The sequence below is a fragment of the Oleiagrimonas soli genome (genome assembly GCF_000761445.1).
GTDB lineage: Bacteria > Pseudomonadota > Gammaproteobacteria > Xanthomonadales > Rhodanobacteraceae > Oleiagrimonas > Oleiagrimonas soli.
In genome coordinates this window covers 599,130-654,518 of sequence record NZ_KN196470.1, presented here as the reverse complement: position 1 = coordinate 654,518, position 55,389 = coordinate 599,130, and the positions used below count along the sequence as shown (strand labels likewise).

Annotated in this window: 57 protein-coding genes and 1 pseudogene (2 of these 58 running past the window's edge); 31 read left to right on the top strand and 27 right to left on the bottom strand. The window is 66.6% G+C overall.

Features of this window, described 5'->3' with window-relative positions; genetic code table 11:
• A protein-coding gene (locus tag LF63_RS15150) for a universal stress protein (RefSeq protein ID WP_052394619.1) crosses the window boundary here: on the top strand, positions 1–545 show its 3' portion. The gene continues 283 nt to the left of window position 1, outside the view; the window shows 545 of its 828 coding nt (coding positions 284–828); its start codon lies off the left edge, out of view; its stop codon occupies positions 543–545.
• 182 nt (positions 546–727) lie between these two features.
• Positions 728–1,402, top strand: coding sequence for an energy transducer TonB (locus LF63_RS02835; protein ID WP_043099492.1), 675 nt, complete (start codon positions 728–730; stop codon positions 1,400–1,402).
• An 88-nt stretch (positions 1,403–1,490) separates the two neighbouring features.
• On the opposite strand, the gene LF63_RS02830 is transcribed toward LF63_RS02835, so the two are convergent.
• Positions 1,491–1,778, bottom strand: coding sequence for a hypothetical protein (locus LF63_RS02830; RefSeq protein WP_043099490.1), 288 nt, complete (start codon positions 1,776–1,778; stop codon positions 1,491–1,493).
• A gap of 240 nt (positions 1,779–2,018) precedes the next feature.
• On the opposite strand from LF63_RS02830, the gene LF63_RS02825 reads away from it, so the two are divergent.
• Positions 2,019–2,558: a cytochrome b gene (locus LF63_RS02825; RefSeq protein WP_043099488.1), complete on the top strand. Its 540-nt coding sequence runs from the start codon at positions 2,019–2,021 to the stop codon at positions 2,556–2,558.
• Between the two features lie 21 nt (positions 2,559–2,579).
• Here the strand turns inward: LF63_RS02825 and LF63_RS02820 are convergent, their stop codons facing one another.
• The 4 genes from LF63_RS02820 to LF63_RS02805 all read right to left on the bottom strand — a co-directional run bounded on the left by LF63_RS02820 (position 2,580) and on the right by LF63_RS02805 (position 4,348).
• Positions 2,580–2,954 (bottom strand): hypothetical protein, encoded by a 375-nt coding sequence (locus LF63_RS02820; protein ID WP_043099487.1) that lies wholly within the window; start codon positions 2,952–2,954, stop codon positions 2,580–2,582.
• 10 nt (positions 2,955–2,964) lie between these two features.
• Entirely contained in the window at positions 2,965–3,624 is a 660-nt protein-coding gene (locus LF63_RS02815; RefSeq protein ID WP_052394617.1) for a dienelactone hydrolase family protein, read from the bottom strand.
• Between the two features lie 26 nt (positions 3,625–3,650).
• Positions 3,651–3,848, bottom strand: coding sequence for a CPXCG motif-containing cysteine-rich protein (locus tag LF63_RS02810; RefSeq protein WP_043099486.1), 198 nt, complete (start codon positions 3,846–3,848; stop codon positions 3,651–3,653).
• 110 nt (positions 3,849–3,958) lie between these two features.
• The gene (locus LF63_RS02805) at positions 3,959–4,348 is read right to left on the bottom strand and encodes an MAPEG family protein (protein ID WP_043099485.1); all 390 of its coding nucleotides are present in this window, start codon (positions 4,346–4,348) and stop codon (positions 3,959–3,961) included.
• A 127-nt stretch (positions 4,349–4,475) separates the two neighbouring features.
• On the opposite strand from LF63_RS02805, the gene LF63_RS02800 reads away from it, so the two are divergent.
• From LF63_RS02800 to LF63_RS02790, 3 genes are all read left to right on the top strand, one after another.
• On the top strand, positions 4,476–4,937 hold the full coding sequence (locus LF63_RS02800) for a MarR family winged helix-turn-helix transcriptional regulator (protein WP_043099484.1): 462 nt from the start codon (positions 4,476–4,478) through the stop codon (positions 4,935–4,937).
• 78 nt (positions 4,938–5,015) lie between these two features.
• Positions 5,016–5,441, top strand: a complete 426-nt coding sequence (locus LF63_RS02795) for an organic hydroperoxide resistance protein (protein ID WP_043099483.1) — start codon at positions 5,016–5,018, stop codon at positions 5,439–5,441.
• A 141-nt stretch (positions 5,442–5,582) separates the two neighbouring features.
• On the top strand, positions 5,583–6,611 hold the full coding sequence (locus LF63_RS02790; RefSeq protein ID WP_043099482.1) for an alpha/beta hydrolase: 1,029 nt from the start codon (positions 5,583–5,585) through the stop codon (positions 6,609–6,611).
• Positions 6,612–6,668: 57 nt separating this feature from the next.
• Here LF63_RS02790 and LF63_RS02785 read toward each other — a convergent pair whose 3' ends face one another.
• The gene (locus tag LF63_RS02785; protein WP_043099481.1) at positions 6,669–7,790 is read right to left on the bottom strand and encodes an acyltransferase family protein; all 1,122 of its coding nucleotides are present in this window, start codon (positions 7,788–7,790) and stop codon (positions 6,669–6,671) included.
• A 117-nt stretch (positions 7,791–7,907) separates the two neighbouring features.
• A complete protein-coding gene (locus LF63_RS02780) occupies positions 7,908–8,453 on the bottom strand; it encodes a hypothetical protein (protein ID WP_043099480.1) in 546 nt (181 codons plus the stop codon).
• Between the two features lie 224 nt (positions 8,454–8,677).
• Between LF63_RS02780 and LF63_RS02775 the strand changes: the two genes are divergently transcribed.
• Positions 8,678–8,968 carry a helix-turn-helix domain-containing protein gene (locus LF63_RS02775; RefSeq protein ID WP_052394614.1) on the top strand — a complete coding sequence of 97 codons (291 nt, stop codon included), beginning with the start codon at positions 8,678–8,680 and terminating at the stop codon, positions 8,966–8,968.
• Positions 8,969–9,172: 204 nt separating this feature from the next.
• Complete coding sequence (gene bla / locus LF63_RS02770; protein ID WP_043099477.1) at positions 9,173–10,069, top strand: class A beta-lactamase; 897 nt, start codon at positions 9,173–9,175, stop codon at positions 10,067–10,069.
• A 17-nt stretch (positions 10,070–10,086) separates the two neighbouring features.
• On the opposite strand, the gene LF63_RS02765 is transcribed toward bla, so the two are convergent.
• Entirely contained in the window at positions 10,087–10,908 is an 822-nt protein-coding gene (locus LF63_RS02765; protein WP_043099475.1) for a dimethylarginine dimethylaminohydrolase family protein, read from the bottom strand.
• Between the two features lie 185 nt (positions 10,909–11,093).
• Between LF63_RS02765 and LF63_RS02760 the strand changes: the two genes are divergently transcribed.
• From LF63_RS02760 to LF63_RS02750, 3 genes are all read left to right on the top strand, one after another.
• The gene (locus LF63_RS02760; protein WP_043099473.1) at positions 11,094–11,684 is read left to right on the top strand and encodes an NADPH-dependent FMN reductase; all 591 of its coding nucleotides are present in this window, start codon (positions 11,094–11,096) and stop codon (positions 11,682–11,684) included.
• Positions 11,685–11,938: 254 nt separating this feature from the next.
• Positions 11,939–13,153, top strand: a complete 1,215-nt coding sequence (locus tag LF63_RS02755) for an MFS transporter (RefSeq protein WP_052394610.1) — start codon at positions 11,939–11,941, stop codon at positions 13,151–13,153.
• A gap of 426 nt (positions 13,154–13,579) precedes the next feature.
• Complete coding sequence (locus LF63_RS02750; protein ID WP_052394608.1) at positions 13,580–14,617, top strand: hypothetical protein; 1,038 nt, start codon at positions 13,580–13,582, stop codon at positions 14,615–14,617.
• A gap of 74 nt (positions 14,618–14,691) precedes the next feature.
• On the opposite strand, the gene LF63_RS02745 is transcribed toward LF63_RS02750, so the two are convergent.
• Entirely contained in the window at positions 14,692–14,964 is a 273-nt protein-coding gene (locus tag LF63_RS02745; protein ID WP_043099471.1) for a hypothetical protein, read from the bottom strand.
• Between the two features lie 6 nt (positions 14,965–14,970).
• Positions 14,971–15,513: a hypothetical protein gene (locus LF63_RS02740; RefSeq protein WP_043099470.1), complete on the bottom strand. Its 543-nt coding sequence runs from the start codon at positions 15,511–15,513 to the stop codon at positions 14,971–14,973.
• A 185-nt stretch (positions 15,514–15,698) separates the two neighbouring features.
• Here LF63_RS02740 and LF63_RS02735 point away from each other — a divergent pair, with 185 nt between their 5' ends.
• The 5 genes from LF63_RS02735 (at position 15,699) to LF63_RS02715 (ending at position 22,566) form a co-directional block, all read left to right on the top strand.
• A complete protein-coding gene (locus LF63_RS02735; RefSeq protein ID WP_043099469.1) occupies positions 15,699–17,201 on the top strand; it encodes a tryptophan halogenase family protein in 1,503 nt (500 codons plus the stop codon).
• Between the two features lie 132 nt (positions 17,202–17,333).
• A complete protein-coding gene (locus LF63_RS02730) occupies positions 17,334–18,215 on the top strand; it encodes a hypothetical protein (RefSeq protein WP_043099468.1) in 882 nt (293 codons plus the stop codon).
• Complete coding sequence (locus tag LF63_RS15145; RefSeq protein ID WP_052394606.1) at positions 18,212–19,534, top strand: GGDEF domain-containing protein; 1,323 nt, start codon at positions 18,212–18,214, stop codon at positions 19,532–19,534. The genes LF63_RS02730 and LF63_RS15145 overlap by 4 nt, the downstream gene beginning before the upstream one ends.
• 78 nt (positions 19,535–19,612) lie before the next feature.
• A complete protein-coding gene (locus tag LF63_RS02720) occupies positions 19,613–20,698 on the top strand; it encodes a threonine aldolase family protein (RefSeq protein ID WP_043099467.1) in 1,086 nt (361 codons plus the stop codon).
• Between the two features lie 254 nt (positions 20,699–20,952).
• Complete coding sequence (locus tag LF63_RS02715; RefSeq protein ID WP_235205259.1) at positions 20,953–22,566, top strand: hypothetical protein; 1,614 nt, start codon at positions 20,953–20,955, stop codon at positions 22,564–22,566.
• Between the two features lie 61 nt (positions 22,567–22,627).
• On the opposite strand, the gene LF63_RS02710 is transcribed toward LF63_RS02715, so the two are convergent.
• The gene (locus tag LF63_RS02710; RefSeq protein ID WP_043099463.1) at positions 22,628–24,358 is read right to left on the bottom strand and encodes a hypothetical protein; all 1,731 of its coding nucleotides are present in this window, start codon (positions 24,356–24,358) and stop codon (positions 22,628–22,630) included.
• A 637-nt stretch (positions 24,359–24,995) separates the two neighbouring features.
• Between LF63_RS02710 and LF63_RS02705 the strand changes: the two genes are divergently transcribed.
• Both LF63_RS02705 and LF63_RS02695 read left to right on the top strand, forming a co-directional pair.
• Positions 24,996–26,630: a hypothetical protein gene (locus LF63_RS02705; RefSeq protein ID WP_152569228.1), complete on the top strand. Its 1,635-nt coding sequence runs from the start codon at positions 24,996–24,998 to the stop codon at positions 26,628–26,630.
• Positions 26,631–26,819: 189 nt separating this feature from the next.
• Positions 26,820–27,686 (top strand): AraC family transcriptional regulator, encoded by an 867-nt coding sequence (locus tag LF63_RS02695; RefSeq protein ID WP_043099461.1) that lies wholly within the window; start codon positions 26,820–26,822, stop codon positions 27,684–27,686.
• A gap of 280 nt (positions 27,687–27,966) precedes the next feature.
• On the opposite strand, the gene LF63_RS02690 is transcribed toward LF63_RS02695, so the two are convergent.
• Together LF63_RS02690 and LF63_RS02685 are read right to left on the bottom strand one after the other, a co-directional pair.
• On the bottom strand, positions 27,967–28,614 hold the full coding sequence (locus LF63_RS02690; RefSeq protein WP_043099459.1) for a TIGR00645 family protein: 648 nt from the start codon (positions 28,612–28,614) through the stop codon (positions 27,967–27,969).
• Between the two features lie 170 nt (positions 28,615–28,784).
• Positions 28,785–29,876: an alpha/beta hydrolase gene (locus LF63_RS02685; RefSeq protein ID WP_152569227.1), complete on the bottom strand. Its 1,092-nt coding sequence runs from the start codon at positions 29,874–29,876 to the stop codon at positions 28,785–28,787.
• 190 nt (positions 29,877–30,066) lie between these two features.
• Between LF63_RS02685 and LF63_RS02680 the strand changes: the two are divergent.
• Positions 30,067–30,267 (top strand): annotated as a pseudogene (locus LF63_RS02680) (helix-turn-helix domain-containing protein); the annotation flags it as partial.
• A gap of 59 nt (positions 30,268–30,326) precedes the next feature.
• Here LF63_RS02680 and LF63_RS02675 read toward each other — a convergent pair.
• On the bottom strand, positions 30,327–31,169 hold the full coding sequence (locus tag LF63_RS02675; protein WP_052394602.1) for a helix-turn-helix transcriptional regulator: 843 nt from the start codon (positions 31,167–31,169) through the stop codon (positions 30,327–30,329).
• 103 nt (positions 31,170–31,272) lie between these two features.
• Between LF63_RS02675 and LF63_RS02670 the strand changes: the two genes are divergently transcribed.
• Positions 31,273–32,169 (top strand): SDR family oxidoreductase, encoded by an 897-nt coding sequence (locus LF63_RS02670; protein ID WP_043099455.1) that lies wholly within the window; start codon positions 31,273–31,275, stop codon positions 32,167–32,169.
• A gap of 67 nt (positions 32,170–32,236) precedes the next feature.
• On the opposite strand, the gene LF63_RS02665 is transcribed toward LF63_RS02670, so the two are convergent.
• From LF63_RS02665 to LF63_RS02655, 3 genes are all read right to left on the bottom strand, one after another.
• Positions 32,237–32,593, bottom strand: a complete 357-nt coding sequence (locus LF63_RS02665) for a hypothetical protein (protein WP_043099453.1) — start codon at positions 32,591–32,593, stop codon at positions 32,237–32,239.
• An 82-nt stretch (positions 32,594–32,675) separates the two neighbouring features.
• Positions 32,676–33,638: an alpha/beta hydrolase gene (locus LF63_RS02660; protein WP_043099452.1), complete on the bottom strand. Its 963-nt coding sequence runs from the start codon at positions 33,636–33,638 to the stop codon at positions 32,676–32,678.
• 213 nt (positions 33,639–33,851) lie between these two features.
• Complete coding sequence (locus LF63_RS02655) at positions 33,852–34,718, bottom strand: aldo/keto reductase family oxidoreductase (RefSeq protein ID WP_043099450.1); 867 nt, start codon at positions 34,716–34,718, stop codon at positions 33,852–33,854.
• Between the two features lie 77 nt (positions 34,719–34,795).
• Here LF63_RS02655 and LF63_RS02650 point away from each other — a divergent pair, with 77 nt between their 5' ends.
• Complete coding sequence (locus LF63_RS02650) at positions 34,796–35,440, top strand: TetR/AcrR family transcriptional regulator (protein WP_052395157.1); 645 nt, start codon at positions 34,796–34,798, stop codon at positions 35,438–35,440.
• Positions 35,441–35,622: 182 nt separating this feature from the next.
• Positions 35,623–36,414: a hypothetical protein gene (locus LF63_RS02645; protein WP_043099448.1), complete on the top strand. Its 792-nt coding sequence runs from the start codon at positions 35,623–35,625 to the stop codon at positions 36,412–36,414.
• A gap of 366 nt (positions 36,415–36,780) precedes the next feature.
• Here the strand turns inward: LF63_RS02645 and LF63_RS02640 are convergent, their stop codons facing one another.
• The 9 genes from LF63_RS02640 to LF63_RS02600 all read right to left on the bottom strand — a co-directional run bounded on the left by LF63_RS02640 (position 36,781) and on the right by LF63_RS02600 (position 45,535).
• Positions 36,781–37,536, bottom strand: coding sequence for a hypothetical protein (locus LF63_RS02640; RefSeq protein ID WP_152569226.1), 756 nt, complete (start codon positions 37,534–37,536; stop codon positions 36,781–36,783).
• 616 nt (positions 37,537–38,152) lie between these two features.
• A complete protein-coding gene (locus LF63_RS02635; RefSeq protein ID WP_081945056.1) occupies positions 38,153–38,950 on the bottom strand; it encodes a M91 family zinc metallopeptidase in 798 nt (265 codons plus the stop codon).
• A 358-nt stretch (positions 38,951–39,308) separates the two neighbouring features.
• A complete protein-coding gene (locus LF63_RS02630; protein WP_043099442.1) occupies positions 39,309–39,866 on the bottom strand; it encodes a DUF3228 family protein in 558 nt (185 codons plus the stop codon).
• A gap of 112 nt (positions 39,867–39,978) precedes the next feature.
• Positions 39,979–40,260, bottom strand: a complete 282-nt coding sequence (locus tag LF63_RS02625; protein WP_043099440.1) for a hypothetical protein — start codon at positions 40,258–40,260, stop codon at positions 39,979–39,981.
• 64 nt (positions 40,261–40,324) lie between these two features.
• The gene (locus tag LF63_RS02620; RefSeq protein ID WP_200877527.1) at positions 40,325–40,795 is read right to left on the bottom strand and encodes a cupin domain-containing protein; all 471 of its coding nucleotides are present in this window, start codon (positions 40,793–40,795) and stop codon (positions 40,325–40,327) included.
• Positions 40,796–40,888: 93 nt separating this feature from the next.
• Positions 40,889–41,620, bottom strand: coding sequence for a hypothetical protein (locus LF63_RS02615; RefSeq protein ID WP_043099436.1), 732 nt, complete (start codon positions 41,618–41,620; stop codon positions 40,889–40,891).
• The gene (locus tag LF63_RS02610) at positions 41,621–42,109 is read right to left on the bottom strand and encodes a hypothetical protein (RefSeq protein ID WP_043099434.1); all 489 of its coding nucleotides are present in this window, start codon (positions 42,107–42,109) and stop codon (positions 41,621–41,623) included. It abuts the gene before it with no gap.
• Between the two features lie 249 nt (positions 42,110–42,358).
• The gene (locus LF63_RS02605; RefSeq protein ID WP_043099432.1) at positions 42,359–43,090 is read right to left on the bottom strand and encodes a TSCPD domain-containing protein; all 732 of its coding nucleotides are present in this window, start codon (positions 43,088–43,090) and stop codon (positions 42,359–42,361) included.
• A gap of 321 nt (positions 43,091–43,411) precedes the next feature.
• Entirely contained in the window at positions 43,412–45,535 is a 2,124-nt protein-coding gene (locus LF63_RS02600; protein ID WP_425477031.1) for an adenosylcobalamin-dependent ribonucleoside-diphosphate reductase, read from the bottom strand.
• Between the two features lie 490 nt (positions 45,536–46,025).
• On the opposite strand from LF63_RS02600, the gene LF63_RS02595 reads away from it, so the two are divergent.
• The 9 genes from LF63_RS02595 to LF63_RS02555 all read left to right on the top strand — a co-directional run bounded on the left by LF63_RS02595 (position 46,026) and on the right by LF63_RS02555 (position 54,175).
• Complete coding sequence (locus LF63_RS02595; RefSeq protein ID WP_043099428.1) at positions 46,026–47,408, top strand: DegQ family serine endoprotease; 1,383 nt, start codon at positions 46,026–46,028, stop codon at positions 47,406–47,408.
• Positions 47,409–47,520: 112 nt separating this feature from the next.
• Positions 47,521–48,621 carry a substrate-binding domain-containing protein gene (locus LF63_RS02590; RefSeq protein ID WP_052394600.1) on the top strand — a complete coding sequence of 367 codons (1,101 nt, stop codon included), beginning with the start codon at positions 47,521–47,523 and terminating at the stop codon, positions 48,619–48,621.
• A gap of 138 nt (positions 48,622–48,759) precedes the next feature.
• Complete coding sequence (locus LF63_RS02585) at positions 48,760–50,181, top strand: leucyl aminopeptidase family protein (RefSeq protein ID WP_052394599.1); 1,422 nt, start codon at positions 48,760–48,762, stop codon at positions 50,179–50,181.
• Between the two features lie 132 nt (positions 50,182–50,313).
• Complete coding sequence (locus LF63_RS02580) at positions 50,314–50,496, top strand: hypothetical protein (protein WP_043099426.1); 183 nt, start codon at positions 50,314–50,316, stop codon at positions 50,494–50,496.
• Between the two features lie 111 nt (positions 50,497–50,607).
• Positions 50,608–51,474, top strand: a complete 867-nt coding sequence (locus LF63_RS02575) for a lysozyme inhibitor LprI family protein (protein ID WP_043099424.1) — start codon at positions 50,608–50,610, stop codon at positions 51,472–51,474.
• Between the two features lie 47 nt (positions 51,475–51,521).
• The gene (locus LF63_RS02570) at positions 51,522–51,965 is read left to right on the top strand and encodes an SRPBCC family protein (RefSeq protein WP_043102982.1); all 444 of its coding nucleotides are present in this window, start codon (positions 51,522–51,524) and stop codon (positions 51,963–51,965) included.
• Positions 51,966–52,018: 53 nt separating this feature from the next.
• Positions 52,019–52,273 (top strand): DUF2164 domain-containing protein, encoded by a 255-nt coding sequence (locus LF63_RS02565; RefSeq protein ID WP_043099422.1) that lies wholly within the window; start codon positions 52,019–52,021, stop codon positions 52,271–52,273.
• Between the two features lie 88 nt (positions 52,274–52,361).
• Positions 52,362–52,862, top strand: coding sequence for a DUF2726 domain-containing protein (locus tag LF63_RS02560; protein ID WP_161782314.1), 501 nt, complete (start codon positions 52,362–52,364; stop codon positions 52,860–52,862).
• 95 nt (positions 52,863–52,957) lie between these two features.
• Entirely contained in the window at positions 52,958–54,175 is a 1,218-nt protein-coding gene (locus LF63_RS02555; protein ID WP_043099421.1) for an MFS transporter, read from the top strand.
• Between the two features lie 4 nt (positions 54,176–54,179).
• Here the strand turns inward: LF63_RS02555 and LF63_RS02550 are convergent, their stop codons facing one another.
• Positions 54,180–55,389 carry the 3' portion of an MFS transporter gene (locus tag LF63_RS02550; RefSeq protein ID WP_043099419.1) on the bottom strand. 20 nt of this gene lie beyond the right edge of the window, so the window shows 1,210 of its 1,230 coding nt (coding positions 21–1,230); its start codon lies off the right edge, out of view — the gene reads right to left on this strand; its stop codon occupies positions 54,180–54,182.

Here is a 55,389-nt window from a genome sequence, read left to right as displayed (position 1 = left end):
CGAGCGTGCTGTGCCATATGGCCGCCGCCTACGAACTGCTCATCCTGGCGCGCTGCGACGACCACCGCGACACCCCGCTCGGCTACGGCACGGTGTCGCGCAGCGTGTTCGGCTGCCGCTGTCCCGTACTGATCCTTCCCGAAGATCTGCCGCAGGAGGCCTCCTGCGGCGAACGCATCCTGGTCGCCTGGAACGGCAGCCGCGAAGCCACGCTGGCCTTGCGCGGCGCACGCCCCCTGCTCGCCCGCGCGGCGCATGTGCGCATCCTTGACGGCAGCGACGATGCCGAGCGCGTCGATCCGATGCGTCCGCCCACGTTGCACCTGCAGGAATGGCTGGACCGTCAGGGCATCGCCGCCATCATCGAACCGTTCCGTCCGGAGGGCGCTTCCGGACCGGCCATCGAGGCACGCGCCCGGGACGACGACGCCGATCTGATCGTGATGGGCGCCTGGGGCCGCTCGCGCCTGGCCGAACTGGTGCTGGGCGGCGCCACGCGCCATCTGTTCGGCCAGCGCACGCTGCCGCTGCTGGTCGCACACTGACCGCATCCCATCGCGATGGATGGATGGATGGCCCCCTCCCTGCGGCCGGGGGTTAACCCCGTTCGGCGCGTTGCTGCGTTCAAGGATCACGAAGCGCAGGGTGAACCGGACGCCGCTCGCCATTCTCACCGCAACGGTGTTCGGCACCACGCGATTCGCTTTCCACGCGAAGGAGGTGGTCCATGTCCCCGAACGTTCTCGAACGCAGCGCCATGCCGCATCCCGACATGGCGCGCGTCGTCGCCATCAGCGCGGCGATCAGTCTCAATGCCGCCGTGCTGCTGCTGGCCCTGCGTCCGCTCGCGCCCATGCTGCAACGGACGCCGATCAAGCCGCCGCCGGTGCTGCGTTGGATCGAGGCCGAGCCGAAGGTCGCGCCCAAGCCGTTGCCGCCAGTCATCATGCCCAAGCGGCCTCACCCCACGCCCGTCACGCACACCGCGCGCCCGATCCCCGTGCCTGTACCGAAACCGCAGGTCGCGCCGACGCCGATGGCCACGCCGCAAACGCAGGTCGTGTCGCCGCCGATGCCCACCGACATCGCGCCGTCCGTCACGCCGACAACGGCGCCGCCCGGCCCCATTCACGCGGACCTGGCCTATGTGCGCGCTCCCGCGCCGACCTATCCCACGGCTGCCCGTCGCGCCCACATGCAGGGTACGGTCATGCTGCGCGTGCTGGTCGACACGCAGGGGCGTCCGCAGCATGTGGTGATCGCGCAGAGCAGCGGTTACCCGCTGCTGGATCGCACCGCGCGCCTGCAGGTGCTGCGCAAGTGGCTGTTCCAGCCGGCACAGGTGAACGGACAGACCACCGCCGCCTGGGCCCTCGTGCCGGTGGTGTTCAACCTGCATTGAGACGCGCACGAACCGCGCCGCTTCCACTGCCGGGCGGCGCGGTGTCCGAGATCATCGGCGGGCCGCGTGGCTTCACGCGGCCCGTGGTTCACGCGGGACCGGATCCGTGCGCAGCCGGCGCCGGCGTCGAACGGCTGGCGGAACGCGCGATCAGCCAGACCACGCCGATCACCAGCAGCGCCGGCAGCACGCTCGGCAACATCGCCAGCACGGCGAAGGGCAGCACGATCAGCCCCACCCCCAGTGCCAGCAGACCGCCCAGCAGGCTGAACACACCGCCCACCAGACCGAACACCAGCTTGAACATCAGGCCGACCACAGAACCGATCAGCCACAGCGCGCCGATCACGGCCGCGACCACCAACAGCTCGATCATTGTCGTCTCCTCGCGCGAATGCGCGTCAGCGTCATGCGGACGGCGCTTAAGCAATGCCAAAGTCCGTCCTGCCATGCTTGAAGCTACGCCGTCCCCACCCACCTCGCATCGGCCGGAAGTCATCGCTTCGCGCGGTCGTGCGTTTACGTAGACTCCACGGTACGCGCGCGCAGCGGCGACCTGCCACTCGTGCCTGCCCGAAAACGGTCTGTTGACCCTGCCACGATGGAAGATCGATCGATGAACAATCCGACACGCTACGGCTTCTGGCTGCGCAACCTGCACTGGCTCATCGCGACCCTGGTGATCGCCGCGCTGGCCCTCGTGGAGCTGCATGAATATGCACCGCGCGGCTCGGCGCTGCGCTCGAACATGATGTACTTCCACATGCAGTTCGGCCTGGCCGTGCTGATCCTGTTCCTGCCGCGCCTGATCGTGCGCCTGGCCGGCAAACGTCCCGCCATCGTGCCGCCCGCGCCGCTGTGGCAGCGCATCCCGGCCCACACCATGCACGCGGTCTTCTACGCGCTGATCGTGATCCAGCCGATCCTCGGCCTGCTGATGATGCAGGCGGGCGACCATGCGGTGGCCTTCTTCGGCATCCCGCTGCCGACATTCGTGTCGCCGGACAAGAACTTCTCGCATCAGCTGGGCGAGTACCACGAACTGGCCGGCAACGTGTTTCTGTGGCTGGTCGTGCTGCACGCGGTCGCCGCCTTCTGGCACCACTGGGGCCGCAAGGACAACACGCTGCGTCGGATGCTCTACAAGCAGTCCTGACCTCGCGAACGGACGTCTGCGTCAGCGCGTTCGCCGACGCAGATGGCCCGAGGTCAGCAGCCAGCCGAGCATCACGCCAAGGCCGGCCGTCGCCACTTCGGCGACCACGCGCGTGCCGAGGAAATCCGGGTCGTGGATATCCGCCAGCACGCGCTGGATGGTCACCGGCGACTGCATCGGCACGATGCCCATGTACAGCAAATTCCACAGATCCACGCTGCAAGCGCCGAGCAGTGTCAGCAGGTAGGCCCAGCCGATCTGCTTGCCGGCGCTCCAGCCCAGCCGTCGCCCGACCAGGGCATGCACCAGCAGCCATGCCACCACGCCGGCCAGGAACGCGATCAACGCCGCTTCCAGCACGCCGGCCATACCCATGTCGAGAAACCGCAGATTCATGCGGCGCGGATCAGCTCAGATGCTCGGCGAAGAACGCCAGCGTGCGCTTGCGCGCCAGCGCCGCCGCCGTCGCGTCGTAGCTGCCGCGTTCGTCGCAGTTGAAGCCGTGATCGGCCGGATAGACATGGAATTCCGCATCCGGATGGGCCTTGCGCACGCGGTCGCGGTCGGCCGCACTGATGTGCGCGTCGCGCTCGCCATAGTGGAACATCAGCGGCGCCAGCGCCGGCTCCTCGACGAACTGCGTGTTGCGTCCGCCGTAGTAGCTCACCGCCGGCAGGCCCAGACGCAGCGCCGAAAGATACGCCACCGTGCCGCCCCAGCAATAACCGACCACGCCGACCTTTCCGACGCTAGCGATGCGATCCGCCGCGGCCTTGACCAGCGCCAGCGCCGCGTCGAAGGAAATCTTGCCGACGAACTCGATGCCCTGCTTTATGCCGCCCTCGTCGTAGGGCAGCTCGACGTCCGACTGCACCAGATCGAAAATGGCCGGTGCGATCGCCGTGTAACCCGCCTTCGCGTAGCCGTCGACCACGTTGCGGATGTGCGAGGTGACGCCGAAGATTTCCTGAATCACCACGACGCCGCCCTTGGGCGTGCCCTCCGATTGCGCCATCCAGGCGTTCACGGCCGGCGGGCCGTCCTGCAGTCGAATCTTGTCAGCCATGCTTGTTTCCTTGGGGTGGGGGTCGATCAGACGTCGTCCTGCGTACGCAGCGTCAGTTCGGGCAGACCATCGGCGCGCCGCACGCGCACCTCGATGTCGATGGGACGGCAGCACACCTCGCAATCCTCGATGTAGCGCTGCGCTTCCACCGTGCAATCGACGGTCAGCTCGATCGGCTCGCCGCAATACGGGCAAGTCGCGGCGACCGATTCCAGTTCGTTCATGGCGGCCTCCGCCGTTACCGCGGACGTTCGCCTATCAGCTTACCCCGTGCGTCGGCGGCGATCACGTCCCGACCGCCGCCGACATGCGCGGCATGGCGTCGCCGCGCGTTCTAGAACAACGTCAGCAGCACCATCACCAGACCGACCATCGCCACCGCCCACGCCAGCGTGCGCAGCACCGGAATGCCCAGCGCGTAGATCGGCAGATAGGCCAGCCGACCCCAGAAGTACAGCTGCGCGGCCAGCGCCAACTGGGCATCGCCGCGACCCATCGCCACCGCCGCCAGCAACGCCGCGGCGAACAGCACGAAGGTCTCCAGGAAATTGGCCGACGCACGCTGCACGCGCCCGCCGATGCCGTCCAGCGCCGGCTTGCTCGCATCGCGCGCGCTCAGCGCCCAGCCCAGGCCATTGCGCGCGACCGAGAACGTCGCCGCCAGCAGGATATGCACCAGCCCCAGCACCACGCTCCAGGCCAGCATCGTCATCGTCACACTCATCTGCGTCCCCTCCCCGACGGGCCGGAATGGCCCGGCGCCACTATGCATCGCGGGCTGCGACGACGCCACAGCAGCGGTCTTCAAATATCGCTTGCAATCAAATAGTGCGCTATGTATTATCCACTCCATGAACACGAACACCGCCACCTCGAATCCGCAGCAGGGCCCGCGTCTGGACGCCCAGCTCTGCTTCGCGCTGTACGCGGCCAACCTGGCCATGAGCAAGGTCTACCGCACCCTGCTCAAGCCGCTGAAGCTGACCTATCCGCAGTACCTCGTGCTGATGGTGCTGTGGCAGGACGATCACCGCAGCGTGTCCGAGATCGGCGAGCGTCTGCAACTCGATTCGGCCACGCTGACGCCGCTGCTCAAGCGCATGGATGCGGCCGGCCTGGTGGTACGTGCCCGCTCGCGCGAGGACGAACGCCACGTCGTGATCTCGCTGACCGCCAAGGGCCGCAAGCTCGAAGCCAAGGCCGGTCCCGTACAAGACGGCATCTTCTGTGCAAGCCACTGCAGCATGGAAGAAATGACTGCACTGCGTAACCAGCTGCATCGACTGCGACACCATCTGGCGGAAAGTGCATGAGTGCATTTTCTGCCGCATATAAATAGTGCACTATTTAATAGTGAGCTATTCCTACCCCACCCACCGGAGTTCCACACCATGAGCATCGAAAACGTTCTCTACCGCGCCGAAGCCACCGCCACCGGCGGCCGCGATGGACGCGCCGTTTCGTCCGACCAGGTTCTCGACATCCGCCTGACCACACCCAAGTCGCTCGGCGGCGACGGCGCCGAAGGCACCAACCCCGAGCAACTGTTCGCCGCGGGCTACTCGGCCTGCTTCCTGGGCGCGATGAAGTTCGTCGCCGGCCAGGACAAGCTGCGCCTGCCGGCCGATACCACCATCACCGGCCGCGTCGGCATCGGCCCGATCCCGACCGGCTTCGGCATCGAGGTCGAACTGCAGATCCACATCCCTGGCATGGAACGTGAAGCCGCCGAGGCGCTGGTGCAGAAGGCGCACATCGTGTGCCCCTACTCCAATGCCACCCGCGGCAACATCGACGTCACCCTGACCGTGGTCTGAGCACGATCGGCGGGCGGCGCGATCCGCCCGCCGTCTCACCGGCACGCCCTCGGTGTTCCGCACCGCGCTCACTGCGTGCCTTTTTCCGCAAAACTAAATAGTGCGCTATTTAATAGCCATCAATTCAAAAGGAGACATCCCATGCGCAATTTCAAGATCCCGCTTCTCGTCGGCACCCTGACCGCCGGACTCATGGGCTCGGCCCACGCCGGCGACGCGCCGTCCCTGCAGCCCGACCGCGCCACGTCGGCCTTCCTCGAACAGCTCAACCACAGCGGCGGCGCGCCACTGCAGACGCTGAGCCCGGCCGACGCCCGCCAAGTGCTGACCGACGCGCAGAAAAGCGTCAAGGTCGACCTGTCCGGCATCGTCGTGCAGCAGCGCAGCATCGAGCAGGACGGACGGCGCGTGTCGCTGACCATCGTCAAGCCGGAACATGCCCAAGGCACGCTGCCGGTCTTCATGTTCTTCCACGGCGGCGGCTGGATCCTCGGCGACTTCCCGACCCACGAACGCCTGGTGCGCGATCTGGTGGTCGCCTCCGGCGCCGCCGCCGTCTTCGTCAACTACACGCCCTCGCCCGAGGCCCACTACCCGGTCGCCATCGAGCAGGCCTACGCGGCCACGCAGTGGGTCGCCACGCACGGCGACCAGATCGGCGTCGACGGCTCGCGCCTGGCCGTGGTCGGCAACAGCGTCGGCGGCAACATGGCGGCCGTGGTCAGCCTGATGGCCAAGGACCGCAAGGGCCCGAAGATCGCGTTCCAGGGCCTGATGTGGCCGGTGACCGACGCCGACTTCGACAACCGTTCGTACCGCGCCTACGCCGAAGGCTATTTCCTGACGCGGCCGATGATGCAGTGGTTCTGGGACGCCTACACCACCGACGCCAAGCAGCGCGACAGCATCTACGCCTCGCCGCTGAAGGCCTCGCGCAAGGAGCTGCAAGGCCTGCCGCCGGCGCTGATCCAGGTGGCCCAGTTCGACGTGCTGACCGACGAAGGCCAGGCCTACGGCCGCAAGCTCGACGACGCCGGCAACGACGTCACGGTGGTGCGCTACGACGGCACCATCCATGACTTCGGACTGCTCAATGCACTGGCCGACGATGCGCCCACGCGGGCGGCGATCCAGCAACTGGCGGAAGCGCTGCGTGCTCACCTGAAGTGAGTCGCACGACGACGGCAGGCCCGGTCCGGCGCGACATGTCGGCCGGGCCTGTCCCGTTCATGCCGCTGCCTGTGCCATGCCCTTCGTTCGCCGACCGCGCACACGCGCGCGCAGCCGCAGGAACGGGCGTTCGACGCCGTAGTAGCAGATCGCGCCCACCGCCAGCACCGCGCCGGCGTAGATCGGCAGGCTCCACCACCCGTGCGCATCGCCCCATGCGCCCAGCCAGCGATGCACGTTCGCGTACACGGCCTTGTGCGTGAGATACAGGCTGTACGACGCCAACGCCAGCCAGGTCGCACCGGGCACGGCCCGACGACCGAGCACACCCTGGGGACTGGCAGCGCCGCACACCAACGCGGCCATGCCCAGCGCCAGCAGCGGATAGCCGAATACGTTCTGCGCGAAACCCAGGCGCTGCCCCGAGAACCACGCCATGCCGACGACGACCAGCGCCACGCCCAACCCCAGCACGACATTCGCGCGCGCCTCCAGCCACGCCCACAACATCGGGCGATAGTTGCGCACCGCCGCCAGCGCGACGCCGCCGAGCAGATCGTCCAGGCGCGCCCAGGTCGGCACGTACAGCAAGCGCATGTAGGCCTCCTGCCCCGCCGACGGATCCAGCACCGGCCCCACCCGGGTCGTCCACAACCAGGCGCGCAGGGCCATGCCGCCCAGCACCAGCACCGCGAATACGCCGAGGACACGGCGCATCGAAGGCCGCCAGGCCAGCAGCGCGGCCAGCAACGGGAACAGCAGGTAGAAATGTTCTTCCACGCACAGCGACCATGCGTGCGACAGCGCCTGCTGCGCGGGCGGCGCCGGCCACAGGTTCAGGCTAAAAGTCGCGAACTGCCACCACGGACGCATGTCCGACACTTCACGCAGCGCCGGCGCCGCCAGGTAGACGGTCAGCACCAGCAGATAGACCGGCAGGATGCGGAACGCGCGACGCAGGTAGAAATCGCCGAACGCCATCCGCTCGCCTTGCGCCAGCGGTTTGAGCACTTGCGAGCCGATCAGGAAACCGCTGAGCGCAAAGAACAGATCCACGCCCATCCAGCCGCTCCAGCGCAGCACGCCACCACCCTGGAACCCGGCGAAATAGCTGTGAAACACCATCACCCACACCACCGCGATCGCACGCAGCAGGTCCAGACCCGGTCGACGCTGCATCCCTGTTCCTCATGGCATGCCGACGCGGCACGCGATGAACCTAATCGACGAATCGGGCAATTCGCGGGCACGTCGACGACCGTCGGCGGGCAGAACGCATGCAGCGGCGTACGCGGATCAGAGCGGCGCGTGCCGCGGCTGCATGTCGAACAGATCGCGCCGCTTCCAGTACGCGATGCGCGCCTGCCACTGCGAGGCCGCCGCGTGGTCGCGACCGAAATCCACGCCAATGCGTGTTCCGCCCGGCTCGGCCAGTTCGAGCACGATGAGGTTGCAGGCCCGACGCTGCAAGCCCAAGCGATTGGAGTGGTGCGTCCACTCATGCTTCCAGGCGCGAATCTGATCGCTGCTCAAGGTGTATTCGTGCGCATCGGGCGTGCGCACCCAGAGACGGCCCGACGCATGGTCGAGGGCGATGTTGCGATGATGGACCGTCGCCTGGAAGCCGCTCGGAAAGGTCGGTTCGTAGCGCAGCAGCAATCTGTACGCGACCGCCCCCGCGATCACCAGCGTCAGCGCCGCGATCAACATGATGTCCGTATGGTGCTCGATGGCGTGATCGAGGCGCGGCCAGATCAAGATCGTCGCCAGGCTCGCGACGATGGCCGTGGCGATCAGTCCCAGGCGAATCGCAAGCCGCTGCTTCGTCGATAAATAGTGCATCTCCCTACACCCCGCTTCCCTTCCACCGCAAAGTGATGTGGTTCATTCATAACCGCGGCATCCACGCTATCGCTGCATCCCGCGGCGCGTCCGCATCGGCCGGCCATCCTCCTCGCCGCGTTCGATGCATCTCTGATTATACACGCTATACAGGTAATATCCCGCCTTTCGCCTAACAACTGCTCGGGTAATAACGTCCATGGCCGGACGATCGAGCGTCGGTCATGAAAAGAGCCTCGATCCACACACCTGAGCATGCTGAGCTGGTCACGCTGCTGCGTGACTTGCGTCTCGAGGCCGGACTCTCGCAAGCCGAGGTAGCCGCTTCGCTCGGGCGTCCGCAGACCTATGTCTCGGCCATCGAGGTCGGGCAGCGCGGCGTGGATCTGGTGCAAGTACGCGAACTGGGCGCGATCTACGGCCTCACGTTCGTGGATTTTGCCGCGCGACTCGAACAACGACTCAAGGACAAGGTCAGCGAAACACGACCGCCGAGGCGTCCGCGCAAATCCTGACCGCCGAAAAGTACCACGGTCCGCCTGCTTGGACACGCAGGGCCACCGAAGATTCCATGCCCACACCATTGGCTGCCGGCCTGACGTCTGTCGGCGGCCCGCAACTGCCCGAAGATTGCCCGCAACCCGGCCGGGCTTCGCCGTAGCGCAACGCCACACTGCTGCGCATCCGGCCATGATGGCCGCTGCATCGGAACGCCCTTCATGCTTCGTCGCGAACTCCTGAAAACCCTGGCCGTGGGCGCCGGCATGGCCGCCCTGCCGAACCTGCACGCCGCCGCGCGCGACGGCCGTCCCCTCGACGCCACTCGCTACATCCACACCCGGCTGGCCGCGCTGGAAGCCCGGCACGGCGGCCGGCTCGGCGTGGCGATGCTAGACACGTCCAGCGGACTGCGCGTGGCGTATCGCGCCGATCGCCGCTTCCTGATGTGCAGCACGCACAAGGTGCTGACCGTCGCCGCCCTGCTGGCTCGGGTGGACAGCGGCGTCGAGCGCCTGCAGCGCCGCATCGTCTTCGACCGCGACGCCGTGCTCGACTACGCGCCGATCACCCGGCATCACGTCGGCGCGCCCGGGATGACGTTGGAAGCCCTGTGCGAGGCGGCGATCACGGTGAGCGACAACACCGCCGACAACCTGTTGCTGGAAACCCTCGGCGGACCGTCCGCCGTGACCGCCTACGCGCGCAGCCTGGGCGACCGCGAGACCCTGCTGGTACGCAACGAACCGGCGCTCAATCTCGCTCTGCCCGACGACCCCAGCGACACCACCACGCCGCAGGCGATGCTGGCCGACCTGCGCGACCTGCTGCTGGGCGACGCCCTGCGTCCGGCCTCGCGGCAACGGCTGCTCGGCTGGATGCGCCAATGCAGCACCGGCACCCGACTGCTGCGCGCCGGTCTGCCGAGCGCCTGGCACTGTGCCGACAAGACCGGTCGCGGCGCCGCCAACGAGATCAACGACATCGGCCTGATCGAACCGCCGAAGGGCGGACCGCTGCTGGTCGCGGCCTACTACGCTGGCTCCATCGCCAGCGACGAAGCGCGCGAGAGCGTGCTGGCGGACGTCGGCCGGCTCGCGGTGACCCTGCACGGCTGACGCCGCGCGCTACGAATTCAGCGCGGTTCGTCCAGGCGCAGCGTCAGGCACTTGGCCGAACCGCCGGACTTCATGAATTCGTCCAGCGGCGTCTCGATGACGTCGTAATCGAGACGCTTCAGCCCCGCACGCAGCGCATCGCTGGCGCGGTTGAGCATCACCGCATCGAGCACGTCCACCGCGTTGCAGGCGAACGCCGCGGCATCGTCCGCATCGACCGCCAGCCGCCGGTGCGCCGGCACGCGCGCCTCGATCCGCGCGCGCGAGTCGTCGTCGAAGGCCCGCGGGTTGTACAGCAGCGCACCGCCCTGCAGCGGGCAGAAGCAGGTATCCAGATGATAGAAGCGCGCGTCGGCCAGCCGCAGCGGCTCCACCTCGATATCGAGCAGCGCCTGCAGCGCCGGCGCGCAGGCCGCGTCGCTGCGGTGCCCGTGGCCCATCCACAGCAGCGGCTGACCGCGGTCGAGCAAGGCGTCGCCCGCACCCTCGAAATCCAGTCCCTCGGGTAGCGCACGGATCGCGAAACCGTGCTCGGCGCACCAGCGCTCGAACAGCGCTTCCTCGCCCTGTCGCTGCGCATGGCGGAAGCGGCTCGGCACGAAGGTGTCGCCCAGCACCACGCCGGCGTTGGCCGTGAACGGCATGTCCGGCAGACCCGGCGCCGGCTCGACCAGCGCCACGTCCGCGCGCGCCTGCAGCGCCTCGTGCAAGGCGTCCCACTGCGCTTGCGCCCGCGCCTGCTGCACGTTGTCGACGTGATGCTCCATCCACGGGTTGATCACGTACGCCACCTCGAAATACGTGGGCGGACACATCAGGAAACGGGGACGCGACGTCATGCCTTCCTCCTCGACGGGAAACCTGCAGCGTAAAGCACGGGATGGAACGATTTGTTGCATGAATGCGGCACTCGCGGTTATCACCGTTGGTTGTTATGCCGCCGCATCGATGTCGGCGCCGTGCCATCATGGCCGCGAGCGACCGGCGAGCGGCCGGCCGCGCCCGCTGCCTTCGAGGTTCCGGCATGTCCGAACGCATCCTCGTGCTGTACGGCTCCTACCGTTCCGACCGCGCCGGCATCCGGCTGGCGCACTACGTGGTGGACCGCCTGCAGGCGCGCGGTGCCGAGGCCGAGCTGATCGACGCCATGCAGATCGGCCTGCCGATGCTGGACCGCATGTACAAGGAACACGCGCCCGGCGAAGCGCCCGAAGCGATGGAAGCGCTGGCCGGCAAGATTCGCGCGGCCGACGGCTTCGTGTTCGTCACCGGCGAATACAACTGGGGCATGCAGCCGGGCCTGAAGAACCTCACCGATCACTTCCTCGAAGAATGGTTCTGGCGTCCGGCCGGCATCGTCAGCTATTCGGCCGGACGACTCGGCGGCGCGCGCGCCAACCTGCTGTGGCACGGCACGCTGTCGGAGATGGGCATGGTGGTCATTTCCAGCAGCGTGCTGGTCGGCCCGATCGGCGCGACGCTGGATGCCGACGGCCAGCCGCAGGGCGACGCCGGCGCGTTGCTGGAGAAATCCTTCGCACGCTTCGCCGACGACCTGGCCTGGTGGACCGAAGCGGCGCGCATGCAGCGCCAGCGTCGCGAGCCGCCGTACTGAGTCCAGCGCCTCCCGCGGACGCCGTCCGTTATGCGCATGCTTTCTAACCGGCGCGACGGGCTGCGCTACCATAGGCCTTCACCCGATCCATCGACACGCGACTCCGCATCGTGCGCAGGCGCGGCGTCGAGCGCGCCGTCGGACACCGCGCGTCGGTCGCCGCACGACGTCTCCACACCTTGCGAGGCATCGCATCCAGCGACGACGCCAAGCCCGCACTTCGCACCCCACACCGTCCCACGTTCCGAATCCCCATGACGCGTCCGAACGCCTCCCCGTCCGCCACCGACGCCACGCACAGCCTGGCCGTCATCATCTTCTGGCTGTCCTCCGGCGCCTTCGCCATCGGCGCGGGCGAATTCGCGGCGATGAGTCTGCTGCCCTACTTCGCCAGCGAATTCCACGCCTCCGAGGCCGTGGCCGGACACGCCATCAGCGCCTACGCACTGGGCGTGGTCATCGGCGCACCGCTGATCGCCATGTTCGCCTCGCGGCTGCCGCGCAAGCACGTGCTGCTGGCGCTGATGGGCGTGTTCGCCGTCGGCAATCTGCTGACCGCGCTGGCGCCGTCGATGTGGACGATGGACCTGGCGCGCTTCCTCAGCGGCCTGCCGCATGGCGCGTTCTTCGGCATCGCCATGCTGTTCGCGGCCGACATCGCCGGCCGCGACCGGCGCGCGCAGGCGGTCAGTCAGGTCATCCTCGGCCTGGCCATCGCCAATATCGTCGGCGTGCCGGCGGTCAACTACCTCGGCCAGGAACTGGGCTGGCGCCTCGGCTTCGCGATGGTCGCGGCGCTGGCCTGCATCACCGTCGTGATGGTCTGGCGCACCGCGCCGTACAAGGGGCCGCATCCCGACGCGCATCCGCTGGCCGAGATCGACGCCTTCCGCAACCGCGACGTGCTGTTGACACTGGCGATGGGCGCCATCGGCTTCGGCGGCATGTTCGCGGTCTACACCTATTTCAGCGCCGCGTTCCTGGCCACCACGAACGCGCCAGCCTGGGGCGTGTCGGTGATCCTGATGATCTTCGGCGTCGGCAGCACGCTGGGCAACATCGTCGCCGGCGCGCTGTCCGGCGGTCGTCTACTGAAGGCGGCGCTGGCGTTGCAGATCCTGCTGGGCGTCGCCAGCGGTTTCTACGCGTTCTCCGTCGGCAACGTGATCCTGATGGGCGCTTCGCTGTTCGTCATCGGCCTCGGCGGCGGCCTGGTCGTACCGCTGCAGACGCGTCTGATGGATGTCGCCGGCAACGCGCAGACGCTGGCCGCCGCCATGAACCACGCGGCCTTCAACATGGCCAACGCGCTCGGTCCGTGGCTGGCCGGCATGGCGCTCACGGCCGGCTGGGGCTGGCGCGCGACCGGCGGCGTCGGCGTCGCGCTGTCGCTCGGCGGCATCGTCATCTGGATGGCCATGCGCTGGTCGGACGGCCGTCGCCCGGTCGAGACAGGCGCGACCGCCTGAGTCCATCGATGCGCTGCCAGCACACGCCTGCATCCGGCCATGCCGCGCATGTCCGACATGCCGCTCGGCGACGCCGTGGCGCGGCCTGTGCGCCACGCTCGATGCATCCGCCACGATGAGAACTGCATCGGACTGTGCAGGGTGCACGCGCGCCAACTAAGCAAATCCTAAGCAAACGCCCGCTATATGCGTGGCGCGCGGCCGGAGGCTCCGACACACGGAGCACAGTGCCTTGCGCTACCGCGATCTATGTTTCGCGCTGCTGAAAAGGCCGGGGGCGGTTGTATATGAAAAGGCCTGAGGCAGGACGCGAATGCGGGAACCGACACGCATCGGACGACGCATTGGCGCGCTGACCAGCGCGCTCAGGCGCCCTCGATCCGTGATTTCTACATGGACTATTCGAAGCTTTCGAGGAGATACCACATGAAATCCACCGGAAAAATTCTTGCCGCCCTTTCGCTCACCCTGCTGGCCAGTGCCGTCGTCTCGGCCAAGCCGCCGGCGCCGATGAACTACGAAGGCACGCCTGGCGGCGTGCGCCTGCTCGAGCAGGGCCAGCACCCGGCCGTCGTGCATCCGACCGTCGACGCCATGGAAAGCTGGCGCGCGCAGCATCCGAACCGCGGCCAGGCCAAGGGCGGCGGCCACGGCGGCGGCTCCACCACCAGCAACAACCTGATCTACCAGGGCGGCACCGGCGGCATCGGCGTCGAGACCGCGCCCAAGGTCTACCTGGTGGTGTGGGGTTCGCAGTGGAACAACAACGACCCCAGCGGCGAAGTCTCGATCCTCGAGTCCTTCCTGGGCAGCGTCGGCGGCAGCTCCTGGCTGAACAGCGTCACGCAGTACTGCCAGGGCGTGAGCAGCGGCACCCAGTTCTGCAACGGCGCGGGCACCGCGGCCGGCAACCAGCTGAACATCTACCAGAACGTCTGGTTCGACAACAGCTCGGCCGCGCCGAGCCATCCGACCCAGTCGCAGCTGGCCGCCGAAGCGGTCAAGGCCGCCGCGCACTTCGGCAACACGACGTCCGGCAGCAATGCCAGCACCCAGTACGTGATCGCCACCGCCACCGGCAACAGCGCCTCCGGCTTCGGCACGCAGTACTGCGCGTATCACAGCTACAGCAGCTCGAACTACGGCAACGTGGCCTACACCAACCTGCCGTACATGACCGACGCCGGCGCGAGCTGCGGCGCCAACTTCAACGGCCTGGGTCCGAAGGCCGGCATCACCATCGTCGAAGGCCATGAGCTGGCCGAGACGATTTCGGACCAGTTCCCGAGCAGCGGCTGGATCGACGGCAGCGGCGAAGAGAACGGCGACAAATGCGCCTGGATCTCCTCCGGTCAGGGCGCATCCGCGACCGTCACGCTCTCGGGCGGCACCAGCTACCCGGTGCAGTCGCTGTGGAGCAATGCCTTCAACAGCGGTGCGGGCGGTTGCGTGTTGTCGTACTGATCACGCATCCCCACGTGTGATCGGCGCCGGCGATGCCTCGTGCATCGCCGGCGTTTTCATGTCGGCATCGCCGATCAGCCCGACGTCACCACGGCCATGTCCGCCGGCATCGAATACACCGTCGGCCAGGACGGCGCGGCCAGCACGAAACCGACACGGCCCGGATCCTGCTCGAAGGCGTAGCCCTTGAGCTTCATCTTGATCCGCGTGTTGACGAAAGACGACTGCACCATCACAGGACGATTCGCCTGCAACCGGCCTTCCGTATCGCTGCGGTAGGTGTCCAGCGCCCAGCGGAAGCCCTGCTGGATCGAAGCGTCCAGCTTGCTCTGATCCGCGCTGGACATTCCCTTCTACAGAGCGGCGAACGAGTAGCTGTCGGGCAGCACGTAGAGGTAATCGCGCTGCTGCGGGGTGCCCTGAGCGACGCGCAGACGTGCGCCGATCCGGACCTGATCCTCGCCCATCCGCGTCAGCTCCAGCATCGGCGAGAACGTCACGGCAGAGGCATCCGCCGCACGCGCCGGCTGCAGTTCCGGCTGATAGAGCAGCGTGGCCGAGAAATCCTGCATCACGTGCGGCGTGAACGCGCCGCGCAGCGACAACGCTTCCTTGCCGGTGCGGCTCTTGATCGCTGCCGCGTTGGCGGCCGCGCCGAGCGGTCCCAGCAACACGCCGAGCGCCACGCCACCGCCACCGGCCTCCTGGTGATACAGCACCGTGTCGTCCATGTCGACGAACTGGTAGAGCGTGTTTTCGATCGGCTTGGGATCGGCCGCATGAACCCGGTAGGCGTGCGCGCTGCCCATGGGTTTCGCCGACTGGAACGTCGGCATGGAGACGCAACCGCACAGCATTGATAGCGCCACGCCGGCGCCGATGATGTTCCCTTTCATGTGTTCCCCTGATGACGAAACTCCCCCGAGTCGATGCAGACTCTAACGGCTTCAGGGTGGGGGAAGACAGCCGCACGGTGGCGAACGGGACGACCTCCGCGCCGCCACCGAGTGCCTGTCCCGATCCAGGGCGCGACTTCTCCTACAATGACCGGCATCTCTTCGCAGGCAGGACATCCGGCCCCATGAACGACAGGCGTATCCGACGCATCGTCATCGTCGGCGGCGGCACCGCCGGCTGGATGACCGCAGCCGCTCTGGGCCAGGCGCTGCAAGGCAACTGTCGCATCGATCTGGTCGAATCCGAACACATCGGCAGCGTCGGCGTGGGCGAGGCGACGATTCCGCCGATCAAGCTGTTCAACCAGCGTCTGGGCATCGACGAGAACGACTTCATCGCCGCCACCCAGGGCACCTTCAAGCTGGGCATCGAGTTCGTCAACTGGACGCGCACGGGCCAGCGCTACTTCCACCCGTTCGGCCAGTTCGGCGCCGAGTTCGACAAGGTACCGCTGCATCACTACTGGCTGCGCGAGCGTGCCCGCGGCGACGACACGCCGCTGGAAGAATACGCGCTGGCCTGGGTGGCCGCGCGCGCGAACAAGTTCATGCCGCCATCGAGCGATCCGCGCCAGGTGCTGTCCACACTGGACTACGCCTACCAGTTCGACGCCAGCCTGTACGCGGCCTTCCTGCGCACCTACGCAGAGCGCCACGGCGTGCGGCGCAGCGAAGGCAAAGTCACCGAGGTCAACCTGCGCGAGGACGGCTTCATTGCCGACGTCGCGCTGGAGAACGGCACTCGCTTGGAGGGCGACCTGTTCATCGACTGCAGCGGTTTCCGGGGCCTGCTGATCGAAGGCGCGCTGCATGCCGGCTACGAAGACTGGCGACACTGGCTGCCGTGCGACCGCGCGATCGCCGTACCGTGCGCGCACGGCGAAGCGTTTGCGCCGTACACGCGCTCCACCGCGCATGCCGCGGGCTGGCAGTGGCACATTCCGCTGCAGCACCGGGTCGGCAACGGGCACGTCTACTGCAGTCACTACATCAGCGACGACGAGGCCACCGCCACGCTGATGAACCATCTGGAAGGCGAAGCCTTGGGCGAGCCGCGCCTGCTGCGCTTCGTCACCGGCCGCCGTCGCCGTTTCTGGCACCGCAACTGCGTCGCCATCGGCCTGTCCGCCGGCTTCCTGGAACCGTTGGAATCGACCAGCATCCACCTGATCCAGACTGCCGTCAGCCGTCTGCTGGCGCTGTTTCCGGACCGCGATTTCGATCCGGTCACCACCGCCGAATTCAATCGCCTGACCGCTACCGAATACGAACGCGTACGCGATTTCCTGATCCTGCACTACCACGCCAACCAGCGCAGCGAACCGATGTGGCGTCACGTCGCGCGCATGGACATCCCCGAACCGCTGGCCTACAAGCTGGCGCACTTCCGCGGCCACGGCCGCCTGGTCGCCGAGCGTCTGGAGTTGTTCCAGAACCCGAACTGGCTGGCGGTGCTGGTCGGACAGGAGGTCTGGCCGGAGCGCTACGATCCGCTCGCCGACCTGCGCAGCGAGGTCGACGCGACGCGCATGCTGGCCGGCCTGCGCGACGCGATCCGGCAGACCGTCGACGCCATGCCCACGCAGCGCGAGTACATCGACCGCTACTGTCGCGCGCGTCCGATCTGACCCCGCGAACCGCGCCGCAGCTCGCTTTGCGCCGGATAGATTGATGCTAGGCTCTGCACGAACCGATCACGGCAAACGGCTGCCTCGGTACCACGGCGCTGGATGCCCTGCCCTTCTGCACAGGATGTACGCATGCGATCGATTCGGCGCTGCCTGCTGATCATGCTGCTCGCCCTCGTCGTACCGCTGTCGCCGGCCTGTGTCCACGCGACCGCGCCGTTACGGGTCATCTATCCGCGCGCCGAGTCGCAGCAGGATGCACGGCAACGCTATCCCCTCGAAGTGTTGCGCCTGGCGCTGGCGCGCAGCGGCGTGGCGTATCGGCTGCAGCCCAGCCGCACCGCCATGCAGCAAGCCCGCAGTCTGCGCATGCTGGCCTCCGGGCATGGACTCGACGTCGTCTGGACCGTGACCACCCGCGAGCGCGAGCGCCGCCTGCGCGCCATCCGCATTCCCATCGACCGCGGCCTGATCGGCTGGCGCGTGCTGCTGGTCCACCGCGGCGACCGCGCACGCTTCGCCCGCATCGACCGCGTGCGGCAACTGGCCGCCCTGCGCGCCGGCCAGGGCCACGACTGGCCCGACCTCGCCATCCTCCGCGCCAACGGCCTCCAGGTCGACGCCAGCGCGACCTACGAAGGCCTGTTCCAGATGCTGGCTCGCCGGCACATCGATTATTTCCCGCGCTCGATCGCCGAAGTCGACGGCGAGCTGAATTCGCACGCCGGGCTGCCGATCGAACTGGAACCGCACCTGCTGCTGCACTATCCATCGGCGCTGTACTTCTTCGTCCGTCCACACAACGTCGCGCTGGCCGACGCCATTCGCCGCGGCCTCGAACGCAGTCTGGACGACGGCAGTCTGCTGCGCCTGTTCCATCGCACCTACGACGCCGACCTGGACAGGCTCGATCTCGCCCGACGCACGATCCTGGAGCTGCGCAACCCGGACTTCCCCGACGATGCGCCGTTACAGAACACCGCCCTCTGGTTCCATCCGAAGTCCCACCCGTGAATCCACGCGCAACGCCCCGACGCTCGATCAGTCTTCGCCTGACGGCGGCCACCGTGCTGCTTGGCATGCTGGTGGCCGTGGCCGTGACGGCGCTGCAGGTTCGCGCCATCTACCGCAACCAGGTCACTGCGGCACGGGCACAGCTGGACGAAATCCAGCAAAGCCTCCTGCCGAGCCTCGAAGCCAGCCTGTGGCAAGTCGACGACGGCAGCACCCGACTGCTGCTCAATGCGCTGATCCACACCCCCGGCATCGGCTACGTCCAACTCGACAGCGAGGGCCGCCGCCTCACACGCGGCAAGGCCGACGTCAGCGCGCTGGTGGAACGCAGCTATCCGCTGACCCACGACGATGGTCAACGCTTCGATCTGGGCACGCTGCGCGTGGTCATCGACGACCGCATCGCAATGGCCCGCATGCACAACGCCATCGTGCGCGAACTGCTGACCACCATCGCGGCGATGCTGAGCATGTCGGTGCTGTTGCTGTTGCTGTTCCGCCGGCAGGTGACGCGACGCCTGCAGATCATGGCCGACTACGCCAGCACCCTCGACTTCGAGCGTCTGCACACACCGTTGAAGCTGGCGCAGGACCGCCCGCACAAGCGGCCCGACGAACTCGACCAGGTTGCGCAGGCACTCGACCAGATGCGCGTACGCATGCTCGACAACCTCGCCGTGCGCGTGCGCCACGAGAACGAACTGACCCTGCATCGCGAGCGCCTGGAGTCGCTGGTGCAAGCGCGCACCGCGGCGCTGGAGGAAAAAACCCGGCAGTTGGAGGAAAAGAGCCGCGAACTGGAGATGCTGGCCAATACCGACGGCCTTACGGGCGTCTTCTCGCGACGCCATTTCTTCACCCTCTTCGAGCAGGAACTGGCGCGCGCCCGACGCGGCGGCGCCACCATGACCGTGCTGATGCTCGACGTCGACCACTTCAAGCACATCAACGACACCTACGGCCACGCCGCCGGCGACCGCGTGCTGGTCCGCATCGCCGAGACCTGCCGACGCGAACTACGCCGCATCGACACCCTCGGGCGGCTGGGCGGCGAAGAGTTCGCGGCCCTGCTGCCGCGCTCGAACCGCGCGGCCGCCGCCGTCACCGCCGAACGCCTGCGCAGCGTCATCGCCGCGCTGTCGGTGGACAGCGAACAAGGCGAAGCGATCCGCTTCACCGTCTCCATCGGCGTCGCCGAACTGACTCACCCGGACGAATCCGCCGACGCTCTCATCGAACGCGCCGACGCGCAGCTCTACCGCGCCAAGCGCAACGGTCGCAATCGCGTCTGCGTGGACGAGACGCCCTCGACGGACTGAGCCACACGGCCCGCACGCCGTGCCCGCAGGCGCGACATGCCTGATACTGTGCCTCTCCGTTGCCGCCACGACACATGTATGTCCACGAACGATCGCGAACTCAAGGTTTCCTGCTCCTTCGTGCTGTCGCGCCTGCCGCCACTCGGCGCGCAGCAGACGCTGACACACCTCGCGTCCCTGCCCGCCGCCACGGATGCGATCGACGTCTACGGCGAAGGCGGCGCCGTGGCGCAGTTGGAAGCCATCACGCGCCAGCGTCTCGGCAAACCGTCTGGGCTGTTTTTCATCAAGGGCGTCACAGCGCAGTTGTGCGTACTGCGCGCCCTGGCCGAGGCGCGCAACTGCCGCAACATCGTCATTCATCCGCTCAGCCATCTGGGCATGGACGAGGCCAGCGCCGTCGAGCGCGTCGCCGGATTGCAATCGATCCGCCTCGGACACCACGAGCCATTCACCGCGGCCATGCTGGACACGGTCACCGAACCGCTGGCCGCCGTGGTCGTGGAACTGCCGCTGCGTCGCGCAGGCTACCTGCTGCCCGATCTCGACGAACTGCGCGCCATCTCCGCCTGGTGCCGCGCTCGCGACGTGCCGCTGCACTTCGACGGCGCGCGCCTGTGGGAGGCCGCCGCCGGCTATGGCGTGCCCGAAGCCGAACTGGCGACGCTGGCCGACAGCGTGTACGTGTCCTACTACAAAGGCCTCGGCGGACTCGGCGGCGCGCTGGTTGCCGGCAGCGAAGACTTCATCCGCTCGCTGCGCGTGTGGAAGACCCGCTACGGCGGCGACCTGTTCACCGCCTATCCCTACGCGCTCGCGGCGCTGGACGGCCTCGAACGGCGCGCACCGAAACTGCCCGCCTGCGTGGCGCGCGCACGCGCCCTGGCCGAGGCGCTGAAGCCGCTGTCGCGCGTGCACGTGCATCCGCAACGTCCCGACACCAACGCGTTCCAGATCTGGCTGCCGGGCACGCCCGCTGCACTGACCGAGCGCCACCGCGCCTTCGCCGCGGCGCGCGGGCAGTGGCTGTTCGACCGTTTCGGCGAAGCGCCGCTGGACGGCCACGCGATGGCGGAAATCCAGATCGAGAACGCCGACGATGCCGGTGCAAACGACGACGCGGTCGAGGCCATCGCGGCATTTCTGGACTTCAGCCGCGTCTGAATGCGACGCGCGCCGTGTAGCGCCCGATCGCCGCATGTGCACGGCGATCGCGGAAAGCGTGTGCAAGTCGGCGTTTCGGACGCGCCGCCGCGCTAAGCTGTAGAACGTCATTCCCGGCCACGCATGGCCCGGCACGCACGGGCGGCCAAGGACATGGCAGACAGGGGGAAGGAATCGATCCGCCCTCGGCAGGATCGCTTCCTCGCACGATCTCGATTCGTATCCACGATCTGTGATCTCAAGGAGGATTCATCATGTCTGCATTTCCACGTTCGATGACCGCGCGCGCGGTCGTCTCCGTCGCGTTGAGCCTGGCGCTGGGAGGCGCCGTGCACGCCGCCGGCGCCACCACCGAGCACGCCAGCACGCAAGGCGCAGTCCATTACGATCGCCTGCCCTCGCTGCGCGGTCTGCTGCCGCGTCCGGAGGATTTCTCCAGCGGCCAGGCGCATCCGGCCCGCCGCATTCCGTTCCTGGTGCAGAAGGGCAACCTGGGCGACGGTGCGCTGCAGACCAGCGCCGTGCTGAACGCGCTGCCCGCCGCCGGCGCCGGCGTCGAGGGCATCGGCGAAGGCTTCAGCGGACCGCAAGGCGCCTTCACCGTCCACTACGCGCCGCCCGACACCGTCGGCGCGGTCGGCGCCACACAGTACGTGCAGGTGGTCAACGACGCACTGGCGGTGTTCGACAAGTCCAGCAAGGCCGTGGTCTACGGACCGGTGCCGACCAGCACGCTGTGGCAGGGCTTCGGCGGCGGCTGCGAAGCCAACAACGACGGCGATTCGGTGGTGGTCTACGACCAGATCGCGCAGCGCTGGGTGGTCTCGCAGTTCTCGGTCAGCACCACGCCCTACCTGCAGTGCGTCGCCGTGTCGGCGACCAGCGACGCCACCGGTGCGTGGTACCGCTACTCGTTCTCGTACGGCAGCGATTTTCCGGACTACCCGAAGATGGGCGTGTGGCCGGACGCCTACTACGAGACCTTCAACATGTTCGGCAACACCTTCCAGGGCGCCAAGCTGTGCGCCTACGACCGCAGCGCCATGCTCAACGGACAGCCGGCGACGCAGCAGTGCTTCCAGCTCTCGGCCAGCTACGGCGGCGTGCTGCCCTCGGACCTGGACGGCAGCACGCTGCCGCCCGCCGGTTCGCCGAACTACATGATGAATTTCACCAGCAACGCGCTGAACTTGTGGCGATTCCACGTCGACTGGAGCACCCCGGGCAACACCACGCTGAGCGGGCCGATCAACATCCCGGTCGCCGGTTTCAGTGCCGGCTGCAGCGGCGGCGGCACCTGCATTCCGCAGAGCGGCACGCGCAACAAGCTCGACTCGCTGGCGGATCGCCTGATGTTCCGTCTCGCCTACCGCAACTTCGGCGATCACGAATCGCTGGTGCTCAACCACACCGTGCTGGCTGGCAGCGGCAAGGGCAATCCGACCCAGAACAACTACACCGGCATCCGCTGGTACGAGATCCGCAATCCGTCGGGCACACCGGTGGTCTATCAGCAATCGACCTACGCGCCGGACAGCACCTACCGCTGGATGGGTTCGATCGCGATGGACAAGCTGGGCGACATGGCGCTCGGCTACAGCGCATCCAGCAGCAACATCCATCCGGCGATCCGCTACACCGGCCGCGAAGTCGGCGACCCGCTCGACACCATGCAGACCGAGCAGACCATCCTCGCCGGCACCGGCTCGCAGACCGGAAGCCTGGACCGCTGGGGCGACTACAGTGCGATGACGGTCGATCCGGTCGACGACTGCACCTTCTGGTACACGACCGAGTATCTGGTCAACGACGGATCGTTCAACTGGCACACGCGCATCGCTTCGTTCAAGTTCCCGAGCTGCCAGTAACGTCTGCGCACGCATGGCCGCCCCGGTGCAACGCCGGGGCGATCATGCGCAGCCGCTCGCATCACTTCTTCGGTTTCGGCGTCGTCAGCTGCCGCTTCCATCCGCCCGGCACCTGACCGAGTCCGTGCTTGTTGAACTTGTGCTGCACGTACTCGCTCAGCGAGTGATCGGGCTGCCCCTTCGCCAGCCCCCGTCGACCGGCCTGCACCGCGGCCTTCATGCGCGAGGACGCGATCTGGTCGGTAAGCCCCGACTGTCCCTGCACGCGCAATTTGTCCACGTTGTCCAGCTGCGGATAGCGGGCTTCCAGACGTCCGAGTGCCTTCGACGGCGCGACCGGCGTGCGGTCCTGCTTGTTCAGGTGCTGCTGGTTGCTGCTGTTCTTCCACTTTATCGCCAGCGTTTCGGCCATGATGCCGGTGCCGGCGTCGTGCCGTTCCGACCCCATGGACGAACCGCCCAGCGCCGTGTGCGGCTCGTTCAGACGCAGCAGCGTCGCCGTGGCCTGGGCCTCGCTGCTGTAGGACTTCCCGCGCCACAGGCTTTCGCCCGGCGTGGGACTGAGCATGTCGCTGCCGCCCTTGACCAGCGCCTTGTTGGCGCGGCCGAGGTCGGACAGCGTGCTCATGCTCTTGAACAGCTCGGTGTACTTCGTGCTCGACGTGTCCGGCGCAGTCAGCTTCCATTGCTCCCACATCGTGCCCTTGCTCGGCGCGACCTGCGACTTGAAGCCCTCGAACACGCCGGACTTGCTGCCTCCGGGTCGCACGAACGGCGACGACATGCCCTTCGCGTATTCGCGCATCGAGCGCCGACTCTGCTCCAGACTCCGCATGCGCTTGGTCGGCGTCTTGGCGAAGCCGCCGGTATACGCCTGACGATCGTGATCCTCGTCGTCTTCGCGGTCGCGCTTGGCCGAGGAACGGAACCCGCTCAAGTCCGGCACCTCGCCCAGACCGTGCTTCGCGAACTTGCCGCGCACGTAGTCTTCCAGACCGTCGCCGTCCAGCCCCTTGGCCTTTCCTCGAGCCATCGCCTGTTCGGCGGCGAAGGTGCGCGACTTGCCGACCTGACGCAACAGGGCATCCTCACCCTGATCGCGCATCTTGCTGGTGGTGTCGAGCTGCGGATAGCGCCCTTTGAGCTCGCTCAGCACCTCGTCGCCACCGAGACGCGTGCGCTTCCTGCGCCCCCTGTGACTGTTCTTGTGTGCCCATTTCTGGCCCAGCACATCGGCCATCATGCCGGCGCCGACGTCCTTGCCGTCCATGCCCATGGCATCGGATCCGAAGGCCGTGCTCGCCTCGTTGATGCGAAGCAGCGACGCCGTCATCTGCGCCGGCTTGCTCAACGCCTTACCGTAGCGGTTCTGACCCGCCTGGCCGCTCACCAGCGCCTTGTTAGCGCGCGTGAGATCGGAGATGTGATCGATTCTCGGGAACAGCTTTTCGTACTTCGAGCTCAATCGACTGGACGGCTTGGCGAACTGCTGCGTCCAGCTCGTGCCCTCGGTGCTGGTCACGTGCGTCGCCATGCCCTGATAGGTCGTGAACGAACCGCCGTGCGGCCGCAGACCGAATACCTGCCCGGACTTCGAAGCGTCCTGCGCCTCCTGCAACGTATGCACCACCGGCAGGGACATCGGATGCAGCGCGCCGCCGAACGTCGGCGTCGTGTCCGGTTCGCGGCCTCTGCTCTTCTTGTTGGGCGGCGATAGGCGCGTACCGAACGGGCCATCGTGCGAGGTGATGGATGGCGTCCGTGCACGCTTCTTGTCGTTCCCTGTATCCATGACGCCGTTCCTGGGCATGCGATGGCGTCCCGGCAAGTGTGCGCGCCGGTCCTTCGCATACGCTAGCATCGATTTGGAGGCCGCCACACAGGCTCGCGCGCAACCCCGCATCGAAACGCAAAGGTGAAGCAGATCACGCTTGATCCAGATTTGCCGAATTCGCCCATGCAAGGCCCATGCACATTTTGTTGCCCCGGACGCCTCTTTTTATCTAAGGTTGCACACAGAACAACCGGCAAGCCATTGATAAAATAACAATTATTTTAGCGTCGCGTCAGCCCTTGTCAGACAATGCTTAGTTTCTGCTTATAGGTATTTTTCTTATTTACCCATCCTGGGGACGCTCCCTAAGGTCGAATCGCCCACCCACCTTGGAGACGTTCCGGATGGGCAGTTCCGGGAAGACGGGTCCCGCGGCGTCATCCACGCCACACAGTCTTCTTAACGCGCCGCTGTCGTCAGGGAATGGACGAAATCGAAGCGCGTACGCGCGGAACGCGCACGAATAGAAAACACGCAACCTATTGCAATCCGAAGCGTGCATTACAGCGTTCGGACCGGGGACGGCTTTGCCTGATTTCCGGATACCGGACAGTCCATTACTTCAATGGGGAGTCGAGAATCCATGGCTTGGAACATGATGAAAACGGTCGTTGCAACGGCCGTGCTCGGACTGATCTCCAGTACCGCCTACGCCGGTGCCGGACAGTCCGCGAATACCAACAACCCGCATATGAACCCGTATGCGCCCGCCTACGGCCACAGCTATCGTCACGGTGCCGTGCCGACGCGCGAGGCGCTGGCGCGCATGCACGCCTTCGCCAGCACGCAGTCCGGTCTGACCACCGCGGCGACCGGCACCGAGACCCTGAGCTACGGCGGCGGCGTCGACGGCATCGGCGTCACCAGCGGCACGCCCAAGGTCTACCTGGTCGTCTACGGCAGCCAGTGGGGCTCCGCCGGCACCGACGCCAACGGCAACATGACCCTGTCGGGCGACTCGCTGGGCGCGGTGCCCTATCTGGAGTCCATGTTCAAGGGACTGGGCACTGGCGGTGAACTGTGGTCGGGCGTGATGACCCAGTACTGCGACGGCTCGGCCGTCAGCTCCGGCTCCACCACCTGTCCGTCCAGCGCCAACTTCATCGGTTACCCGACCGGTGGCGCGTTCGCCGGCATCTGGTACGACAACTCGGTGTCCTCGCCGAGCAACGCTACCGCCGCGCAGCTTGCGCAGGAAGCGATCAAGGCCGCCGCGCACTTCGGCAACACCACGGCGGCGTCCAACCGCTACGTGCAGTACGTGATCCTGTCGCCGACCGGCACGCATCCGGACGGCTTCAACACCTCCGGCAGCGGCTTCTGCGCGTGGCATGACTGGAACGGCGACGCCGGCGTGTCCTCGTCGTACGGCGACATCGCCTTCACCAACATGCCGTACGTGGCCGACATGGGCACGAGCTGCGGTCAGGGCTTCGTCAACGGTGCCTCGGCGGGCAAACTCGACGGCTTCTCGATCGTCGAAGGCCACGAGTACGCCGAGACCATCACCGACCAGAACCCGGCCGGCGGTTGGACCAACAAAACGGGCAGCAGCTACAACGGCCAGGAGAACGGCGACGAGTGCGCGTGGATCTCCTCGGGTCAGGGCGCCAGCGCCAACGTGACCATGGGCAACGGCACCTATGCCATGCAGAGCACCTGGTCCAACGACACCAACGAGTGCGACATCAGCCATCCGATCGTGACCGGCGGCACTGGCGGCGGTGGCGGTGGCGGCGGTGGCGGCGGTTCCGGCCAGCTGCTGGGCAACACCGGCTTCGAGAGCGGTTCGGCTTCGCCGTGGTCGATGAGCTCCGGCGTACTGTGCAGCAACAGCACCTGCTCGGGTCAGTCCGCGCATGCCGGCTCCTGGTTCGCGTGGCTGGACGGCTACGGCTCGACGCACACCGACACCGTTTCGCAGTCGGTGACGATCCCGAGCGGCAACACCTCCGCGACGCTGTCGTTCTACCTGCACATCGACACGGCCGAGACCACCACCTCCAGCGCATACGACAAGCTGAAGGTGCAGGTGCTCAACAGCAGCGGCACGGTGCTGGCGACGCTGCACACGTACTCCAACCTCAATGCGGCGTCGGGTTACGTGCAGCACAGCTTCAGCATGAACAGCTACATCGGTCAGACGGTGACCATCAAGTTCCTCGGCACCGAGGACGGTTCCCTGCAGACCTCGTTCGTGCTGGACGACATCACGCTGAACGCGAATTAAGAACCACCGCAACGCGTCCGCCGCAAGGCCGATGCGAGGCAACACGAAACGGGGCCGTTCACGCGGCCCCGTTTCCATGTGCGCTGCCGATGCGCACCCAGACCCGACACGCACGCAACATCGCAAGATGCGCAAAGATACAGGCCTCCGCAGGCGTCATCGTGACGGCCTGAATCGAGAGGGCCGATCGTGTCGCCGACTACAGCCGATGCCTACACGCAGCGTTTCGAGGCGGTGTTCCGCTACATCGAACTGCATCTGTCCGAACCGCTGAGCGTGGAGCGGCTGAGCCGCGTGGCGCATTTCTCGCCGTTCCATTTCCATCGCCAGTTCTCGCAGCATGCGGGCATCAGCGTGACGCGCTACATCCAGCTCATGCGTCTGCGCCGCGCTTCGCATCGACTGGCGTTCGAGGATCAGCGGCGCATCATCGACATCGCACTGGAAGCCGGCTTCGAGAGCGCCGCCGCGTTCTCACGCGCCTTCCGCAACGCGTTCGACCAGTCGCCCTCGCAATTCAGGAAGCACCCGGCGTGGCCGCCGTGGTGCGAACGCTACCGACTTCCTGTCCGAGCACGGAGACATCCCATGGACGTACGCATCATCGATTTTCCCCAGACCCGCATCGCGACCCTCGAACACCGCGGGCCGCCCGAAAAGGTCAACGACGCCGCGCGCGTGTTCATCGAGTGGCGCAAGGCGAGCGGTCTGTCGCCAGTGACCCACAGCGAGACCTTCGGCATCGCCTACGACGATCCCGATACCACCGATCCGCAGCAGTTCCGTTTCGACATCGCCGGCTCCGTCGAACACGACGTGCCCGCCAATCCGCAGGGCATCGTCACGCGCTTCATTCCGGGCGGCCGCTGCGCGGTGGTGCGGCACCACGGTTCGCACGAGCGTCTGGGCGAAGCGGCGTACTACCTCTACCGCGAGTGGCTGCCGGAGAGCGGCGAGGAACTGCGCGACTATCCGCTGTTCTTCCACTACCGCAATCTGATTCCCGACACGCCCGAGCACGAGCTGATCACCGACGTGCACCTGCCGCTGCGCTGAGGCGTCGCCGCATCCGAATCCACCGTCGATCATTGAGGCTCGCCGTCATCGGGCGGCGAGCTTCCACGCCGCCCGACTGCGCCAGCGGCACGTCCACGATGGTCGACCGCCCTCGGTCGACGCAGCGAACGTCCAGGCCATGGCGCCGACGCACAGAAGTCGCCTCCACCACCATCGCCCATCCATCCCGCTTCACGGCACAGGCATGGTCGCCGCTTCGATCATCGTGCCGGGCATGCCACGCATCCGCATCGTCGCATGCCTGCTTTCGGTGGCGGGCTCACGCTCGGTCCGACGCTCCGTGCTCGCCGGCGTGACCGCCCTTGCGCGCCAATCCGGCCTGCATGATGCGGTCGGTCCAGGCGATGCCGATGGCCGACAGGATGAAGACTACATGGATGATGGTCTGCCACATCACGCCGGTCGAGGTCAGCGTGCCGCAGGCCAGCGGCTGGTTCGGGTCCAGCGCCTGCGCCGCAGCCAGTGCCTGCGGCGTGCAGAACGGCAGACCGCCGATCGAACCCGCGGCGATGAAGGTCTTCAACAGATGGATCGACGAAATGCCGATGATCGCCATCGCCAGTTTCACTTTCAGCACGGACGCATTGACGTGCGACAGCCACTCCGGCTGATCCGGATGGCCTTCCAGTCGCAGACGCGAAACGAAGGTTTCGTAACCGCCGACGATCACCATGATGAGCAGATTGGAAATCATCACCACGTCGATCAGGCCGAGCACGATCAGCATGATCTGCTGTTCGCCCAGATGCGGCGCGTCGTGGATCAGGTGCCACAGCTCCTTCACGAACAGGAACACGTACACGCACTGCGCCACGATCAGGCCCAGATACAGTGGCAGCTGCAGCCAGCGCGAACCGAAGATGAAGAAACGGAGCGGCTTGAAACCGGGATTCGTGGGTGCGTGCATCGACAGGCTCTGTGAAGGAATCGACGCCAGCGTAGCCGTCCGCCCGCGGGCTGCCAAGCCGTCTGGCGAAGGCCTGGCGATACGCGCATCGAGGTCGCGCAGAACCGCCATCGCGTGCTTCGCCTGCACGGCGATACGCACACGGCTCGCAAGCCCGCGCGCCGTTCGATCTACCGACGATCGAGGCGTAGATGCGTGCGGAAGAAGGTCGCCATCGTCGCCAGCGCTTCGCGCGATTCGGGCAGGTTCGGATTGTTCCAGAACGTGTGCGGCAGCGCCTCGAACACCACCAGCCGGGTCGGCACGCCGTCACGCCGGAACGCGCGTTCGAGCAGGGTCGTTCCGCTGAGCAGAAGATCGCGCGTGCTGGTGATGAACAACGTCGGCGGCAGGCCGTGCAAATCGGCGAACAGCGGCGAAAGCAGCGGATCCCGCGGATCGGTCTTGCCCACGTATTCCGGAATCAACGGCACGCCGGAGCGGTGCGGTTGCAGCGGACCGGACAGACCGTTAAGTCCGAACAGCGCCATCGAATCGCCGGCGCGCGAGAAATCGCCGAACCCGGAGAACACGCCCAGCGCCGCCGGCTGCGGCAGATGCCGCTGCTTCAGCGCCACCGCGATCTCTCCGGTCAGCACGGCGCCGGCCGACGAACCGTAGATGACGATGTGATCGGCCCGGTAGGTCTTCAGCAACGTCGCATAGACGCGTACCGCGGCATCCAACGCGGCCGGAAACGGATGTTCCGGCGACAACGGATACAGCACGGACACCACCCGCACCTTCAGCGTGTGTGCCAGCGGAATCGACTCGGTCAGCGAACCGGAATCGACCACGAAACCGCCGCCGTGCACGTTCATCAGCACGTAGCCGCGATGCGACTCGGGCATGGTCGGCGGCGTCACCACGCGCACCGGCACGTCCGCAATCCGCGTCGATGTCACCGTCACCGGGTAACGCTTCAGCAGCACCTTCGCCGCGCCCGCCTGCCAGGCATCGGTGGCCTCGCGCTGCTGTGCAATCGAATCGTTCGAGGACGCATCGGACAGGCGTCCGGCGAGCATCGCCTGCGCCTCGGCACTGACGGTCTTCGGCACCGGCACCACTCGCGTCACGTGGGCCGTGCCATGCGCATCGATGTAACTCGTGTCGGCACGCGCCGCACTTGACGCCGTGGTGGCCGGACGCGGCGCCGAAGGCGGTGCGGCGGCCACGGCGGCCGTCGTCCATAGCAGCATCGAGATCAGGTATCGCGGTTTCATCGGTCTCTCCCATCGAATGCGCGAACACGCGAAGCGACGAACGCGAGGCGCGCGGTCAGCACATGCCAGCCAGACCTACGCGGGCGTCCGAAGTATCCGTCCGCAACGACACATGTCACGAGCATAGCGACCACTTCGCACCCTGTCCGATCCGCGCTTGCCGTCCTGCGCGGTGTCACGCCGATGAGGGCGCATGGCGCTGGCCAAGCACTGGTTGCGTCGCGGCGAAGAAGGCATCGCGCGCATCGCCGAGCGCGCGGGCTACAGCTCGGCGAGCACCTTCAGCGTGGCGTTCACCCGCCATGTCGGGCAGCCGCCAACGCACTTCGCGCGAACACCGCTGCCACCAGCGGACGACGACGCGTCAGCCGCATCCCTGCCAGTCGCATGATCCGCGCGTGCTTCCGCCACGCCGCGCGCTGGCAGGCTTCGATGTGCGATGCCACGGCGCTAGCCGTCCGTGTCGACCGTGGACGACGGCGTGTCCAGGCGCGATGCGACCCACTCGCGGCCCTCGGCGCGCACCGGGTTGTAGACCACCATGCTCAGGTCCGGTCGGCCGTCGACCGCGAACGCCGAGTACTCAAATGAGAGCGGCCCCAGCTCCGGGTGCTTGATGTGCTTGACGCCCTCGCCGTGCGTGCGCACGTCGTTGTCGTGCCACATCGCCTCGAACTCCGGGCTGCAGCGACACAGTTCCTCGACCAGCGGCTTGACCGCCTCGTCGGCGCCGGCGCGCGCCGCATCCACGCGGAAGGCGCCGACCACGAAACGCGCCACGCTCTCCCAGTCGTACTGGGCGGCGCGGGCGCGCGGGTCGAGAAAGATGTACATCAGGATGTTGCGCCGCTCCGGCGGCAGCGATCCGTAATCGATCAGCATGACCGACGATGCCCGGTTCCACGCCACCACATCCCAGGTCGCCGTGCGCATGATCGCCGGACACGGTTCCAGCGCGTCAAGCACGCGCTGCAGCCGCGGCGTCACGCCTTCGCTGACGCGGTAGCGCACCTCGGGCGGACGACCCAGACCGAGCAGGAACAGGTGTTCGCGTTCCACATCGGTCAGCATCAGCGCATGCGCGAGGCGATCGAGCACGTCGGCCGACGGCGCACCACCGCGCCCCTGCTCGAGCCACGTGTACCAGGTCGTGCTGATGTTGGCGCGCTGCGCCACTTCCTCGCGGCGCAGGCCCGGCGTGCGCCGGCGCGTCGCGGAAAAGCCGAACGCCGCCGGATCGAGCTTGCCCCGACGGTCGCGCAGGTAAGCGCCCAGACGGTTTTCGCGTGTCATGCCCGCCGCATCCTGTTACTCGCTATACCCTTATAAAGTCACGACTTTACCCGGATAAATGCAAGCGTCGATAGTAGCGCATCCCCACCACGGAGTACGAACCATGCGTGTTTTCGTCACCGGCGCGACCGGATTCATCGGCTCGGCCCTGGTTAAGGAACTGATCGCGGCCGGCCATCAGGTCCTCGGCCTGTGCCGCTCCGAAGCCAAGGCTCCAGCCCTGCGCGAAGCCGGCGCCGAAGTGCATCCCGGCACACTGGAAGACCTGGACAGCCTGCGCGCCGGCGCCAGCGACACCGATGCCGTCGTCCACCTCGCCTTCAACCATGATTTCTCGCGCTACGTCGCCAACTGCGAGGACGACCGTCGCGTCATCGCCACGCTGGGCGAGACGCTGATCGGCTCCAAGCGTCCGCTGATCGTGACTTCCGGCACCGGCATGGCCCGCAACGCGGATGGAAAGCCGGCCACGGAACGCGACGATCCCGTCGACGCCGGCACGGTGCCGCGCGCGGCGTCGGAGGAAGCCGCCACCACACTAGTCGAACGCGGCGTCAACGCGAGCATCATGCGCCTGCCGCAGGTGCACGACACCAGGCACCAGGGCCTGATGACCTACGCCATCGAGGTCGCCCGGCAAAAGGGCGTGTTCGCCTATGTCGGCGACGGCAGCCAACGCTGGCCGGCCGCGCACGTGTCGGACGTCGCCCGCCTGTACCGGTTGGCGCTGGAACACGCGCAGCCGGGCGCGCGCTATCACGCGGTCGCCGAGGAAGGCGTATCGATGCGCGCGATGGCCGACATCGTCGGTCCGCGTCTGGACCTTCCCGTCCGCTCGATCACGCAAGAGGAGGCCGCCGAACATTTCGGCTGGCTCGCCGGTTTCGCCGGTCTCGACCTGGCCGCGTCGAGCGTACTGACGCGCGAAGCGCTGAACTGGCATCCGTCCGGACCGGGCATGCTGGCCGACCTCGCGCTGCTGGAACTGCCCGCCGACTGAAGCGACAGGGTCATGACGTCGGGCGCGCGCGTCGCAGCGCGCGTCCGACTAGCCGGCTTGTTGCGCGTCAGCGCAGCGGCACCTCCGCCAGACGGCCCGAGCAACGCACGGGCGCGCCGCCGCGGATCAGCTGACTCGCATCGTTCGAACGCACCGTGACCACGGTGCCGGACACGCACTGCTGATCGGGCGCGAGAGTTCGAGCTTGCAACGCCTCGCGCTGACGTGCCGCCTCCTGCGCGCGTTGCCGCGCGGCCTCGGCGCGCTGGCGAACGGCCGCCGCAGCCATGTCGCGCTGGGCATGCTGCAGCGACGTCTGCATCACGTAACCCACGATCGCATCGCGCACGCCGCCGACCGTGGCCACGATCAGCGAAAACACCAGCAACGCGGCCAGCACGGCCCAGAACATGCCCTTGTCCATGCGCCCCCTAGGCGCAAGCGCGGCGTCGGCGCGCGCCTCTCGACGCGTGCGCGTCAGGCCGCCCGCGGCGCGCCCGATCCACTCAGCGAGTCGATCCGGCCTCCGGCCCGATCATGCCGATCGAGCGCAGCCAGGCCGCGGCCAAAGTCGGCCAGCCGGTGATGGGCTGCTTGGTGCGCCGAAGACCGAAGGCATGCCCGCCGTGCGCGTACAGATGCATTTCGGCAGGCACGTGAGCCTTCGCCAGCGCCGTGTAATACACCAGCGACTGATCGACGCCGTCGACGTAATCGTCCTCGGCCTGCACCAGGAACGTCGGCGGCGTGCGCTTGGATACCGGCACGTTCGGATTGAGCGTGTCGCCGTGCGCGGTCAGGTGACCGGGATAGATGCCCAGGGCGAAGTCCGGGCGGTCGCTGAGCTTGTCGGCCGCATCGACCGGCGCGTACGTGCGTCGCGCGAACTGGGTGCTGACCTCGGCGACCAGGAACCCGCCGGCCGAGAAGCCCATCACGCCGACCTTGTGCGGATCGATGCGCCAGGCCTTGGCATGCGCCCGCACCAATCGCAAGGCGCGCTGCGCATCCTGCAGCGACGGTACCGAAAGCTCCAGATTGTGCGGCCGGCAGTTGCAGCGCCAGCGGTAGGGAATGCTCGGCACGCGGTACTTCAGCAGCACGCACGTCGCGCCAATCGACGTCACCCAGTCGCAGGCCTCGGTGCCTTCCAGGTCCATCGCCAGGATCTCGAAGCCGCCGCCCGGAAACACCACCACCGCGGCGCCCGAGTTGTGGCCCTTCGGGGCGTAGACCGTCATCGTCGGGCGCGTCACGTTGGTCACGGCCTGCACCGACTTGCCGCCGATGGTGCCCTTGCTCACGGTCATCTTCTCCGGCCCCGGCACCGGCTTCAGGTCCGGCGCCTTGCCGGGCCACAGCGGCATCTGGGCATGCCCCGGCGCGGGCTGCCACACCGTGGTCCCCCGCGCCTGAGCCCAGGTACTGACCGTCAGCAGCACCGCCACGAGCATCCATCCAAACTTCATCGCCCTTCTCCGTGTCGACATGGTCCAGCGCCGCGGATACGCGGCACGCATCTGCACCATCATGCATGGATTTCCGACACCGGGCGGCCGTTCATAGGCGTTTTTGCGGGCGCGCGCGCTTCACCGGCGAGCATGAAGACGCACGGCACACGGAACGCCGATGCAGCCCGTTCAAGCAACAGGCTGCATCGCGTCACGCATCGCACACTGCTGCTAGGCCGCCACGCGTTCCAGCTTTTCGAGCGCCTCGGCCGGCAGCTCGAGATCGGCCGCGGCGAGGTTCTCGTGCAGATGCGCGACGGAGGACGTCCCCGGAATCAGCAGGATGTTCGGCGCGCGCTGCAGCAGCCAGGCCAGCGCCACCTGTCGCGGCGTGGCGCCGAGCTCTTCGGCCACCTGCGACAACGCGGCGGACTGCAGCGGCGAGAAACCGCCCAGCGGGAAGAACGGTACGTACGCGATGCCTTGCGCCGCCAGTGCGTCGACCAGCGCATCGTCCTCGCGGTGCGCGATGTTGTAGTGGTTTTGCACGCAGACGATCTCGGTCAGCGTGCGCGCTTCGGCCACCTGCGTCGCGGTCACGTTGCTGAGGCCGATATGCCGCACCAGCCCCTGCTGGTGCAGTTCGATCAGCACCTGCAAGGGTTCCTCGATCGAGCCCTCGGCAGGACCGTGCGTGTCGAACATGATGCGCAGGTTGACCACGTCCAGCGCGTCGACGCCGAGGTTGCGCAGGTTGTCGTGCACCGCCTGCGTCAGCGCCTCGCGCGAGAACGCCGGCTGCCAGGACGCATCCTCGCCGCGGCGCGCGCCGATCTTGGTGACCAGCGTCAGGTTCTCCGGATACGGGTGCAACGCCTCGCGGATCAGCTGATTGGTGACGTGCGGCCCGTAGAAGTCGCTGGTGTCGATGTGATCGACGCCGGCCTCGATCGCCGCGCGCAGCACCGCCAGCGCCGCATCGCGATCCTTCGGCGGTCCGAACACGCCGGGGCCCGCCAGCTGCATGGCGCCGTAGCCGATGCGCTTCACGCGCTGCGCGCCGAGCGCGTAGGTCTCGCTTCGTTCGATGGAATGCATGCGCTCTCCTTCTTGCCTGTTTGCGTTCCACCACTGTATGAAGGATGCTTCAGTTTTTGAATTCGCATTCCACCCGCATGCAGAAAGCCGCCCTCAAGCCTCGCAAACAGCCGGCTCAGGACCGTTCGACCGCCACGGTCGAGGCGCTGCACACCGCCGCGATTCAGGTTTTGACGCGCGAAGGCCTGCGCCGCTGCACGACCACGCGCATCGCCGAGCGCGCCGGCGCTTCGGTCGGCACGCTGTACCAGTACTACCCGAACCGCGATGCCCTGCTCGCGGCCGTGCTCGCCCGCCACCTCGAACACGTCGCCGAGGTCGTCGAGCAGGCCTGCGCGACGCACCGCCAGCGACCCGTCGCCGAGATGGCTCGCGGGCTGGTCGTCGCCTTCCTGGCCGAGAAGTTGCGCAACCCCGGGGAATCCCGGGCGCTGTACGCCGTCGCCGCCGAACGCGGCGGTCCCGCACTGGTCATGCGCATGCACGCACGCATGACGGCGGCCATCGCGGCGATGCTGAGCAGCGCCACCGATGCACGCTTCGACGATGCGACCGTGGTCGCCAGCATCACGCTCAACGCGCTCACCGGCCCCGTGCGCAACGTGCTCGAAGGTCGCGCGCCACGCGGGTTCGAAACCGAGCTCGAAACCCAGCTCGTGCTGCTGGCCACCGCCTACCTGCAAGCGCACCGTCCGAAGCGCCGAGCCGCGACGAAACGCTGAGCCACGACAGCGGAAGACGTATTCCCGTCCGCGCAAGACACGATGAACCGGCGCACGAAACACCACCGCCATCGATGGCCGGGCGTGCGCGCAGGCGTATCGCTGCGTGCCGCGAAAGGAACTGCAGGCACCGCGATGCGGTCCGTGTTCCTGACGCCTTTGTCGCAGGAAGCCACCGGTTCATGGATGCACGCAGAACACGTGCCGGGCAGCAACGCCACTTCTCGTTCCGCCGCGCTGTCATCTTCGGCTGCGTGGTATTCGCGCACGGTCTGCTCGGCCTGCTCCTGCTCGCACCGGCTACCCCACGCATGGCCGGCTCGACCGCGCGTTCGCGCTCAGAGACCGACGACGCCGGCCTGATTCTGATCTTCCTCGACCGACGCACGCGCCATACGCGTACATCGACGCGTCATGCACGCCTTCGCCAGCCCACGCCTCGCTCCTCGCTGCACACGACACGGCGCGCCGAATCTCCACGGCACGCCATCGCTGCAGCAACACATGTCAGCGCGATGAACGCTGCTGCGCCGGTCCTTCGGCTCGACCTGCCCACATCGCGTTCTGCGTCGGGACCGGTATCGCATCAGGTCCCGCGCTACATCGCCGGCGGCCGCGCGTTCCAGCAGGGGCTGCGCGAAGCAAAGCGACGCGCGCAGCGCACCTACCTGCCCGACGACACCGTCCCCGGCGCGCCGCACTTCGCGATGCGCGACCCGCGTACCGAAGGCGTGGCCGGCGTAATGCGGCTCATCCAGCATCATCTCATCGGCGTGGCCGATCCAGCCTGCGTGGAAGCGGGCACCGCCGTCGCCATGTCGAAGCAGCAGCAGGCCGAACGTCACATCGACATGGATGCCGTGGCGAAGACCATTTTCGAGCACCACTGCGTGATGCAGCCGCACTCCTGGCTCGCGCCCGACGGCCCGGCCGTGCATCTGACGGCGCGTCCGCCGGGGCACGGCATGCAGTGACGCGACCGCTCCGACGTGCGCGCGCGGTGCACCGTGCTTGCCTGGACGCTTTTCCGCGACCCGTCCGTCCGCCACCCCGCAGGCCATCCTCTCTGCGCGCGTTGCGTGCTGCTCCCCGGCGCGCGGTTTCCCTGCGGCCTAACCGACAGCGAGGCCGTTCATGCAGGCGGCTCACATGGATTTCGTACACGCGCCCGCCCTACAGCGCGTCTTCGCTGCGCAGCGGGCCATCCACGGCGCGCCGTCCGCCGAAAGCTGACGACAACGATCCCGCACAGCATCGCGCCGCGCGAGATCATGTCGATCCTGGTCAGGCCTGTCCCGGGTGCGCGCGACCGGCCTCCTGCACCGCGATCGCGCCTCGCCTCAGAGCTTGACCCAGACCCGGTTGTTGCGGATGCCGAACGAGATGCGCAGATCCCTCGGCTCGGTCGCTGCCGAGCCCTTCGCATCGACATAAAGCCACTGATGCGCGGCTTCCATGATCGCCTTGTCCACCTTCGGCACGCAGGTCGAATTGTCCTTGTCCACTTCCTGCACGCGTCCATGGACACCGACCGTCACCCACACGCTCATCTCGCACGCCTTGCGCAGATTGGCCGGCAGGATCGGCACCGGCGTGTATGCCCATGACCGTCCCGACGCGGTGCGCTGACGCGGCAGGTACATGCCATGCGCCTTGTCGCCAGCCATGTACAACACACGACCGCTCTTACCGTCGAACTGGATCGCCACGGGCCAACCATTGCCGTTGCCCGGCGGGAGCGGAAAGCTCACCGTGCCGATGCTGTCCGCCATGCACTTTGTGAAAGCGTTGTCCGGCAACGCATCCGGCGATTTCAACGCGCCATCCAGACGCATGACACCAAGCAGCGTGAACGTCTCCACCGCATCGCCGGCATGCTTGCTTGCGCACGCCTGTTCGAGGCGATGGATCGACCCCGCATTCACGGATTTCTGCAGTTCGGTCGAATACGCCGACTGCGGCGGCGTCGCACTCGTCTTCTTGATCTGAACGACCAGCGCGTCGAAGTCATCCGCCGCCGGGGCCGCCGTCGCGGCAGTCACCTGCAGCATCGCAGCGCCCATGACAATTACCGCAAGGCATGTATGCCATTTCATGTCCCCTTCCCCCTGATTACAGCAAAAGCGTAAACCCTGTCCCTCACTCCGTACCGTCATCCATACGCCCCATCCCTCGCATGAGGCGCTACCAGACTACCTCAGATGGGCGCGGATCGATCAATCGGGATGTTGGGAAACGCCGGGGACGCGCGGATGTCCCGATCCCGCGACCCGCCATGACGCTGGCGATATCGGTTCACCGGACGCGCGGCCGCCGCGAGAGCGCTTTCTCACGTGCCTGTCGAACCCTGTCCGCGCACGCCACGCCACCGCGTCGACGACCATCATGATCAAGACAGCCGGTCCCATTAGCTGCACGCCGAACGCCAACCGGACTCGAACCGAAGGGCTTCATGACCTTGGGTCGAATGGACGAACACACGAGCACCGGCCATCCGCAGCGAGCGCAGGACGAGCGGACCTTCCACATACAGAAAGCATGCAAACCTGCGGATCATGCGCGCGCCGTCTCGACCTCACGCGGCATCCGCATCATGACCCGAGCGACGTGCTCATCAGCACGCAAAGCGCCAGCACCGCCAGAGCAGTCCACGCGCCAACGGCGAACATCCTGTCGCGCGCACCTTGGCCGCCGGCACGGAACGCGGGACCGCTATTTGTTGTGCTTGTTGATCGACGCGGTCAGGCCCGCGCTCGGCTTCATGCCCGAATACTGCGTGCGCGGAGCGATGCCGTGCTCCTTGCGCAGCGAGTTCTCGGTGATTCCCTGCGGCGCCTTCAGCAGGCCGACCGTCTCGAATTCCTCGATTTGGGTCATCAACTGCTTGCGCTTGGGTATGTGATCCAGGTTGTTGGTATCGACCGCCAGCCCCTTCTGATTGCGCAGCGCATGAACCAGTTCATGACCGAGGCCGATGAACGCCGGACGCGCATCGTCGGACCGCTTGATATCCGGGTTGTAGTGCACGGTGCTCGCCTCGCCGAAACCTAACGACTCGTGCTTGAGCGGACGCTCCCGGAACCCCAGGAAGCCCTGCGGCTTGGCCGTGTTGCCCTTCTTTTCCTCGCGCATGCGCGCGTCGCCGATCATGACCGTGGAGTGGAAGTCGATCAGCGACCTGTTTTCACCCGCATTGAGCTGGGTCAGCAACGACTTGCCCTGCGGCTGGCTGTCGAGCGTATGCAGCGCGCGACGGGTATCGACCATGAAATCGGTGAATCCGTGATTGCTCTGCCCCCGCTTGCGCATCAGGCTGAGATGGTCGTAACCGGACATGGCCGGCATCAGTCCGACCTTGCGCAGCTTCCCCTTCTGCTGCGTCAGCTCCTGTCCGGTGAGCTTGGCGAGACCGAAACTCGGGTGAATCGGCTGGACGCCGAGCTTCATGTGCTTGCCACGCGCGACTTCCGCGTAACTCATCACCTGCCGGGGTTTCCATGGATTGGACATTGCACACCTCCCTGCATACAACCATCGAACATCCAGATGCTCTGTTCGCAGTATCACCTCGGCCCGTCGGCGGATCAACTGGTGCGACAAAGTCCCCGGTGACGAGCAAGATTTTCGACGCGACGTTTGACAAGAGCACGATCACAACGCCGTAGGACAAGCCTACATGGCCAGTTCCAACAGGTGCAAAGCTCCTGCGCTCACCCAGAGCGTCTTCCGCTTGTCTCAAACATCGACGCGCACGGTCTCCGAAACCAATCCTTGTCGCTAAACAAGGATCCTGTAGCCGCTTCTATGCAGCCTCCGAAAACACGCCAGAAGAGATGGCCTCAACGTCCTTCCTTGCTTATCCGGCGATTCAGCCGCGCCAGTTCGCGTGGGCTTGCCAGAACGCCACGCTGCGACGGTACTCTTCGCGATCCAGCGGCACGCCCGAACCGCCTTCCTCGACGCCGACCGCGTTGCGCATCATGGTGATCGGCGCCATCGGGGTCTCGGTCGGCTCCATGGTGTAGAGACAGCCGACCACGCCCCAGTCCGCCTCGATCGGTGAACCTTCTTTCGCGAGCTGCTCGGCGCTGTACAGAATCGGCAGCAGATAGCGCGCCACGGGCGGATCGACACCCTCGAACCAACGCACCAGCACCGGCAGTTCATCCGTCGAACGCGCCTCGTAGGCCGAGCGCAGCAAGTGACGATTGGCGTCGGTGATCGGCACCGCCATGCAGCGGGTCGACGTCCAGTTGCGATGCACGTGCAGACGACAGAAGGGCGCGTACCCCTCCAGCACTTCAAGCGGCGTTTCCTCGTTGAGACGCTGCTCGAACGCTTCGGCGGTGCAATCCTGGATGGTGTTGCGACGTGACGCAACGGGGAACAGACGAGTGCGCGCGAACGGGGTGAGGACGATGGACATGAGCCGTCATTCGGAAAACCAATCGCAAGGGTAGCGTGGCGGGCTTTCCCTTGCCCGACTCATCCCGCCCGCCACCGTCCGGTCTGCATGCCTTACGCGCCTGCGATCCAGCTCAGGTCGTGCTGACATCCCTGGCCACGGTCGTGAAGAAAACGACCTGCCCCAGAAACAGTGCAACGAGCCATGCGTAGACGCTGTCCGCCGAAAACCACGTTCTGTAGATCGCCAGCAGGTGCACCAGCATGAATGCCACCCAGAGCACGGAGACGCCGCGCGCAACCGCCTTGGACCGGCCTCTGTTGAAGTGAAGAATGCCGAAGCCGCCCGGCAAATACAGAAAGATCACGCCAAACAGGAAGGCAACCGTAGCCGCGATTTTCAACAAGATGACCAACCCGCATCCCCCAACGATACCTTGCGGCCCACTCAACCGAAGTCGGCAACACACCGGATGATCTTCACACCGTAGTGAATCTTGACATGGCCGGGTCGAACGATTCGACCTGCTCGGCCAGCTCCGAGCCCGGCTCCATGAGCTCGAAGTCCTCGTACTCGAACCCCGGCCCCACCGAGCAACCGACCATCACCGAATCCCCGATGGGTTCGGCCGCTTGCCACATGCCCGCTGGGACCACATGGCAATACGCGCCTGATGCATCCGAAAGCTCATGCCGCTGCGGCGGCGCATCCGAACCATCCCATGTGTACAGGTACAGCCCGGACCCGCGATACAGGTTCCAGACTTCATCCGACCGCACTTTGTGAAATCGGCTGACCTCGCCTTCGCCCAGCGCAAAATAGATATGCGTCAACGCGGACCGGGATCGGCCATCGGGCGCGACGACGGTCGCACGGGATTTGAAGACCTGCAGAAAGCGGCCGCCTTCCGGATGGTCGATGAAGTCTTCCGGCATCATCGCTTCAGGCAACCACCCTCAAGAAATATCCCTGACACCATTTTTTTCCCACTTTTTATGCACCGTCGCAAGAAATTGTCCCTGGCACCTTTTTTGCTTTCTTTTCTACGCAAACTTTGTGAAAACATTCAGGATCAAAATCTCGAGATGTGCGGCAACCACATTCTCAGCGATCTTTAGTGAGTTTGGATGACCGCAGCCATTCCTAAGCTTCAGCTGCTTCTCAAGTTCCTGTTTCACACTCTTGCCGATGATAGATAGCTTCTCAATTACCTGAATGAAGTCGTACTCCTTCATCCGCGCTAGATCATCTGTTGTTTTCGCATTTTTCCACTTCGCGTCACGCTGCAAAGCTACTGCATTGAAGGCCACTAGGTGATTGGCAAGTACGTGATCGTAAAGAAGAGCGACTGCACCGACCCAAGAGAGGACAACCGCCGAGCGGTAGAGGCGTCGCTCAAAACACTCAATCCCTTCTTCCACAAAAGCTTTGACGTCCGCATTCCCTATCTTCGGGAGATGAACGCGCAATGAGGCCGCTACAGTTGGCGCTGGACTCAGGGCGACGGGACCGACCAAACTCCCCACGTAAGAACGGCCATCTGTTGTGAGTTCCCATCCCTCCGGAACCCTGACCGCCTTGCCCTTAGAACGGCTTAACAGCGATGAGATGTTCCACTTTGCTGCGACCCGAAGACCGGCGGCGCTCGCAATTTCCTTCACCTGGGAAACAGTCTTGGCCGTGGCATTTTGCACTGCAAGGCACAACAATAGTTTGTCCGTATTGGAGAATACAGGCTTATGCAACAAATTCTTAAGCTGATTCTGCGCGAGCATTTACAGCTTTCCTTTAACTTTCCGTAGTTCCGAAGCACTCAGTGAATATGTGTCCTTGGCGATCTCTCGCAGCCTGTCCGCCTGAACCAACTGCTTCAAATATTTAGTCAGGTTTGCGGAGTATGATTTCTTATAGTACGAGGACGCATCCTGCATCTCCTTGAGAAGTTCCGCGCGACTTATCTTGTCCTTGCCTAGGACCAAAGTGATTCTCGATGCAGCCGCGACAATCAGGTCTGTTCCGCTTGAAGCGGACAGTTTCGCTGCGACGGTGTTTGTGGTACCTGTGAAACTTTCTTTTTCTACCTCCCTTCCCATATTGTCTCCGCTCTCTCCTTGCCCCCTGTCGTCATTGACTGATTCGCCGCTCTCGCGGTGCAGCTCCAGAACCCCTCTCAGCAGCTCTGGTAGCTCCTTCTTCAGGAACTCCTCTGAACCCTCGTATTCAACCTCGATGGCTCCCATTTTAATCCTGATCTTGCTATTCATCGGCCCATCCTTCCTGGCTTAGTCTGATGCACAACTAAAATTCAATTACAAACTGCAATGTAATCCTTCCACCTAATCCAAGGCAAACGCCCCACCCGATACACCAAGCCCCACTTCACCCAGTCACTTGCTGAATTCAGCACACCCCAAACCCGCACACTAATACGTCAATGCCTACCCCCCTTTAACACGCAAAAGGGCGGCATCACTGCCGCCCTTTTTTATCTTTTCAACTCACCGAAGCGCCCCTCACCCACACTTCGAATACCCACAATTCAAACAAGTCTGACAGTTGTCCATCAACACAAGCGCCTTGGTATTGCACTTGCTGCACAGACTCGCACTGGCCGGAAACGCCCCACCCTCGGCGCTCTCCGCAGACGCAGGCATATCGGTGTCTTCGGCGGTCTTCTGCCCGGCCTCGTAGGCCGCACGCTTCTCTTCCATCAGCGCACGCTGGCTGTCGCTGATTTCGGGGTCGTGGATCATGCCGATCATCTTCAGGTGCTGTTCGATGACCGAGCCGATCTCGGCGACGATGGACGGCATGTACACGCCACCGGTCTTGAAGTAGCCGCCGCGCGGGTCGAACACGGCCTTCATTTCCTCGACCAGGAAGGTGACGTCGCCACCCTTGCGGAACACCGCGGACATGATGCGGGTGAGCGCCACGATCCACTGGAAGTGGTCCATGTTCTTCGAGTTGATGAAGATCTCGAACGGGCGGCGCTGTTCGTGCGGCGTGTTCTTGTTGAGCACGATGTCGTTGATGGTGACGTACAGCGCGTGCTCGAACAGCGGCGACTTGATCTTGTAGGTGGAGCCGACCAGGACGTCCGGGCGCTCCACGCTTTCGTGCATCTGGATGACCTCGGCGCCGGCACTCTTCGGCTTGGCGGCGGCCTTGGGGGTCTCGGCGGGTTTATCGTCCGGCTTGACGACCTGGTAGCCCTTGATTTTCTTGTCGATCTTGATGGTCATGTCGGTTGTTCTCCTGACGCCCCTGCCGGAAAGATGCCCCGCTCCGGCGCGTGGCCGAAGCGGGTTCAGTTTCTGCGGTTCCGTGGCGGCAACCGCGTTGGCAGTGGGCTCGGTAGCCGCCGGTGGCGGCCGTCCCGGCGTCGGGTACGTGCCCGTCGCCTCGTTGTCGGCAGTCTTGCCGCTGCCTCGGCTTCCCTCTTGGGGAACGTCGAACTTTTTGTCGTCATCCCGGCGAACGCCGGAACCTAGTGACTGCTTGCGCCTGCGTGGTCCCAAAGGCACTGGGTCCCGGCTTTCGCCGGGATGACGAGCGTTTTTTTGTCAGAACTTGCCGTAGTAGCCTTCCTTGAGGGCGTCGAACAGGTTGGCGGCGGAATGGACTTCGCCGTCGTACTCGATTTCCTCGTTGCCCTTGGCTTCCACCACGGTGCCGTCTTCCAGCTCGAAGCGGTAGGTGGTGTTCTCCAGGTCCGATTCCTTGACCAGCACGCCCTGGAAGGCGGCCGGGTTGAAGCGGAACGTGGTGCAGCCCTTCAGGCCCTGCTTGTACGCGTAGACGTAGATGTCCTTGAAGTCTTCGTACGGGTATTCGGTCGGCACGTTGGCGGTCTTGGAGATGGACGAGTCCACCCACTTCTGCGCCGCGGCTTGCATGTCCACGTGCTCGGTCGGCGAGATGTCGTCGGCGGCCACGAAGTACTCCGGCAGGCGCGCCTTGGGATCGTCCGAGAACGGCATCGCGTCGGCGTTGATCAGCGCGCGGTAGGCCAGCAGCTCGAAGCTGTAGACGCTGACCTTTTCCTTGGTCTTGCGGCCTTCGCGGATGACGTTGCGCGAGTAGTGGTGCGCGAAGCTCGGTTCGATGCCGTTGCTGACGTTGTTGGCCAGGCTCAGGCTGATGGTGCCGGTCGGCGCGATCGAGGTGTGGTGGGTGAAGCGCGCGCCCTTTTCGGCGAGCTGGGCGACCAGTTCCGGCGCGACCTGCGCCACGCGCTGCATGTAGCGACTGTACTTGGCGTGCAGCACGGAACCGCGAATCTTGCCGCCGACGGTCCAGCCGTCCTTCGCCATTTCCGGGCGCTTGCGCAGCATCTCGGCGGTGACGGTGTATTCCTTGGACAGGACCGGAGCGACGCCCTTCTCGTCGGCCAGCTCCAGCGCGACTTCCCAGCCGGCCACGGCCATCTCGCGGGCGACGCGCTCGGTGAACTCGGCCGCTTCCTTGGAACCGTAGCGCTGCTTGAGCATGGTGATCGTGCTGCCCAGGCCCAGGAAGCCCATGCCGTGACGACGTTTGTCGGTGATTTCCTTGCGCTGCTGCTCGAGCGGCAGGCCGTTGATCTCGACCACGTTGTCGAGCATGCGGGTGAAGATCTTCACCACCTCGCGGTACTCGTCCCAGTCGAAGCGCGCCTTCGGGCCGAAGGCGTCGCGCACGAACATGGTCAGGTTGACCGAACCCAGCAGGCACGAACCGTACGGCGGCAGCGGCTGCTCGCCGCAGGGGTTGGTGGCGCGGATGTGCTCGCACCACCAGTTGTTGTTCATCTCGTTGACGCGGTCGATGAGGATGAAGCCCGGCTCGGCGTAGTCGTACGTCGAGACCATGATCATGTCCCACAGGTGACGCGCCTTGACGTGGCCGTAGATCTTGCAGGCCACCAGGCCGTCCTCGCGGTCGACGTAGTCGGCGTGCGTGGGCCACTCGCGCCACACCACCTGCGCCTCGTCGTTGAGGTCGACTTCGTGCTGTTCCTTGATGTGCACCGGAAACACCAGCGGCCAGTCGGCGTCGGCCTCGACCGCCTGCATGAAGCCGTCGGTGATCAGCAGCGACAGGTTGAACTGGCGCAGGCGCCCGTCCTCGCGCTTGGCGCGGATGAACTCGCGCACGTCCGGATGGCGCACGTCGAAGGTGCCCATCTGCGCGCCGCGGCGGCCGCCGGCGGAGGACACCGTGAAGCACATCTTGTCGTAGATATCCATGAACGACAGCGGGCCGGACGTGTAGGCGCCGGCGCCGGACACGTACGCGCCGCGCGGACGCAGCGTGGAAAATTCGTAGCCGATGCCGCAGCCGGCCTTCAGCGTCAGACCGGCCTCGTGCACCTTGTCGAGGATGTCGTCCATCGAGTCGGTGATGGTGCCCGACACGGTGCAGTTGATGGTCGAAGTCTTGGGCTTGTGCTCCTGCGCGCCGGCGTTGGAGGTGATGCGGCCGGCCGGGATCGCGCCGTGGCGCAGCGCCCACAGGAACTTCTCGTACCAGGTCTGCTTCAGCTCGTCGGTGGCTTCGACGTCGGACAGGGCGCGCGCGACGCGCTTCCAGGTGTCATCGACTTCCACGTCGACCGGTTCGCCGGTCTTGGTCTTGAGGCGGTATTTCTTGTCCCAGATGTCCTGGGACGCGGGCTGCAGCGGGATGGCGGTGACTTCGGTGTTCATGGCTGCTTTGCGTGCCGTGCTCATTCCGCTGCCCCTTGTCGTTTTGATGGTACGTGCATCGATCTGGCCTTCTGGTTCTGCTCCGCCGGCACGTGGACCGACGGCGAAAACGGTGTCGCTGCGCTCGCGACGACGAGCGCATGGACGAAATGCTGAGTTATTGCTGGCGAACCCTGGAAATCACTGCGCACTTCCCCCGTGGTCCGTGACCCGTGCTGCATTCTGATCTGGTGTACTCGATGAATGGGACACAAGATGTTGTGATCGCTCGCGGGAGACAACACTAACCCTGCGGTGATCGCTTGTAAAGCGTCCAAATGGCCGAGGTCCGCCGGAGGCCGCGCAGGGGACTGAAACCGCGCAAAAAAGCGCCGCCGGACGCGGCCTGCGACGCTTTGTCGGGCGACTTGAGAAACTCCGGCGGGGCTCGCACAGTCCAAGGTCGGAGGGCGCGCTGCGCCCGGTACCGATCCACCCCAAGGAGATGACCATGCAAGCAGCCGCACCGGCGCGCCGCTCATCCACCCTTCTCGCCCTGTGTCTGGGCCTCGTCTCGCTGTTTTCGGCGCTGCCCGCCAGTGCCGCGCTGCCGACCGCCGTCGACGGTCGGCCGGTGCCGTCGCTGGCGCCGATGCTCAAGCAGGTGACGCCGGCCGTGGTGAACATTTCCTCCAAGACCCTGGTGCGCGAGCGCAACCCGTTCTTCAACGATCCGGTGCTGCGCCAGTTCTTCGGCAGCCCGCCGCCGCGCGAGCGCGTCGAGCAGAGTCTGGGTTCGGGCGTGATCGTCGATGCCGCCAAGGGCTACGTGCTGACCAACAACCACGTCATCGCCGGCGCCGACGACATCACCGTGACGCTGAAGGACGGCCGCGACTTCAAGGCCAAGCTGGTCGGCGCCGACCCGGACACCGACATCGCGGTGCTGAAGATTCCCGCCGATCAACTGCAGGAGCTGCCGCTGGCCGATTCGTCGAAGACCCAGGTCGGCGACTTCGTGGTCGCGGTGGGCGATCCGTTCGGCCTCGGCCAGACCGTGACCTCGGGCATCGTCTCGGCGCTCGGCCGCAGCGGTCTGGGCGACACCTACCAGAATTTCATCCAGACCGACGCCTCGATCAATCCGGGCAATTCCGGCGGTCCGCTGGTCAACCTCAACGGTGAGCTGATCGGCATCAACTCGATGATCTACTCGCCGTCCGGCGCCAGCGCCGGCATCGGCTTCGCCATTCCCGCCAACCTCGCGCACGAGGTGATGGAGCAGTTGCTGAAATACGGCAAGGTGCGCCGCGGCAGCCTCGGGCTGTCGGTGCAGGCGGTCAACGACCGCATGGCCGACGCCATGCATCTGGATCGCGCGCAGGGCGCGGTGGTGACGCGTGTGCAGCCCGGCTCGCCGGCGGACAAGGCCGGCGTGCAGGTCGGCGACGTGCTGACCGCGATCAACGGCCGCCCCGTGCGCGGACCGCATGACCTGGACAACAGCGAGGGCCTGCTGCCGGTCGGCAGCAAGGTCGACCTGACGCTGCTGCGCGACGGCCGCACGCTGCAGGTGCATTCGCGCATCGAACCGGAGCAGGTCGCGCACGCCGACGGCGCCGACGTCGATCCGCGCCTGAGCGGCGCGCGTCTCAGTGGTCTGACCCGTAGCCAGCGCCATCAGGGCCTGTACGGTGCGCGCGTCGACAGCCTGACGCCGGGCAGCCGCGCGGCACAGAGCGGATTGCAGAAAGGCGACGTCATCATCGCCATCAACCGCCAGCGCATCGCCACGCTGCGGCAAATGCGGCAGTTGCTGAACGAGTTCCACCCGTCGCAGCTGGTGCTGACGGTGGTCAGCGGCAACCGGCTGCGTTTTGTGATGCTGCGCTGAATTCGCGCACCCGCCGCGAGCGGGAATGAACGCAACGTGACGCGCTAGACATGCGGGATACAGCCTCGGGCCCCATAATCGAGGCTGCATCCTTCCGAACTGTCCGTCCCGTATGAAGATCCGACTTCGCTTTATCGCCGCGTTCGCCTTGCTTTCCGTCGGCGGTGCCGCCGTGGCCCACGGCGGTCGCGCACCGGCCGGTCAACCGCTGACCTGGCGCGGCGACGTCACCACTGCCCGCGCCTTCGTCGACGACATGGCCTCGGCTTGGCGGCACAGCGGTCACGCGCGCGTCACGCTGGAGCCGTTCAACACCATCTCGGCGCTGGATCAGCTCAGCCAGGGACAGGTCGACATCGCCGGCACCGCGCGCGGCGTGGCGCCGCGCCGTCCGGAAGAGAAGGGCCTGCAGTTCACGCCGGTGGCGTGGGACGCGCTGGTCATCATCACCAACCACCGCAACCCGGTGCGCGGCCTGACGCTGAAGCAGCTGCACGACATCTACTTCGGCAAGATCCGCAACTGGAACCAGGTCGGCGGCCGCAACGCGCCGATCAACGTCTACGCCGTGGCCAGCCCGAGCGACGGCGTCGAGTTCAGCCTGCGCCGCCTGCTGTACGGACGCGGCAACCAGCCGGTCGCGGCGCCGCGCCTGTACATCAACGTCCAGAGCCTGGAGAAAGGTATCGCGCTGGATCCGGACGGCCTCGGCGTGAGCACGCTGTCGGGCGTGCACGGCAATCCGAAGCTGAAGATGCTGGCCATCGACGGCGTCTCGCCCAGCACCGCGCATGTGGCCGACGGCAGCTATGCGCTGTACTCGCCGCTGTATCTGGTCACGCGCAGCGACGAGCACAACGCCAGCGCGCAGGCTTTCATCGACTTCACCGCCAGCGCCACCGGCAAGCGCATCCTGCGCAAGCACGGGCTGGTGCCGTACACCGACGGGCCTTCGCTGGCGCAGGGCGACGACGAGCGCATGGCGCGCATCGCCGACGCCGTCGGTCGCGTGATCCACAACGGCCCGACCGCCGCGCCGCGCGCGACCTATACCTCGCGCACCGCCATCGCGCCGACCTCGCCGCTGACCCGCGCCGCACGCGACCGCATGCTGGACAAGCAGGAACGCGAACAGGACAACCGCAAGGCGGCCAAACGCTCCAACGCGGCCAACGCCGCCGCCACCGCCAAGGCCAACGACACGCAGGGCTGATCTCCCCGATCGCACCGCCCAGCGGCGCCCGGCCCACAAGCCGGGCGTCTTTTTTTGCCCGCGCCGCCGGTGCATGCGCATGCGGGCACCCGGTATGCTTGTCGCTTCGCATACGGCAACACGCAAAGGAGTCGGCGCATGAGCGGATTGATCGAATACCGGGGGAAGGGCGCGGTGACGCCCATCGAGGCCGTCGACCGCAAACACATCGCCGCCTGCCGCCGTCGACTCGGCGCGGCGGCGCGGCGCTGGCTGGACGCCTCCGGCTTTGAGCCGGCGCGCGGCAACGTCGCCCTGATTCCCGACGACAAGCAGGGGCTGGCGCGCGTGCTGGTCGGCGTCGACGCGCAACAGCCGCTGACCGCGCTGGCCGGCCTGCCACAGCAACTGCCCGCCGGCCGCTATCGGCTGGCCGAGGAAAGTGTCGCGCTCGATCCGCAGCTGGCGGCGCTGGGCTGGGCGCTGGGCGCGTATCGCTTCGACCGCTACCGCAAGCAGGCGCCGGTGCCAGCGCAACTGGTGGTCTCGCGTGCCGAGTTGAGCGCGCTCAAGCCGCAGATCGAGGCCGTCGGCATGGTGCGCGATCTGGTCAACACGCCGACCGAGGACATGGGTCCGGCGGACATCGCGCAGACCATCAAGGATCTCGCCCGCGCACACCGCGCACGCGTCAAGGAGTGGGTCGGCGATGCCCTGCTGAAGGACAACTTCCCCACCATCCACGCCGTCGGCCGGGCCAGCCACCGGCCGCCGCGCCTGGTCGAGATGACCTGGGGCAAGGCCACCGATCCGAAGCTGGTGCTGGTCGGCAAGGGCGTGTGCTTCGACACCGGCGGTCTGGACCTGAAGCCATCGTCCGGCATGCGCTGGATGAAGAAGGACATGGGCGGCTCCGCGCACGCCATCGCCCTGGCCAGTCTGGTGATGCACGCCAAGCTGCCGGTGCGGCTGACGCTGCTGATCCCGACCGTGGAGAACGCGGTGTCCGGCAACGCCCTGCGTCCGGGCGACGTGGTGCGCACGCGCGCCGGTCACACCGTCGAGATCGACAACACCGACGCCGAGGGCCGTCTGATCCTGTGCGACGCGCTGGCCTACGCCGGCGAGCAGGAGCCGGACCTGATCGTCGACTTCGCCACCCTGACCGGCGCCGCGCGCGTGGCGCTGGGCCCCGACCTGCCCGCGCTGTTCGCCAACCGCGAATCGCTGGCCTCGGGTGTTCTGGAAGCGGCCGAGGCCGTGCACGACCCGATGTGGCGTCTGCCACTGTGGCGGCCTTATCACGCCATGCTCGGTTCGTACCTGGCCGATTTCGCCAACGCCGGCAGCTCGCGCCACGCCGGCGCCATCACCGCCGCGTTGTACCTGGAACGCTTCGTGCCCGAGGCCACGCCGTGGATGCATGTCGACGTGTACGCCTGGAACGACAGCCCCCGGCCGGGCCGCCCGCGCGGCGGCGAGGCGCAGAGCCTGCGCGCCTTCTTCGCCTTCCTGCAGAAGCGTTACGGCCTGCGCCGCTCCGGCGCCGGCACGCGCCGCCGCAAGCGCAAGACCGACTGAGCGGCGACCTTCGTTCCGGCATCGGCCGCATCGCGACCTGCGCGCTCGCGCGCGTCGCGCGGACGGGCGCATACTTCGTAGCCACGGGCATGGGGTATCTGCCGCCCGGCATCCGCGCTGAGGAGGTCCGCAATGAAGAATGGGTACGCACTGTTTTCAGGCACGCTCTTCGCACTGGTCGCGCTGCTGCAGGCCGTTCGGGCCATCCAGGGCTGGAGCGTGCAGATCGGCCAGGTGCACATCCCGGTGTGGTTCTCGTGGATCGCCGTGGCCGTCGCCGGCGGCATGAGCGTGTGGGCGTGGCGCAGCCGCTGAGACGTTGTTCGCAGGCAGACACATGCGGGCCGGACATGGTCGGATGACGGACTTGCGCAGGCCTGCGCTCGGCACTACCGTCGAGCTCCCCTGACCGCTCCGGGCAACGCCATGATCCGGTCCCTGCTGTTCCTGCTGGTCGCATCGGCCACGTTCGTCGCGCCGCTCCGGGCGCGCCCGGCTCCGGCGTCGCCGACCGCCCAGTCACCCGCCGTCTGCACGGCCGCGTGGTATCGCTGGGTCGACCGTCACGTACGCACCGCCGACGCCGACGGGCACGGCCCCGATGTCGGGTCGTCGGAATGGAAGTCCAGCGTCGAATTCCGTCTCGGCCTGCGCGGCCAGGCGCAGCTGCCCGAGCGCGACAGCCCGGCCTGGTGCCGTTTCATCGACGCGCGGGTGCGCGCCCGCATCGCGCACGCCCAGCCCATGCCTGCCGCGCCCGCACCGACGGACCGGCCCTCGTTCGCCTGTGACAAGGCCGCCGCGGGCAGCACCGAGGCGCTGATCTGCGGCGATCCCGCCCTCGCCGCGATGGACCGCGAACTGGCGCGCGTCTATGCCGCTGCCGCGGACAAGGCCGATGCGCGCATGCGCCCGCAGCTGCGCGCCGAACAGCGCGGCTGGATCAAGGGCCGCGACGATTGCTGGAAAAGCGAGGACCGTCCGGCCTGCGTGCGCAGCGCCTACCAGCAACGCATCGCCGAACTGCAGGCGCGCTACCGGCTGGTCGCGTCGCAGGGTCCGCAGTTCTTCACCTGCAACGGCCGCCGTGCGGACGAAGTCGTGCTGACCTTCTTCGCCACCCGGCCGCGTACGCTGATCGCCGAACGCGGCGACCGCAGCTCGCTGATGTATGCCGCGTCGCCCACCCTCTATCAGGGACGCAACGAGCGCATCGCGCTGCGCGGCAACCGGCTCACGCTGGTCTGGGGCCACGCTGCCGCGCCGATGCAGTGCATCCGCGCATCGCGCTGACCCGACGCCCATTCCACCATCACACCCAAGCGTTCGAGGCACTCGTCATGACCGGCACCGTCCAGCTTCATCGCATCCTGCGCGCTCCGCCGGAGCGCGTCTACCGTGCCTTTCTCGAACCCGAAGCCATCTCCAAGTGGCTACCGCCGCACGGCTTCACCTGCCGCGTGGATCACCTCGACGCGCGCGTCGGCGGCACCTACCGCATGCGCTTTTGCAACTTCGGCAGCGGCAAGGAACACGCATTCGGCGGCACCTACGTCGAACTGGCGCCGAACGAACGCATCCGCTACACCGATGCCTTCGAGGACGCCGATCTCCCCGGCGAGATGAGCACCGACATCACGCTGCGCGGAACCCCTTTCGGCACCGAGTTGCAGATCCTGCAGGAAGGCGTGCCCGAGGCGATTCCGGTCGAGGCCTGCTACCTGGGCTGGCAGGAATCGCTGACGCTGCTGGCGCACCTGGTCGAACCGGAGATTCCGGACTGACGCCGCGGACGTCCGCTACACTCGTGCACACGCCGTCACCGCCACGACACGCCATGAGCGCCATCGCTTTCACGCGCGAAGAAAAGGACCGCATGGTCGGCCGCATCAAGCAGTACTTCGCCGAACAGCTGGACCAGGAGATCGGCCAGTTCGACGCCGAATTCCTGCTCGACTTCTTCGCCGAGGACCTCGGCGCATACTTCTACAACCGCGGCCTCTACGATGCGCAGGCCGCCCTGTCGGCGCGCATCGACGACGTACAGGACGCCATCGGCCAGCTGGAGCGGCCGACCGAATACCGGACATAACGCGCACAGAAGCTGCCAACCATTCGGCCAAAGGAGGGCCCGCCCCATGTCCACACACCTTTTCCTCGTCGTTGCGTTCGCATTGCTCGTGCTGGGCGCGCTGGTAGTTCTCAAGCAGGCGGCAGGTGGCGGGTCGGTCGGTCTGCCCTATCGCGCCCGCAAGCAGCTTTTTTCCGCCGCCGAACGCTCCTTTCTCGGCGTGCTGGATACCGCCGTGGGTCCTGAGTATCGCGTGTTCGGCAAGGTGCGCATCGCCGATATCGCCACCGTGCGCAGCGGGCTTGGCGCATCGGCGCGACGAGCCGCGTTGAACCGCATTGCGTTCAAGCATGTCGATTTCGTGGTGTGCCGCGCGGACGACCTGTCCGTGGTCTGCGCCGTGGAGCTCGATGACGCGTCGCATCGCGGCGCACGCGCGCGCCGCCGCGATGCATTCGTCGCCGACGTATGTCGCGTCATCGGGCTGCCGCTGCTTCAGGTGCCCGCCAGATCGGGCTATGCCATGCACGCCCTGCGTGAAGGCTTCCTCGACTGCATCGCTCCGCAAGCGACGCTGCACGCAACCGCCCCGGCCGCCCGTCGCGGCTAGACGGACGACCGGGATTCGCGTTCGGACGCCGCCATGCGCGATCATAGTCGCGGACGGCGACGCTGCTCGCCCGCATCACGCTTCCGGATTCATCCATGTCCCTGCCCGAAACTTCCGCCGCGCCGGCGCACGACGCGGAACGCCACGGCGTTTCCGCCGGTCTGACCTTCCTGCTCGCCACGGCCTGCGGACTGCTGGTCGCGAACCTATACTACGCGCAGCCGCTGGTCGGCCCGATCCACCGCGCGCTCGGCCTGTCCGCCGAAGCCGCCGGCCTGATCGTGACGCTGACCCAGGCCGGCTACGGCCTCGGGCTGCTGCTGATCGTGCCGCTCGGCGACCGGCTGGAGAATCGGCGTCTGGTGGTCAGCCTGGTGCTGCTGTGCGCGCTGGCCTCGCTGGCCGCGGCCTTCGCGCAAGGGCCGGACACCTACCTTGCCGCGGCGATGACCATCGGCATCTGCGCCGTCGGCGCGCAGGTGCTGGTGCCGTACGCAGCGCATCTGGCGCCCGAGCAGCGCCGCGGCCAGGTCGTCGGCAACGTGGTCAGCGGCATCATGCTGGGCATCATGTTCGCGCGGCCGCTGGCGAGCTTTCTCACCGACGCCTTCGGCTGGCGCGCGGTGTTCTTCCTGGCGACCGCGTTGATGGTGCTGTTGGCGCTGGTGCTGCGCCTGCGCATGCCGCCGCGACACGCGCACGAACAGACCCTGAGCTACGGCGCATTGCTGGCGTCGCTGCCGGGACTGATGCGCGACACGCCGATTCTGCGCCGCCGCGCGCTGTATCACGCCGGCCTGTTCGGCGCCTTCAGCCTGTTCTGGACCGCGGTGCCGCTGCAGCTGGCCGACGTGTTCGGCCTGTCGCAGAACGGCATCGCGCTGTTCGCCCTGATCGGCGTCGCCGGTGCGGTATCGGCGCCGATTGCCGGGCGCGTCGCCGACCGCGGATGGAGTCACGGCGCGACGGCACTGGCCATCGTCGGCGTGCTGCTGGCGCTGGCGCTGTCCTATCTCGGCCATGTCGCCGGTTCGCTGCGCCTGGTCGCGCTGGCCGCGTCCGGCGTGCTGCTCGATTTCAGCGTCACCGCCAACCTGGTGCTCGGCCAGCGCGCCATCTACAGCCTCGGCGCGGCCGAACGCGGCCGTCTCAACGGCCTGTTCATGGCGACCTTCTTCGCCGGCGGCGCGATCGGTTCGGCGCTGGGCGGCTGGGCCTATGCACAGGGCGGCTGGCCGCTGACGCTGGGCGCGGGCGCGGGTCTCGCCGGACTTTCGCTGCTGTATTTCCTGACCGAGCGCAGACCGCGCTGAGCTCTCAGCGGTCCCGCGCCGGACGCGGCGCGCCCGGCCGATGCTGCGGATGCCGGTATTCGGGCACGCACAGCACGACCGCCGCCGCCAAGACAACGCAAGCCGGCACCGTCAGCAGCGCCAGGCGCAGATCGCCGCCGGCCAGGCTCGCCAGATAACCGACCAGCGGCTGGAACACCAGCGCGCCGCCGATGCCGATCATGTTGACGAAGGCGACCACGGTGCCGACGCGCCGGTTGTCCTGCCCCTCCTTCGCCATCACGAAGGTGAGCATCTGCAGGCCGCCGAAGAAACCGGCCGCAAACAGCAGCGCGGCGAGCTGCCAGTCGACCAGCCGCGGCAGATACAACGCGCACGCATAGGCCGCGCCCGTCAGCACCGCGCCGGCGAACACCAGGTACTTGCGGTGGCCGAGGCGGTCGGACAGCCAACCGCCGGCGACGCTGCCGCCGGCCATGCCCCAGAAGATCGCCGACACCACGGTTTCGGCGCGCACCGGCGTGAGGCCGCGATCACGGACCAGTTCGGTCACGCCCCACAGCCCGCCGTAGACATTGACCGGCATGTAGTACAGCAGACCGACCACGGCGATGCCCCAGGTGCGCGCATCGCCCAGCACCGCGCGCAGACTGTCGCGCACGTGGGTGGTCGCGCGGCCCGTCCTCGGCGCGGACGCGGGCGAACGCGGTTCGCGCAGGAACAGCGCGGCGAGCATGAAGATGCCAAAGCCGACCGCGGCCGTCGCCACGAATACGGCACGCCAGCCGACCCGGTCGATCAGACCGGACAGCGCCACGCCGCCAACCGCCGTGCCCAGCATGCCGATCGCATTGACGCTTCCCGACAGCAGCGCGAACCGTTCCGGCGCGAACCAGTGATTGACCAGCCACAGTGCCGAAACGAAGGCGAACGACGCGCCGAAGCCCATCAGCACGCGCCCCGCACCGCCGATCCACGCTTGGCCGGTCAGCGCGAAGATCAGCACGCCACCCGCGCACAGCAGGCTGCCGATCAGCACGAAACGCCGCGCGCCGTAGCGGTCCAGCAGCAGTCCGACCACGATCTGCATTGGCGCGTAGACCCAGAAGAACAGACTGGCCAGGGTGCCGAACGACGCATCGGACAGACCGTAGAAACGCTCGATCGCATCCGTGGCCAGACTCGGCTCGATGCGCACCACGAACTCGAACAGGAAGAACACCGCGGCGATGGCG

Excerpts from the sequence above, each read along its gene's own strand:
- LF63_RS02635 (WP_081945056.1), bottom strand. The coding sequence starts at position 38,950 with ATGTCCAATCCATGGAAACCCCGGCAGGTGATGAGTTACGCGGAAGTC.
- LF63_RS02765 (WP_043099475.1), bottom strand. The coding sequence starts at position 10,908 with ATGACGTCGCGTCCCCGTTTCCTGATGTGTCCGCCCACGTATTTCGAG.
- LF63_RS02795 (WP_043099483.1), top strand. The coding sequence starts at position 5,016 with ATGAGCATCGAAAACGTTCTCTACCGCGCCGAAGCCACCGCCACCGGC.
- LF63_RS02830 (WP_043099490.1), bottom strand. The coding sequence starts at position 1,778 with ATGATCGAGCTGTTGGTGGTCGCGGCCGTGATCGGCGCGCTGTGGCTG.
- LF63_RS02760 (WP_043099473.1), top strand. The coding sequence starts at position 11,094 with ATGTCCGAACGCATCCTCGTGCTGTACGGCTCCTACCGTTCCGACCGC.
- LF63_RS02565 (WP_043099422.1), top strand. The coding sequence starts at position 52,019 with ATGAGCGCCATCGCTTTCACGCGCGAAGAAAAGGACCGCATGGTCGGC.
- bla (WP_043099477.1), top strand. The coding sequence starts at position 9,173 with ATGCTTCGTCGCGAACTCCTGAAAACCCTGGCCGTGGGCGCCGGCATG.
- LF63_RS02660 (WP_043099452.1), bottom strand. The coding sequence starts at position 33,638 with ATGAAGTTTGGATGGATGCTCGTGGCGGTGCTGCTGACGGTCAGTACC.
- LF63_RS02615 (WP_043099436.1), bottom strand. The coding sequence starts at position 41,620 with ATGCTCGCGCAGAATCAGCTTAAGAATTTGTTGCATAAGCCTGTATTC.
- LF63_RS02775 (WP_052394614.1), top strand. The coding sequence starts at position 8,678 with ATGAAAAGAGCCTCGATCCACACACCTGAGCATGCTGAGCTGGTCACG.
- LF63_RS02750 (WP_052394608.1), top strand. The coding sequence starts at position 13,580 with ATGAAATCCACCGGAAAAATTCTTGCCGCCCTTTCGCTCACCCTGCTG.
- LF63_RS02645 (WP_043099448.1), top strand. The coding sequence starts at position 35,623 with ATGGATGCACGCAGAACACGTGCCGGGCAGCAACGCCACTTCTCGTTC.
- LF63_RS02710 (WP_043099463.1), bottom strand. The coding sequence starts at position 24,358 with ATGGATACAGGGAACGACAAGAAGCGTGCACGGACGCCATCCATCACC.
- LF63_RS02595 (WP_043099428.1), top strand. The coding sequence starts at position 46,026 with ATGCAAGCAGCCGCACCGGCGCGCCGCTCATCCACCCTTCTCGCCCTG.
- LF63_RS02640 (WP_152569226.1), bottom strand. The coding sequence starts at position 37,536 with ATGAAATGGCATACATGCCTTGCGGTAATTGTCATGGGCGCTGCGATG.
- LF63_RS02810 (WP_043099486.1), bottom strand. The coding sequence starts at position 3,848 with ATGAACGAACTGGAATCGGTCGCCGCGACTTGCCCGTATTGCGGCGAG.
- LF63_RS02610 (WP_043099434.1), bottom strand. The coding sequence starts at position 42,109 with ATGAATAGCAAGATCAGGATTAAAATGGGAGCCATCGAGGTTGAATAC.
- LF63_RS02600 (WP_425477031.1), bottom strand. The coding sequence starts at position 45,535 with ATGAACACCGAAGTCACCGCCATCCCGCTGCAGCCCGCGTCCCAGGAC.
- LF63_RS02670 (WP_043099455.1), top strand. The coding sequence starts at position 31,273 with ATGCGTGTTTTCGTCACCGGCGCGACCGGATTCATCGGCTCGGCCCTG.
- LF63_RS02720 (WP_043099467.1), top strand. The coding sequence starts at position 19,613 with ATGTCCACGAACGATCGCGAACTCAAGGTTTCCTGCTCCTTCGTGCTG.
- LF63_RS02805 (WP_043099485.1), bottom strand. The coding sequence starts at position 4,348 with ATGAGTGTGACGATGACGATGCTGGCCTGGAGCGTGGTGCTGGGGCTG.
- LF63_RS02655 (WP_043099450.1), bottom strand. The coding sequence starts at position 34,718 with ATGCATTCCATCGAACGAAGCGAGACCTACGCGCTCGGCGCGCAGCGC.
- LF63_RS02735 (WP_043099469.1), top strand. The coding sequence starts at position 15,699 with ATGAACGACAGGCGTATCCGACGCATCGTCATCGTCGGCGGCGGCACC.
- LF63_RS02790 (WP_043099482.1), top strand. The coding sequence starts at position 5,583 with ATGCGCAATTTCAAGATCCCGCTTCTCGTCGGCACCCTGACCGCCGGA.
- LF63_RS02555 (WP_043099421.1), top strand. The coding sequence starts at position 52,958 with ATGTCCCTGCCCGAAACTTCCGCCGCGCCGGCGCACGACGCGGAACGC.
- LF63_RS02815 (WP_052394617.1), bottom strand. The coding sequence starts at position 3,624 with ATGGCTGACAAGATTCGACTGCAGGACGGCCCGCCGGCCGTGAACGCC.
- LF63_RS02825 (WP_043099488.1), top strand. The coding sequence starts at position 2,019 with ATGAACAATCCGACACGCTACGGCTTCTGGCTGCGCAACCTGCACTGG.
- LF63_RS02715 (WP_235205259.1), top strand. The coding sequence starts at position 20,953 with ATGTCTGCATTTCCACGTTCGATGACCGCGCGCGCGGTCGTCTCCGTC.
- LF63_RS02740 (WP_043099470.1), bottom strand. The coding sequence starts at position 15,513 with ATGAAAGGGAACATCATCGGCGCCGGCGTGGCGCTATCAATGCTGTGC.
- LF63_RS02630 (WP_043099442.1), bottom strand. The coding sequence starts at position 39,866 with ATGTCCATCGTCCTCACCCCGTTCGCGCGCACTCGTCTGTTCCCCGTT.
- LF63_RS02585 (WP_052394599.1), top strand. The coding sequence starts at position 48,760 with ATGAGCGGATTGATCGAATACCGGGGGAAGGGCGCGGTGACGCCCATC.
- LF63_RS02690 (WP_043099459.1), bottom strand. The coding sequence starts at position 28,614 with ATGCACGCACCCACGAATCCCGGTTTCAAGCCGCTCCGTTTCTTCATC.
- LF63_RS02675 (WP_052394602.1), bottom strand. The coding sequence starts at position 31,169 with ATGACACGCGAAAACCGTCTGGGCGCTTACCTGCGCGACCGTCGGGGC.
- LF63_RS02835 (WP_043099492.1), top strand. The coding sequence starts at position 728 with ATGTCCCCGAACGTTCTCGAACGCAGCGCCATGCCGCATCCCGACATG.
- LF63_RS02685 (WP_152569227.1), bottom strand. The coding sequence starts at position 29,876 with ATGAAACCGCGATACCTGATCTCGATGCTGCTATGGACGACGGCCGCC.
- LF63_RS02755 (WP_052394610.1), top strand. The coding sequence starts at position 11,939 with ATGACGCGTCCGAACGCCTCCCCGTCCGCCACCGACGCCACGCACAGC.
- LF63_RS02780 (WP_043099480.1), bottom strand. The coding sequence starts at position 8,453 with ATGCACTATTTATCGACGAAGCAGCGGCTTGCGATTCGCCTGGGACTG.
- LF63_RS02575 (WP_043099424.1), top strand. The coding sequence starts at position 50,608 with ATGATCCGGTCCCTGCTGTTCCTGCTGGTCGCATCGGCCACGTTCGTC.
- LF63_RS02705 (WP_152569228.1), top strand. The coding sequence starts at position 24,996 with ATGATGAAAACGGTCGTTGCAACGGCCGTGCTCGGACTGATCTCCAGT.
- LF63_RS02665 (WP_043099453.1), bottom strand. The coding sequence starts at position 32,593 with ATGGACAAGGGCATGTTCTGGGCCGTGCTGGCCGCGTTGCTGGTGTTT.
- LF63_RS02800 (WP_043099484.1), top strand. The coding sequence starts at position 4,476 with ATGAACACGAACACCGCCACCTCGAATCCGCAGCAGGGCCCGCGTCTG.
- LF63_RS02785 (WP_043099481.1), bottom strand. The coding sequence starts at position 7,790 with ATGCAGCGTCGACCGGGTCTGGACCTGCTGCGTGCGATCGCGGTGGTG.
- LF63_RS02580 (WP_043099426.1), top strand. The coding sequence starts at position 50,314 with ATGAAGAATGGGTACGCACTGTTTTCAGGCACGCTCTTCGCACTGGTC.
- LF63_RS02570 (WP_043102982.1), top strand. The coding sequence starts at position 51,522 with ATGACCGGCACCGTCCAGCTTCATCGCATCCTGCGCGCTCCGCCGGAG.
- LF63_RS02605 (WP_043099432.1), bottom strand. The coding sequence starts at position 43,090 with ATGACCATCAAGATCGACAAGAAAATCAAGGGCTACCAGGTCGTCAAG.
- LF63_RS02745 (WP_043099471.1), bottom strand. The coding sequence starts at position 14,964 with ATGTCCAGCGCGGATCAGAGCAAGCTGGACGCTTCGATCCAGCAGGGC.
- LF63_RS02730 (WP_043099468.1), top strand. The coding sequence starts at position 17,334 with ATGCGATCGATTCGGCGCTGCCTGCTGATCATGCTGCTCGCCCTCGTC.
- LF63_RS02650 (WP_052395157.1), top strand. The coding sequence starts at position 34,796 with ATGCAGAAAGCCGCCCTCAAGCCTCGCAAACAGCCGGCTCAGGACCGT.
- LF63_RS02590 (WP_052394600.1), top strand. The coding sequence starts at position 47,521 with ATGAAGATCCGACTTCGCTTTATCGCCGCGTTCGCCTTGCTTTCCGTC.
- LF63_RS02820 (WP_043099487.1), bottom strand. The coding sequence starts at position 2,954 with ATGAATCTGCGGTTTCTCGACATGGGTATGGCCGGCGTGCTGGAAGCG.